The 57,671-nt window shown below is 51.5% G+C and carries 47 protein-coding genes, 2 tRNA genes and 1 other RNA gene (1 of these 50 running past the window's edge); 35 read left to right on the top strand and 15 right to left on the bottom strand.

What is annotated here, in order from left to right:
* Nucleotides 1-552, bottom strand: a 552-nt coding sequence (lolB, locus tag GBAG_RS08180) for a lipoprotein insertase outer membrane protein LolB (RefSeq protein ID WP_034495090.1), incomplete at its 3' end; no start/stop codon positions are given.
* Nucleotides 553-762: 210 nt separating this feature from the next.
* On the opposite strand from lolB, the gene hemA reads away from it, so the two are divergent.
* From hemA to kdsA, 6 genes are read left to right on the top strand one after another with little or no spacing between them, the layout of a single operon-like run.
* Nucleotides 763-2,019 (top strand): glutamyl-tRNA reductase, encoded by a 1,257-nt coding sequence (hemA, locus tag GBAG_RS08185; RefSeq protein WP_034494950.1) that lies wholly within the window; start codon nucleotides 763-765, stop codon nucleotides 2,017-2,019.
* Nucleotides 2,020-2,054: 35 nt separating this feature from the next.
* Nucleotides 2,055-3,137 (top strand): peptide chain release factor 1, encoded by a 1,083-nt coding sequence (gene prfA / locus GBAG_RS08190; RefSeq protein ID WP_034494951.1) that lies wholly within the window; start codon nucleotides 2,055-2,057, stop codon nucleotides 3,135-3,137.
* Nucleotides 3,137-3,979 (top strand): peptide chain release factor N(5)-glutamine methyltransferase, encoded by an 843-nt coding sequence (prmC, locus tag GBAG_RS08195; RefSeq protein ID WP_034494952.1) that lies wholly within the window; start codon nucleotides 3,137-3,139, stop codon nucleotides 3,977-3,979. Before prfA ends, prmC begins: the two co-directional genes overlap by 1 nt.
* 5 nt (nucleotides 3,980-3,984) lie before the next feature.
* Nucleotides 3,985-4,374 (top strand): SirB2 family protein, encoded by a 390-nt coding sequence (locus tag GBAG_RS08200; protein WP_034494953.1) that lies wholly within the window; start codon nucleotides 3,985-3,987, stop codon nucleotides 4,372-4,374.
* Nucleotides 4,375-4,377: 3 nt separating this feature from the next.
* Complete coding sequence (gene sirB1 / locus GBAG_RS08205; RefSeq protein WP_034494954.1) at nucleotides 4,378-5,187, top strand: invasion regulator SirB1; 810 nt, start codon at nucleotides 4,378-4,380, stop codon at nucleotides 5,185-5,187.
* 40 nt (nucleotides 5,188-5,227) lie between these two features.
* The gene (gene kdsA / locus GBAG_RS08210) at nucleotides 5,228-6,082 is read left to right on the top strand and encodes a 3-deoxy-8-phosphooctulonate synthase (protein ID WP_034494955.1); all 855 of its coding nucleotides are present in this window, start codon (nucleotides 5,228-5,230) and stop codon (nucleotides 6,080-6,082) included.
* 66 nt (nucleotides 6,083-6,148) lie between these two features.
* Here kdsA and chaA read toward each other — a convergent pair whose 3' ends face one another.
* On the bottom strand, nucleotides 6,149-7,252 hold the full coding sequence (gene chaA, locus GBAG_RS08215; RefSeq protein ID WP_034494956.1) for a sodium-potassium/proton antiporter ChaA: 1,104 nt from the start codon (nucleotides 7,250-7,252) through the stop codon (nucleotides 6,149-6,151).
* A gap of 279 nt (nucleotides 7,253-7,531) precedes the next feature.
* Between chaA and chaB the strand changes: the two genes are divergently transcribed.
* Nucleotides 7,532-7,762, top strand: coding sequence for a putative cation transport regulator ChaB (gene chaB, locus GBAG_RS08220; protein ID WP_034494957.1), 231 nt, complete (start codon nucleotides 7,532-7,534; stop codon nucleotides 7,760-7,762).
* Nucleotides 7,763-7,986: 224 nt separating this feature from the next.
* Nucleotides 7,987-8,682 (top strand): gamma-glutamylcyclotransferase, encoded by a 696-nt coding sequence (locus tag GBAG_RS08225; protein WP_034495092.1) that lies wholly within the window; start codon nucleotides 7,987-7,989, stop codon nucleotides 8,680-8,682.
* A 42-nt stretch (nucleotides 8,683-8,724) separates the two neighbouring features.
* On the opposite strand, the gene GBAG_RS08230 is transcribed toward GBAG_RS08225, so the two are convergent.
* Nucleotides 8,725-8,970: a DUF1883 domain-containing protein gene (locus GBAG_RS08230; RefSeq protein ID WP_034494958.1), complete on the bottom strand. Its 246-nt coding sequence runs from the start codon at nucleotides 8,968-8,970 to the stop codon at nucleotides 8,725-8,727.
* 236 nt (nucleotides 8,971-9,206) lie between these two features.
* Nucleotides 9,207-9,560 carry a DsrE/DsrF/TusD sulfur relay family protein gene (locus tag GBAG_RS08235; protein ID WP_034494959.1) on the bottom strand — a complete coding sequence of 118 codons (354 nt, stop codon included), beginning with the start codon at nucleotides 9,558-9,560 and terminating at the stop codon, nucleotides 9,207-9,209.
* Nucleotides 9,561-9,631: 71 nt separating this feature from the next.
* On the opposite strand from GBAG_RS08235, the gene GBAG_RS08240 reads away from it, so the two are divergent.
* The 7 genes from GBAG_RS08240 to GBAG_RS08270 all read left to right on the top strand — a co-directional run bounded on the left by GBAG_RS08240 (nucleotide 9,632) and on the right by GBAG_RS08270 (nucleotide 22,147).
* Nucleotides 9,632-10,846, top strand: coding sequence for a nitrate regulatory protein (locus GBAG_RS08240; RefSeq protein WP_051873666.1), 1,215 nt, complete (start codon nucleotides 9,632-9,634; stop codon nucleotides 10,844-10,846).
* Between the two features lie 242 nt (nucleotides 10,847-11,088).
* Nucleotides 11,089-12,342, top strand: a complete 1,254-nt coding sequence (locus tag GBAG_RS08245; protein ID WP_034494960.1) for a CmpA/NrtA family ABC transporter substrate-binding protein — start codon at nucleotides 11,089-11,091, stop codon at nucleotides 12,340-12,342.
* Between the two features lie 10 nt (nucleotides 12,343-12,352).
* A complete protein-coding gene (gene ntrB, locus GBAG_RS08250) occupies nucleotides 12,353-13,234 on the top strand; it encodes a nitrate ABC transporter permease (RefSeq protein ID WP_034494961.1) in 882 nt (293 codons plus the stop codon).
* Between the two features lie 2 nt (nucleotides 13,235-13,236).
* Entirely contained in the window at nucleotides 13,237-14,025 is a 789-nt protein-coding gene (locus tag GBAG_RS08255) for an ABC transporter ATP-binding protein (protein WP_034494962.1), read from the top strand.
* A gap of 10 nt (nucleotides 14,026-14,035) precedes the next feature.
* Nucleotides 14,036-18,103, top strand: a complete 4,068-nt coding sequence (gene nirB, locus GBAG_RS08260; protein ID WP_081908390.1) for a nitrite reductase large subunit NirB — start codon at nucleotides 14,036-14,038, stop codon at nucleotides 18,101-18,103.
* Nucleotides 18,100-20,679 (top strand): nitrate reductase, encoded by a 2,580-nt coding sequence (locus tag GBAG_RS08265; protein ID WP_034494963.1) that lies wholly within the window; start codon nucleotides 18,100-18,102, stop codon nucleotides 20,677-20,679. The genes nirB and GBAG_RS08265 overlap by 4 nt, the downstream gene beginning before the upstream one ends.
* A gap of 67 nt (nucleotides 20,680-20,746) precedes the next feature.
* Entirely contained in the window at nucleotides 20,747-22,147 is a 1,401-nt protein-coding gene (locus GBAG_RS08270; protein WP_051873667.1) for a YchO/YchP family invasin, read from the top strand.
* 77 nt (nucleotides 22,148-22,224) lie between these two features.
* Here GBAG_RS08270 and narL read toward each other — a convergent pair whose 3' ends face one another.
* The gene (gene narL, locus GBAG_RS08275) at nucleotides 22,225-22,875 is read right to left on the bottom strand and encodes a two-component system response regulator NarL (protein ID WP_034494964.1); all 651 of its coding nucleotides are present in this window, start codon (nucleotides 22,873-22,875) and stop codon (nucleotides 22,225-22,227) included.
* Nucleotides 22,868-24,652: a nitrate/nitrite two-component system sensor histidine kinase NarX gene (gene narX / locus GBAG_RS08280; protein ID WP_034494965.1), complete on the bottom strand. Its 1,785-nt coding sequence runs from the start codon at nucleotides 24,650-24,652 to the stop codon at nucleotides 22,868-22,870. Before narX ends, narL begins: the two co-directional genes overlap by 8 nt.
* 309 nt (nucleotides 24,653-24,961) lie before the next feature.
* On the opposite strand from narX, the gene narU reads away from it, so the two are divergent.
* The 8 genes from narU to narI all read left to right on the top strand — a co-directional run bounded on the left by narU (nucleotide 24,962) and on the right by narI (nucleotide 36,597).
* A complete protein-coding gene (gene narU, locus GBAG_RS08285) occupies nucleotides 24,962-26,353 on the top strand; it encodes a nitrate/nitrite transporter NarU (RefSeq protein WP_034495098.1) in 1,392 nt (463 codons plus the stop codon).
* 193 nt (nucleotides 26,354-26,546) lie between these two features.
* Entirely contained in the window at nucleotides 26,547-27,266 is a 720-nt protein-coding gene (locus GBAG_RS08290) for a GntR family transcriptional regulator (RefSeq protein ID WP_034494966.1), read from the top strand.
* Nucleotides 27,263-28,237, top strand: a complete 975-nt coding sequence (locus GBAG_RS08295; protein ID WP_034494967.1) for a sugar phosphate isomerase/epimerase family protein — start codon at nucleotides 27,263-27,265, stop codon at nucleotides 28,235-28,237. The genes GBAG_RS08290 and GBAG_RS08295 overlap by 4 nt, the downstream gene beginning before the upstream one ends.
* Nucleotides 28,238-28,336: 99 nt before the next feature.
* A complete protein-coding gene (locus tag GBAG_RS08300; protein WP_034494968.1) occupies nucleotides 28,337-29,599 on the top strand; it encodes an MFS transporter in 1,263 nt (420 codons plus the stop codon).
* A gap of 341 nt (nucleotides 29,600-29,940) precedes the next feature.
* Nucleotides 29,941-33,687, top strand: coding sequence for a nitrate reductase subunit alpha (locus GBAG_RS08305; RefSeq protein WP_034494969.1), 3,747 nt, complete (start codon nucleotides 29,941-29,943; stop codon nucleotides 33,685-33,687).
* Nucleotides 33,684-35,219, top strand: coding sequence for a nitrate reductase subunit beta (gene narH / locus GBAG_RS08310; protein ID WP_034494970.1), 1,536 nt, complete (start codon nucleotides 33,684-33,686; stop codon nucleotides 35,217-35,219). Before GBAG_RS08305 ends, narH begins: the two co-directional genes overlap by 4 nt.
* The gene (narJ, locus tag GBAG_RS08315; protein WP_034494971.1) at nucleotides 35,216-35,917 is read left to right on the top strand and encodes a nitrate reductase molybdenum cofactor assembly chaperone; all 702 of its coding nucleotides are present in this window, start codon (nucleotides 35,216-35,218) and stop codon (nucleotides 35,915-35,917) included. Before narH ends, narJ begins: the two co-directional genes overlap by 4 nt.
* A gap of 2 nt (nucleotides 35,918-35,919) precedes the next feature.
* Complete coding sequence (gene narI / locus GBAG_RS08320) at nucleotides 35,920-36,597, top strand: respiratory nitrate reductase subunit gamma (RefSeq protein ID WP_034494972.1); 678 nt, start codon at nucleotides 35,920-35,922, stop codon at nucleotides 36,595-36,597.
* Nucleotides 36,598-36,727: 130 nt separating this feature from the next.
* Here the strand turns inward: narI and GBAG_RS21830 are convergent.
* The 5 genes from GBAG_RS21830 to GBAG_RS08340 all read right to left on the bottom strand — a co-directional run bounded on the left by GBAG_RS21830 (nucleotide 36,728) and on the right by GBAG_RS08340 (nucleotide 38,641).
* A non-coding RNA gene (locus tag GBAG_RS21830) (RtT sRNA) lies at nucleotides 36,728-36,858 on the bottom strand.
* A gap of 42 nt (nucleotides 36,859-36,900) precedes the next feature.
* A tRNA-Tyr gene (locus GBAG_RS08325) sits at nucleotides 36,901-36,985 on the bottom strand.
* Nucleotides 36,986-37,035: 50 nt separating this feature from the next.
* Nucleotides 37,036-37,120: transfer RNA gene (locus GBAG_RS08330), tRNA-Tyr, on the bottom strand.
* 164 nt (nucleotides 37,121-37,284) lie between these two features.
* On the bottom strand, nucleotides 37,285-38,127 hold the full coding sequence (gene purU, locus GBAG_RS08335; protein WP_034494973.1) for a formyltetrahydrofolate deformylase: 843 nt from the start codon (nucleotides 38,125-38,127) through the stop codon (nucleotides 37,285-37,287).
* A gap of 55 nt (nucleotides 38,128-38,182) precedes the next feature.
* Nucleotides 38,183-38,641 (bottom strand): YchJ family protein, encoded by a 459-nt coding sequence (locus tag GBAG_RS08340; RefSeq protein ID WP_072011157.1) that lies wholly within the window; start codon nucleotides 38,639-38,641, stop codon nucleotides 38,183-38,185.
* Nucleotides 38,642-38,757: 116 nt separating this feature from the next.
* On the opposite strand from GBAG_RS08340, the gene rssA reads away from it, so the two are divergent.
* The 4 genes from rssA to GBAG_RS08360 all read left to right on the top strand — a co-directional run bounded on the left by rssA (nucleotide 38,758) and on the right by GBAG_RS08360 (nucleotide 43,246).
* Nucleotides 38,758-39,666: a patatin-like phospholipase RssA gene (rssA, locus tag GBAG_RS08345; RefSeq protein WP_034494978.1), complete on the top strand. Its 909-nt coding sequence runs from the start codon at nucleotides 38,758-38,760 to the stop codon at nucleotides 39,664-39,666.
* A 93-nt stretch (nucleotides 39,667-39,759) separates the two neighbouring features.
* Nucleotides 39,760-40,773: a two-component system response regulator RssB gene (gene rssB / locus GBAG_RS08350; RefSeq protein WP_034494979.1), complete on the top strand. Its 1,014-nt coding sequence runs from the start codon at nucleotides 39,760-39,762 to the stop codon at nucleotides 40,771-40,773.
* Nucleotides 40,774-40,972: 199 nt separating this feature from the next.
* Complete coding sequence (gene galU, locus GBAG_RS08355; protein WP_034494981.1) at nucleotides 40,973-41,881, top strand: UTP--glucose-1-phosphate uridylyltransferase GalU; 909 nt, start codon at nucleotides 40,973-40,975, stop codon at nucleotides 41,879-41,881.
* Nucleotides 41,882-41,905: 24 nt separating this feature from the next.
* Entirely contained in the window at nucleotides 41,906-43,246 is a 1,341-nt protein-coding gene (locus tag GBAG_RS08360; RefSeq protein WP_034494983.1) for a UDP-glucose dehydrogenase family protein, read from the top strand.
* Nucleotides 43,247-43,846: 600 nt separating this feature from the next.
* On the opposite strand, the gene hns is transcribed toward GBAG_RS08360, so the two are convergent.
* Nucleotides 43,847-44,257, bottom strand: a complete 411-nt coding sequence (hns, locus tag GBAG_RS08365; protein ID WP_034494985.1) for a histone-like nucleoid-structuring protein H-NS — start codon at nucleotides 44,255-44,257, stop codon at nucleotides 43,847-43,849.
* Nucleotides 44,258-44,812: 555 nt separating this feature from the next.
* On the opposite strand from hns, the gene tdk reads away from it, so the two are divergent.
* Nucleotides 44,813-45,418, top strand: coding sequence for a thymidine kinase (gene tdk, locus GBAG_RS08370; RefSeq protein ID WP_034494987.1), 606 nt, complete (start codon nucleotides 44,813-44,815; stop codon nucleotides 45,416-45,418).
* Nucleotides 45,419-45,542: 124 nt separating this feature from the next.
* Here the strand turns inward: tdk and adhE are convergent, their stop codons facing one another.
* Nucleotides 45,543-48,227 (bottom strand): bifunctional acetaldehyde-CoA/alcohol dehydrogenase, encoded by a 2,685-nt coding sequence (adhE, locus tag GBAG_RS08375; protein WP_034494988.1) that lies wholly within the window; start codon nucleotides 48,225-48,227, stop codon nucleotides 45,543-45,545.
* A 481-nt stretch (nucleotides 48,228-48,708) separates the two neighbouring features.
* Here adhE and GBAG_RS08380 point away from each other — a divergent pair, with 481 nt between their 5' ends.
* From GBAG_RS08380 to GBAG_RS08410, 7 genes are all read left to right on the top strand, one after another.
* Nucleotides 48,709-49,356: a YchE family NAAT transporter gene (locus GBAG_RS08380; protein WP_034494989.1), complete on the top strand. Its 648-nt coding sequence runs from the start codon at nucleotides 48,709-48,711 to the stop codon at nucleotides 49,354-49,356.
* Nucleotides 49,357-50,119: 763 nt separating this feature from the next.
* Nucleotides 50,120-51,754 carry an oligopeptide ABC transporter substrate-binding protein OppA gene (oppA, locus tag GBAG_RS08385; protein ID WP_034455837.1) on the top strand — a complete coding sequence of 545 codons (1,635 nt, stop codon included), beginning with the start codon at nucleotides 50,120-50,122 and terminating at the stop codon, nucleotides 51,752-51,754.
* A 216-nt stretch (nucleotides 51,755-51,970) separates the two neighbouring features.
* Nucleotides 51,971-52,891 (top strand): oligopeptide ABC transporter permease OppB, encoded by a 921-nt coding sequence (gene oppB / locus GBAG_RS08390; RefSeq protein ID WP_034455836.1) that lies wholly within the window; start codon nucleotides 51,971-51,973, stop codon nucleotides 52,889-52,891.
* Between the two features lie 14 nt (nucleotides 52,892-52,905).
* Entirely contained in the window at nucleotides 52,906-53,814 is a 909-nt protein-coding gene (gene oppC / locus GBAG_RS08395) for an oligopeptide ABC transporter permease OppC (RefSeq protein WP_034494990.1), read from the top strand.
* Between the two features lie 11 nt (nucleotides 53,815-53,825).
* Nucleotides 53,826-54,839 carry an ABC transporter ATP-binding protein gene (gene oppD, locus GBAG_RS08400; protein WP_034494992.1) on the top strand — a complete coding sequence of 338 codons (1,014 nt, stop codon included), beginning with the start codon at nucleotides 53,826-53,828 and terminating at the stop codon, nucleotides 54,837-54,839.
* Nucleotides 54,836-55,840, top strand: a complete 1,005-nt coding sequence (oppF, locus tag GBAG_RS08405; RefSeq protein ID WP_034494993.1) for a murein tripeptide/oligopeptide ABC transporter ATP-binding protein OppF — start codon at nucleotides 54,836-54,838, stop codon at nucleotides 55,838-55,840. Before oppD ends, oppF begins: the two co-directional genes overlap by 4 nt.
* Before the next feature lie 15 nt (nucleotides 55,841-55,855).
* Nucleotides 55,856-56,722, top strand: coding sequence for an ion transporter (locus tag GBAG_RS08410; RefSeq protein ID WP_034494995.1), 867 nt, complete (start codon nucleotides 55,856-55,858; stop codon nucleotides 56,720-56,722).
* A gap of 50 nt (nucleotides 56,723-56,772) precedes the next feature.
* Here GBAG_RS08410 and GBAG_RS08415 read toward each other — a convergent pair whose 3' ends face one another.
* A complete protein-coding gene (locus tag GBAG_RS08415; protein WP_034494996.1) occupies nucleotides 56,773-57,102 on the bottom strand; it encodes an HI1450 family dsDNA-mimic protein in 330 nt (109 codons plus the stop codon).
* A gap of 37 nt (nucleotides 57,103-57,139) precedes the next feature.
* Nucleotides 57,140-57,671, bottom strand: partial view of a cardiolipin synthase gene (gene cls, locus GBAG_RS08420; RefSeq protein ID WP_034494997.1) — the final stretch only. The gene runs 929 nt beyond the window's last position; 532 of the gene's 1,461 nt are visible here — the last part of the coding sequence; its start codon lies off the right edge, out of view; it ends in the stop codon at nucleotides 57,140-57,142.

A 57,671-nucleotide genomic window follows, 5' to 3' on the forward strand; every position in this document is an offset into this window, starting at 1 on the left:
TGATGGCAGCGCAGGTTGCACCTTGTCATCATAATCACTGTAAACCACTTTCCAGGTTTTGCCGTCCTGGGTGTAGTTGATTTCGCTCAGACGGTACTTATCATCCAGTTTGTAATCTGTGGCTTCACCCGGCAGACCGAGGATCCATTGACGCAGGCTATTGAGCGGAATCGGCATGCCTGTCAGTTTGCCCACCATTTCTTCAGCGTTATCAGAAACGTACTTTTTGCCGTTGCGGTCAGTCAGTTGCACAACGCCTGGCTGGGCATTCAGCTCCAGTTCGGTGCTGCCTAATGGATTGGTCAGCAACAGGCGGTAACGGTCAGGTGAGGTTTGCTGCCAGTTATAACGCGCATAAACTTTTTGGCTATCGGAGAGATAGGCAAAAGCACCACGCGTCTGGTATTGGGTGATTTTTTGAACTTGTTGCTGGTGTTGTAACCATTGCGGGGAGTCAGGACTTTTGCCTGGGCCTGTTGACTGAGGAGTCACACAAGCAGTTAAAACAAGGCTTGCCAGTGGCGCAAGGCACAGCAGACGGGGTTTCGTCATAAACATAGTGGCGGCGGATCCTTCTCATTAATTTTAGTTGTTAACTGTTTATGCTAGCGGTGCCAGGCCAGGTCGTCTACGGTCAAGTTATCTTAAATCATTAATTGCAGTGATACTCCACAAGGGGTGACTCTCTTTTATTGACTGCCCGCATCCTGTATGATGCGCCGAGTTAATCCTTATCAACATCGGTATTACTCAGACCGCTCAATGACCCTGTTAGCACTTGGCATCAACCACAAAACAGCTCCAGTCTCGTTGCGAGAACGTGTTACGTTTTCGCCGGACACGCTCGACCTCGCTTTGAAGAGCCTGCTCGAACAGCCGATGGTGCAGGGCGGAGTAGTGCTTTCAACGTGCAACCGCACCGAGTTGTACCTGAGTGTTGAAGAACAAGAAAACCTGCACGAGCAACTGGTGCGCTGGCTGTGTAACTACCACAATCTCAACGAAGATGAAGTGCGTAACAGCCTCTACTGGCATCACGATAACGAAGCGGTCACGCATTTAATGCGCGTCGCAAGTGGTCTGGATTCCCTGGTGCTTGGCGAGCCGCAAATCTTAGGCCAGGTCAAAAAAGCCTACGCGGATTCCCTGAAAGGGCACTCGCACTCGAGCGAGCTGGAACGTATGTTCCAGAAATCCTTCTCCGTTGCGAAGCGTGTCAGAACTGAAACCGATATTGGTGCCAGCGCCGTTTCCGTAGCGTTTGCGGCCTGTACGCTGGCGCGCCAAATCTTTGAATCCTTATCGACCGTGACGGTCCTTCTGGTCGGTGCGGGTGAAACTATCGAGTTGGCAGCGCGTCATTTACGTGAACACAACGTGCAGAAAATGATTATCGCCAACCGCACACGTGAACGCGCTCAGGTGCTGGCTGATGAAGTCGGCGCAGAAGTTATCAGCCTCAGCGACATCGATTCACGCTTGCAGGAAGCCGACATTATTATCAGTTCCACCGCCAGTCCGCTGCCGATTATCGGCAAAGGCATGGTGGAGCGCGCCCTGAAAGCTCGCCGCAACCAACCGCTACTGCTGGTGGATATCGCCGTTCCGCGCGACGTCGAGCCCGAAGTAGGCAAACTGGCGAATGCCTATTTGTATAGCGTTGACGATTTGCAGGCGATTATTCAAAGCAACCTCGCGCAGCGCAAAGCCGCCGCGGTTGAAGCCGAAACCATTGTCGCGCAAGAATGCAGCGAATTTATGGCCTGGTTGCGCGCGCAAAGTGCCACCGAAACCATCCGCGAATATCGTAGTCAGGCTGAACAGGTGCGTGATGACCTGGCAGCCAAAGCGCTCGCCGCCCTCAAGCAGGGTGGCGATGCCGAAACCGTTCTTCAGGATCTGGCGTGGAAATTAACCAATCGCCTGATCCACGCACCAACCAAATCTCTCCAGCAGGCTGCCCGTGACGGGGATGACGAACGCCTGCAGATTCTGCGTAACAGCCTCGGGCTGGATTAGCAAATAAACTCTTATTACAAGGTGAAACACCGCCCATGAAGTCTTCTATCGTTGCCAAACTAGAAGCCCTGCAAGAGCGCCATGAAGAAGTTCAGGCCCTGCTTGGTGATGCTTCCACAATTGCCGACCAGGACCGTTTCCGCGCGCTGTCGCGTGAATACGCTCAATTAAGCGACGTTTCCCGTTGCTTCCTGCAATGGCGCCAGGTTCAGGAAGATATTGAAACCGCGCAGAGCATGCTTGATGACCCGGAAATGCGCGAGATGGCGCAAGAAGAATTAAACCAGGCAAAAAGTGATAGCGAAGAATTAGAACAACAACTGCAAGTGCTGTTACTGCCGAAAGATCCGGATGACGAACGCAATGCCTTTGTTGAAGTTCGCGCCGGAACGGGTGGCGATGAAGCGGCTATCTTCGCAGGCGATCTGTTCCGCATGTACAGTCGTTACGCGGAATCACGTCGCTGGAAAGTCGAAATCCTCAGCGCCAACGAAGGCGAACACGGCGGCTTTAAAGAAGTTATCGCCAAAATCAGCGGCGATGGGGTTTATGGGCGTCTGAAATTCGAGTCCGGTGGCCATCGCGTACAGCGTGTTCCTGCAACTGAATCCCAGGGCCGTATCCACACTTCAGCGTGCACCGTTGCGGTGATGCCAGAAATTCCAGAAGCGGAACTGCCGGATATCAACCCTGGTGATTTGCGTATCGACACCTTCCGTTCTTCGGGCGCGGGCGGTCAGCACGTTAACACCACCGACTCCGCAATTCGTATTACCCACTTGCCTACCGGTATCGTTGTTGAGTGCCAGGACGAACGTTCGCAGCACAAAAACAAAGCCAAAGCGCTTTCTGTGTTGGGTTCGCGTATTCGTGCCGCTGAAATAGCTAAGCGTCAGCAAGAAGAAGCGTCAACGCGCCGTAACCTGCTGGGCAGTGGCGACCGTTCAGACCGCAACCGTACCTATAATTTCCCGCAAGGCCGTGTGACCGATCACCGCATCAACGTGACGTTATATCGTCTTGATGAAGTGATGGAAGGTAAGCTCGACGGGCTTATCGAACCCATCGTGCAAGAATTCCAGGCAGACCAGTTAGCGGCGCTGTCTGAGCAGGATTAATGGATTTTAAATACTGGCTACAACATGCCATCGCCCAGCTTCAGGAAAGTGAAAGTCCGCGTCGTGACGCGGAAATCCTGCTCGGTTTCGTCACTGGAAAAGCGCGAACCTTCATTCTGGCCTTTGGTGAAACCGAACTGACCGCCGAACAGTTACAGCGGTTGGACGGTTTGCTGGCACGCCGAGTGAAGGGTGAGCCTATCGCTCACCTGGTGGGCGAGCGTGAGTTTTGGTCGCTGCCGCTGCGAGTTTCGCCGGTGACGTTAATCCCGCGTCCAGATACTGAATGCCTGGTTGAACAAGCCCTCGCCAGAATGCCTGAAACGCCATGTTCCGTGTTGGACTTAGGCACCGGAACCGGGGCAATTGCCCTGGCGATTGCCAGCGAACGCCCGGATTGTTGCGTCACCGCCCTCGACCTTATCCCTGATGCTGTAGAACTTGCTCGCGATAATGCGAGTCGCCTCGGAATTCCCAATGTTGAGGTCTTGCAAAGCGATTGGTTTAGTGCGCTCAATACACAACGTTTTAGCGTGATTGTCAGTAACCCGCCGTACATTGATGCGCAAGATCCGCACCTTTCACAGGGTGACGTGCGTTTTGAACCTCGTAGCGCGTTGGTAGCTGAAAACCACGGTTTAGCCGATTTACGCACGTTGGTAGAGACTGCGCGAAATTTCCTTGAGCCAGGTGGCTGGGTGCTGCTCGAACATGGTTGGCAGCAGGCGGCGCAGGTGCGTGAACTGTTTAATGATGCTGGATATACCGAGATACAGAGCTGTCAGGATTACGGTGGGAACGACCGTCTGACAGTGGGACGCTATTTTTACATAAGGAACTGAGCAAAATGGCAACTTACTTCGCGCTCAAGCATTTGCATATTCTGACGGTCTTCATTTCCATCAGTCTGTTCGTTTTACGCTATTGGTGGCAATACCGTCATTCAGCGATGTCAAACAAGCGCTGGGTGCGCATTGTGCCGCATATCAACGACACGGTATTGCTGGTCAGTGGCGCCGCATTAGTGATGATTACGCATTTCTATCCCTTCACGCCGCAAGGTGCATGGCTGACTGAGAAGCTATTTGGCGTTATTATCTATATTGTTTTAGGGTTTATCGTGCTGGGCAAACGCCCGCGCAGCCAGCAAATTCGGCTGTTTGCCTTTTTGTTGGCCCTGGTGGTGCTTTACATCATCATTAAACTCGCCACCACAAAAATACCATTATTGGGGTAAGTCATGAGGTCGTTGGCCGATTTTGAATTCAATCAGGCGCCGTTGTGCGAGGGTATGGTTTTAGTCTCGCAGCTGATCCGTGATGATTTCCCGGCGCAAGAAGTACGTGCACAACTGGAAAGCCTGGCCCGTCAGGCGCGTGAAGAGATCTGCGAAGGTCTGCACCAGGATGTGCAACTCGAAAAATTAATCGAACTGTTTTATGGCACCTGGGGTTTTAAAGACGCCAGTGGCGTTTACCGTTTATCTGATGCGTTGTGGCTCGATAAAGTGCTGGCAAAACGCCAGGGCAGTGCGGTGTCATTGGGCGCCATTCTGTTGTGGATTGCCGAACGCCTTGATATTCCATTAAATCCGGTCATTTTCCCGACGCAGCTGATTTTACGCGGCGACTGGATGGACGGTGAAATGTGGCTTATCAACCCGTTTAACGGTGACACACTCAACGAACACACGCTGGAAGTGTGGCTGAAAGGTAACGTTGGGCCGACTGCCGAGCTGTTCGATGAAGATTTAGACGAAGCCGATAACGCGGAAGTGGTGCGCAAGTTGCTCGACACCCTGAAATCGGCATTGATGGAAGAGCGTCAAATGGAGCTGGCACTGCGTGCAAGCCAGGTTCTGCTCCAGTTTAATCCGGAAGATCCGTACGAAATCCGCGACCGTGGTTTGATTTATGCTCAACTCGATTGCGAACACGTAGCACTGACAGACCTCAGCTATTTTGTTGAGCAGTGCCCGGAAGACCCGATAAGCGAGATGATCAAAGCGCAAATTAACTCGATTTCGCAAAAGCAGATCACCTTGCACTGATGCCAAATTTTTAAATATTTCCCAACAAGGCGAGATAAAGATGGAACAAAAAGTAGTTAAGATTGGTGACATCAAGGTCGCAAACGACCTGCCATTCGTGCTGTTTGGCGGCATGAACGTGCTGGAATCCCGCGATCTGGCGATGCGGATTTGTGAGCATTACGTCACCGTCACTCAGAAACTGGGTATTCCTTACGTCTTCAAAGCGTCTTTCGATAAAGCCAACCGTTCATCCATCAACTCTTACCGTGGCCCAGGCCTGGAAGAAGGGATGAAGATTTTCCAGGAACTGAAGCAAACCTTCGGCGTGAAAATCATTACTGATGTTCATGAAGCAAGCCAGGCGCAACCTGTTGCCGATGTGGTTGATGTGATTCAGCTGCCTGCGTTCCTTGCTCGTCAGACCGACCTCGTTGAAGCGATGGCTAAAACCGGCGCGGTAATCAACGTTAAGAAACCACAGTTCGTTAGCCCTGGCCAAATGGGTAATATCGTTGATAAATTCCATGAAGGCGGCAACGATCAAATCATTCTGTGCGACCGTGGCGCTAACTTCGGTTACGACAACTTAGTCGTCGATATGCTGGGCTTCAGCGTGATGAAACAAGTGTCTAACGGTTCACCGGTCATCTTCGATGTGACACACGCCCTGCAATGCCGTGACCCGTTTGGCTCCGCATCTGGCGGCCGTCGTGCTCAGGTCACTGAACTGGCTCGTGCTGGCATGGCTACGGGTCTGGCTGGCCTGTTTATCGAAGCGCACCCGGATCCAGACAACGCACGTTGCGATGGCCCATCTGCATTGCCACTGGCAAAACTTGAGCCATTCCTCAAGCAGATTAAAGCGATTGACGATCTGGTGAAGAATTTCGAACCGCTGGACACCAGCAAGTAATTTTCTGAATCAGAAAATAAAAAGCCCTTATCTCGCGATAAGGGCTTTTTTTATGCCTTTGTATTATCAGGCAAAGATCGTCATCAAATAGGCGGCAAACAAAGCAAGGTGCGCCGTACCATTAAGCACATTGGTTCGCCCGGTTGAGAACGAAATCTGGCACAACACCAGCGACGTGAGCATCACCACCAACTCCGGCATCCCTAAACCAAAGGTCAGATCGTTGCCCGTTAGCATGGCAATCAACGTCACCGCCGGCACTGTCAGTGAAATAGTTGCCAGCACTGAGCCAAAGAACAGGTTCATTGCGCGCTGCACCTGGTTACTCAGCACCGCTCTCAACGCCCCTAAACCTTCAGGGGAGAGAATCAACAGCGCCACCAGGAAGCCCGTAAATTGCGCTGGCGCATTCAGCGTCGTGAGCAGCGATTCCAGTGGCCCCGCATTCATCTTAGTCACCGCAATGACCGCAACCAAATGCACAATCAGCCAGATGGCGTGCCAGGTGTTGCTGTGCGCTGACGGTTTACCATGATGTGGGTCGTCGTCATCAGACTCATCTTCATGTTCATAGACAAACAGACTCTGGTGCGTTTTGGTCTGAATCAACAAGAACACGCCATACATTGCCGCTGAAATAGCGGCCGCCATTAACGCCTGGCCGGTACTAAAATTACCTTCCGGAAGTGCTGTGGGTAACACCAGCACAATCACCGCAAGGGGAAACAGGGCAATCAAATACTGTTTGATGCCAAACAGGTTCATGTACTGTGTGGCGAATTTATTTCCACCCAGCAGAAGCGAGAAACCGACCAGCCCCCCCGTCACAATCATGATGATCGAATAGAGCGTGTCGCGCATCAGTGTCGGCGCGGCATCACCGGTCGCCATTAATGCAGAAATTAAGCTAACTTCTAGAATAACCACCGAAAGACTAAGAATCAGGGAACCATAGGGTTCACCTAAACGGTGCGCAAGCACGTCAGCATGACGCACCACGCTAAAAGCACTACTTAAAATGCCCACCAGGGCCAGAATATTAATCCCTACAACCGCCGGTAAAGACTGGCTTCCTCCCCACACAGCCAGTACGACCAGCGCTAATACCGGGAAAATGAGGGAACTCTCCTTATGACGGGTTTTCACCGCCTCATGTTGTGTTTTGGTCAAAATACTTCTCCAGTTGCATAGGTATTAAGCAATTTAGTTATTATAGTCGGACATTAAAACCCCGCTAAAATAGCAAACTAAGGCGTTTTTATGGGGAAATTTACTCAGTTTTACCGCTTATATAGCCATAGTATTTCTGATGAATAAAAATCACAGTTTACTGATTTTAAGCAATACTAAACATAGAGATAGGATTTCTATAAAAGCAATAATCCCGATTCCTGGCAAAATCACACATGTTGTTTCACACTTTAGTTTTCCCTGACTGAGGATGGTGTGATGCCTTACAACAGCCGAAGTGACCTCCCTGAAAATGTTCAAAACGTTCTTCCCGCCCATGCCCAGGATATCTACAAAGAGGCATTTAATAGCGCCTGGGATGAATATAAAGATAAAGATGACCGTCGCGATGATGCCAGTCGCGAAGAAACAGCCCATAAGGTCGCCTGGGCGGCAGTGAAACACGGGTATCAAAAAGGGGATGACGACAAATGGCACAAGAAAAAGTAAACCCTACATAATGTATTGATATCCATATTCAAACGCCGCAACACACATCAGTATGGCAAGTTAATATGACATTTTTGTTGTTTTGTGATCGACATCAAACTTGCCAGCGCCCCGCTAATTGCTTATGTTCAGGTATATGTTGTTTTAATATTAAGCAGTAACTAAAAGCCCGGAAGGCGCATCTGACGTAGTCACACGGAAGTTTGCAGTGGCGGAGGTGTATGGTGTTAACGCGTGATTTCTTAATGAAAGCGGATTGTAAGACAGCTTTTGGTTCCATTGAGGAATCGTTGTTGTGGAGTCCTGAGCAGCGCTCGGCATCACTCGCCGCGACGATTGCTTGTCGTCCCGATAACAGCCCCGTATGGATTTTCGGCTATGGTTCGCTGATGTGGAACCCGGCATTTGAATATGAAGAGTCAGCCGCAGGAACACTAGTTGGTTGGCACCGTGCTTTTTGCCTGCGTTTGACGGCAGGGCGCGGAACCGCTTGTCAGCCTGGGCGCATGCTGGCGCTCAAAGAAGGCGGGCGCACCACGGGTCTGGCTTACCGCCTTCCCGAAGCCATGCTTGAAGATGAGCTGACGCTGGTGTGGAAACGGGAAATGATCACCGGCTGCTATTTGCCGACGTGGTGCAAACTCGAACTTGATGATGGTCGCGTCGTTAACGCGCTGGTATTTATCATGGATCCGCGTCATCCGCTTTACGAAGCCGATACGCGAGCTGAAATTATCGCGCCGTTAATTGCCGCTGCCAGTGGCCCACTGGGCACCAATGCGCAGTATCTCTTCTCGCTGGAACAAGAGTTGATCAATCGGGGAATGCATGACGATTGCCTGGATGAGCTGGTCAATAAAGTCAGAGACTGGCTACAACCGAAGGGCGATGAAGGGGATTTGCAAACTCACTTCGCATAAAATTCATTCCGGCTCTTAGTCATAAGAGCCGGAATAATGCTTTTAAGCAGGGACATAACTAATTGAATGCTCAAGCGATTTGCTGTGGCTATCAATCAGCACCTTCCACTTCCCGCTGTACGGTACCGTCAAATAAGCAGACTGCTTATCTTCCACACTCAAAATATCCGCCTGCGGTTTGCCCGCAGAACTGTTGTCGCTCATCAAATGAATATGGCTTTTATTTGAACAGTGAACCACCACGGTATCACCGCCGAAAAGATGCAGACTGGCTTTCACTACAGGCATTTTTATACTCCGCTATCACAACAAAGTTAGACATCCGCGCCGCTGGTTTTGCTGGCAATCAGTGATGTTGTTCACAAATCGCACTTAACGCATAACACCAGACCCCGGCGTCACAAATGCTGACTTTGATCAAAAAATGCTGTAACGAATCAACTTTAGTGTACATGTGCCTGAAACCATTCAGCGGATGAATTTTTATGCGGAAAATTAGCCTCTGGTCATCATTAAATCTGGTATCAGAAGGTTAAGACTTTATCTGCGGCCAGCGTCCACTCAGCCAGTTCAACCAACGTGCCAATCTCAACGCCTTCGACCAAAGGCAAAGCCGTGATGCCGCGCCCGTCGGTGCAGGTCTTGCACAGTTTTACCGGCACATTCTGCGCAGTCAAAATCTCCAGCATTTGCTGAATGTTGTAGCCTTCAGACGGTTTCTGGCCGCGTAAACCCGCAGTCACTGCGTCAGACATCAAAAACAGTTTCACTTCCGGTTGCGGCTGTTGGTCGCATAACGCGATAGCCAGGCGCAGGCTGTTAAACAGAGATTCGCTGCCGTAAGCAGCTCCGTTGGCAATAATCACTATTTTTTGCATATATTCTCCTGTGCACCCTTCGGCACGACTTTTGCTTATCTATAGCAATACATGCCGTTCAGGAGCGTTTTATGAAGGCTATCGTCGCCGTGAATCCCACTTCTCGTGACTTTTTAATGGCGGCCCAAACTCGTGGGCGTGAGCAGTTGCAGGATATTTTGCAAATCGGTGAACTCACCGGCTGCATAGCCAGGCTCGCCCATATGCTACAACGCGAACGCGGGGCTTCCAACATTTGGCTGTGCTCCTCCGGTCGGATGTTTGGTGATGAACATCTGCGTTGTATCGCCGGGGTTGATCGTGAGCTGGCGCTTTTCCGCCAGGCTATCGCCGAACCGGATTACCTGCCGGGAAGCGCGCTACTTGTCAGTCTTGCCTGCGCGCTGCATTACCTTGAACGATTACCCTCGCTGCGCACACAGATTACCGCTCAACAGATTCAGCCGTTGCAGGCCATGGAGCAGTTCAATATTACCCTGCGCCATTTGCTGAGTATTGTTCCCGAAACCAGCAATGTGGTTGAGGATGCCGGTGTGGCTCGCGCGCTGGCGGCGTTATTCAGTTTTATGCAGGGTAAAGAACTTGCCGGGCAAGAGCGGGCAATTGGTGCGCTCGGGTTTACTCTGGGGGAGTTTAGCGACACATTGCGCCAGCAACTGGTCGACAGAATCGACAGCCAGCAACACTGTTTTGAGGCTTTTTGCAGCATGACGGACTCGCAACTGCGCCAGCAATTTCAGACCTGTGGTGAACCGTGTCGCGAAACCGAACAACTCCGTCGCATGGCCTGCACCCGACTGCAACACGACGGCGATGAACCACAACGCGCGCTACGCTGGTTTGCACTGTTAACGACGCGAATTGATGCGCTCAAAGAGGTGGAAGATGCGCTAATCGAGACTGTTATGGCGCAGGCACAGCAAGCGCTCGGGCAGGTTTTGCAGCAAAGAGATCCAGACGAGCTTGAAATTGCCCGTTGGGTGGCAGGGCACGGCAGCCACGACGCAGAACGTTATTTTGACCGTCATCTTTTGCCGTTGGTGCGTCAACAGGCGCGGCAACTCGAAGCCATGGCGCAACAATTAGCCTCGCTCCAGGCAACGCTTGAGGAACGCAAAGTGATCGATCAGGCCAAAGCGCTACTCATTCGCCATCAGGGGTACAGCGAAGAACAGGCGTGGCAGACCCTGCGCAAGATGGCAATGAACCAGAATAAACGCATGGTGGATGTCGCCAGCGCGATGGTGTCTGTGGCGGATATCTGGCAGATACCCACTAAGGAGTAGCTGCACAAACAGTGGGCGTAAACTGCGTGTTTATGGTGCGAGTCACACCCTGTTTTCCATCAGAACCCATGGATTACGGCCTTCAAAAACTGGCACGCGAGTTGCAACACTCATTATGAAAATTATTTTGACCCGAATTGCGCCAATGGCGGTGTGGTTCGGGTTGGACAAAGGCGTCCTTCAATGTGCTGACCACACATTGTCGGGCGCTTTTTTTTTACCTTTTTATCAGGAAGAAGCCGATGAGCAATAAAACCATAACCCTCTCGCGCCGCCGATTTCTACAGGCGGGTGCGGCACTAGGCGGTGCATATTTGCTGCCGGGCATGATGAATTCTGTGTGGGCTGCGGGGAGCGACAAACCGGAGCAAACCACGGTGAAAGTCGGTTTTATTCCGCTTACCGATTGCGCCTCGGTCGTCATGGCCGCGGTCAAAGGCTTCGATAAAAAATACGGTATTTCGATTGTGCCGAGTAAAGAGGCGAGCTGGGCTGCCGTGCGCGACAAAATGGTTTCCGGCGAACTTGATGCCGCCCATGTTTTATACGGGCTGGTCTACGGGCTGGAAATGGGTATCGCCGGTAAGCAACAGTCAATGGCCAACCTGATGACGCTCAACAATAACGGCCAGGCGATCTCTCTTTCGATGGATCTTGCAAAGCAGGGCGTGACGGATGCGGAAAGCCTGAAAAAACTCGTGGCCAGCAAAGCGCCGGGCAGTTTTACCTTCGCGCATACCTTCCCGACGGGCACACACGCGATGTGGCTGTATTACTGGCTGGCACAGGCGGGAATCAACCCGTTTACCGATGTGCGAACCGTTGTGGTTCCGCCTCCGCAAATGGTGATGAACATGCGCATCGGCAACATGCACGGTTTTTGTGTCGGTGAACCCTGGAACCAAAGAGCCATTAGCGACGGGGTCGGTTTTACCGCCGCAACCTCGCAATCCATCTGGCCGGATCATCCGGAAAAAATTCTTGGCACGCGCCGTACCTGGGTCGAACAAAACCCGAATACCGCCCGTGCGCTGGTGGCCGCCATTCTTGAAGCGTCGCGCTGGATTGATGCCAGTGACGACAATCGCCGTGAAACCGCAAATGTCCTTGCCGGACGCGCTTATCTGAACACCAAAGCGGACTATCTTAACGGGCGCATGCTCGGGCAATACGACAACGGTATCGGCAAAAAATGGCAGGACGACCATGCCATGCATTTCTTCCGTGAGGGCGAAGTGACCTTCCCGTGGCTTTCTGACGGCATGTGGTTCCTGACACAACACCGTCGTTGGGGTCTGCTGGATAGCGACCCGGATTACCTTGCCGTCGCCAAACGTATCAACCGCATTGATATCTATCAGCAAGCCGCTACCGCCGTGGGCAACATTTCCATACCTGCCGCCCCGATGCGCACCAGCACCCTGATGGATGGAAGCACCTGGAACGGCAGCGATCCGGCTGCCTACGCCGCAAGTTTTGCCATTAATAAACGCTAAGGGGAATGACATGAATCAGCCTGCACAGAAACCGCCGACCACAGCACTTAGCGCCACGCCAGGGGAAGTCATTACTCTGCCTCCCGTCACCGTTCGCCGCCGTAAATCGCCGTGGCGTACATACTGCCTGAGCTTTTTCCAGCGCCTGGTGCCCGCCGTTCTGGGGATGGGATTATTGGTCGTCGCCTGGCAAATCGCCGCCCTAAATAGCCAGGGTTTTCCAACGCCGCTCAGTACGCTGGAATCGGCTATTACGCTGTTTTCAGACCCGTTCTATAACGCCGGGCCTAACGATCAGGGCATTGGCTGGAATGTGCTTGCCTCGCTCCAGCGCGTGGCTGTTGGGTTTGGCCTCGCCGCCATTGTTGGTATTCCGGCAGGTTTTCTGATTGGCCGCTTTACCTTCTTAGCCCGCATGTTCAACCCGATTATTTCGTTATTGCGCCCGGTCAGCCCGCTGGCCTGGCTGCCGATTGGCCTGCTGTTGTTCCAGAAAGCAGAACCGGCATCGAGTTGGACCATTTTTATCTGCTCTATCTGGCCGATGGTGATTAACACCGCCGAGGGCGTCAAACGCATCCCGGACGATTACCTCAACGTGGCGCGGGTGCTGAAACTTTCCGAATGGACGGTGATGCGCAAGATTTTGTTCCCGGCGGTTTTACCCGCGGTATTAACCGGCGTGCGTTTATCCATTGGCATTGCATGGTTGGTGATTGTCGCCGCTGAAATGCTCACCGGCGGGTTGGGGATCGGTTTCTGGATCTGGAATGAGTGGAACAACCTCAACGTCGAAAACATTCTTATTGCGATTGTGATTATCGGCGTCGTCGGGCTGCTGCTCGAGCAGGGTTTGATGTTGCTGGCGCGTCGCTTCAGCTGGGAGAAATAATCATGAAGAAAATTATTCAGGTTCAAAATGTTAGCCAGCGTTTTTCCACTGCCAGCGGCGAGTTTTTAGCGCTGAGCAACGTCAGTTTTGATATTGAAGAAGGCGAAACCATCAGCCTGATTGGTCACTCAGGATGCGGCAAATCCACGCTGCTGAATTTGATTGCTGGAATAACGTTGCCCTCCGAAGGCGGCCTGCTGTGCGACAACCGCGAAATCGCCGGGCCAGGGCCAGAGCGCGCCGTGGTGTTTCAGAATCATTCGCTGCTGCCGTGGATGACCTGCTTCGAAAACGTGGCGCTGGCGGTGGATCAAGTCTTTCGCCACACCATGAACCGCGCCGAGCGCCGCGAATGGATTGTGCACAACCTCGAGCGCGTGCAGATGGGCCACGCCGTTAACAAGCGTCCCGGAGAGATTTCCGGTGGCATGAAACAGCGTGTCGGCATCGCCCGTGCGCTGGCGATGAAACCCAAAGTGCTGCTGATGGACGAGCCGTTCGGTGCGCTCGATGCGCTGACACGCGCCCATTTGCAGGATGCCGTGATGCACATCCAACAAGAGCTGCACACCACCATTGTGCTGATCACCCATGACGTTGACGAAGCCGTACTGCTTTCCGACCGCGTGCTGATGATGACCAACGGCCCGGCGGCGACGGTAGGTGAAACGCTGAACGTTGACTTACCGCGCCCGCGCAACCGCGTGGAACTCGCCGAAGACAGCCGCTATCACCATCTGCGCCAGCAGGTGCTGCGCTTCCTCTACGAAAAGCAGCCTAAGGCTGCCTGAGGAGCTGCTCATGATGCGACGTCTGATTGTGATCGGCAACGGCATGTCCGCTATCCGCCTGGTGGAGCAAATCGTGGCGCGAGCGGCGGGACGTTTTGCCATTACTGTTTTTGGTGAAGAGCCGGTGCTGAGTTACAACCGCATTTTGCTCTCGCCGGTGTTGGCGGGGGAAAAACCCGCCCAGGCGACGCAGTTGCACGACGCTGCGTGGTACGTTTCCCACGGCATTGAGTTGCTCACGGGGGAGGCGGTCCTGGAGGTGGACACGCAGCGCCAGACGGTTCGCTCTGATAGTCGCACGCTCGAATATGACGAACTGGTTTTTGCCACCGGCTCATACCCGTTTATCCCGCCGATTGACGGGCATCAACAGCCACATGTGCATGGCTTTCGCACCCTGGCAGATGTAGATGCAATTCTTGGCGGCGAAGGCAATGTTGTGGTACTTGGCGGAGGTTTACTGGGGGTGGAAGCCGCGGCGGCACTGTGTGCGCGTGGAATTTCCGTCACTCTGATTCACCGTCAGCCATGGCTCATGGATATTCAACTCAACCCGCAGGCAGGTGCTTTGCTTGCGGAGCATCTCGCACAACGGGGGATTTGCTGCCAGCTCAATTGCGGCATTGAGCGCATTTCTGAAACTAGCGTGACGTTAAGCAATGGCGATGTTTTACCCGCCGGGCGAGTGATTATCGCCACCGGCGTAAAACCCAATATCCGGCTTGCGCAGCAGGCGAGTATTTCTTGCCAGCGCGGCATCAGCGTTGATGCACAACTGCGTAGCACGACGCCCTGCGTCAGCGCATTGGGCGAATGCTGCGAAATAGACGGGCAAACCTGGGGGCTGGTGGCACCTTGTCTGCAACAGGCCGACGTTTTAGCCGCCCGTTTATGTGGTAGCGCTTTAAACGACTTCCACTATCAGGATCGCGGCACGCGCCTGAAAGTCAGCGGTATCCCGCTATTTTCCGCAGGCGACATTCGCACCCAACCGGACACACGCGTGCTCACCGCCTTTGATCCCATCACCCGACATTATCGCTGCCTGCATTTGCGGGACGGCAAGCTGGTGGGCGCACTGTTAATGGGTGATATCACCCCTGCTAATACACTCACCGATATTTTACTCAGCGCGGCGCCCGTTACGCCTGACGTGCTGTTTGATGAATACCACTCTGATGAGCAGCCGTTGGCTGCCGGAAATGACGACATGACAAAAGCAACGCTGGTAGTAATTGGTCACGGCATGGTCGGACACCACTTTCTGGAACAGTGCGTGGCGCAGAAACTGCATCACAGCCATCACATTGTGGTGTTTGGCGAAGAACGCCACCCGGCATATGACCGTGTGCATCTGTCGGAATATTTTGCGGGACGCAGCGCCCAGTCGCTCTCAATGGTGCAGGGCGATTTCTTTGCAGAGAACGGTTTTGAGCTGCGTTGCAACAGTAAAATCGTTGAAATTGACCGCCAGCAACGGGTGGTGCGTGACCATGAAGGACGTGAAACCTGGTACGACAAACTGGTGCTGGCGACCGGGTCGTTTCCGTTTGTGCCACCGGTTCCGGGTCACGACCTGCCAGGCTGTTTTGTTTACCGCACGCTTGATGACCTGGACGCCATTGCCGAACGGGCCCGCAATGCCACTCGCGGCGTCGTGATTGGCGGTGGTTTGCTGGGGCTGGAAGCGGCAAATGCGCTCAAACAGCTGGGTCTGGAAACGCATGTTGTGGAGTTCGCGCCCAATCTCATGGCGGTGCAACTCGATAACGCGGGTGCGGCGATGCTGCGCGAAAAAATCAGCGATATTGGCGTGCAGGTGCATACCAGCAAATCTACAACAGCGATTACCGACGTTGACGGTTTACAGCTTAATTTCGCCGATGGCGAGACGCTCAATACCGATCTCATCGTCTTCTCTGCGGGTATCCGTCCGCAAGATGCGCTGGCACGTAGCAGTGAACTCGCACTTGGCGAACGCGGTGGGATTGTGATTAACGACCGTTGCCAAACCAGCGACAGCGCAATTTATGCCATCGGCGAATGCGCACTTTGGGAAGGGAAAATTTTCGGTCTGGTCGCGCCGGGTTATCAAATGGCACGTGTAACGGCTGCAACCCTTGCCGGGCAGGAATCAGCATTCCTGGGTGCCGATATGAGCACCAAACTGAAATTGCTCGGCGTGGAAGTGGCCTCATTTGGTGACGCTCACGGGCGCACGCCAGGCTGCCAGAGTTACCAGTGGACCCACGGCCCACAGCAAATCTACAAAAAAATCGTGGTCTCTGCCGATAACAAAACCCTGCTCGGTGGCGTACTGGTGGGCGACAGCCAGGAATACGCCACGCTGCTGCAAATGATGCTCAACGGCATGGCGCTACCTGCACAACCGGAAAGCCTGATTTTGCCAACAATGGCAGGCGGCGCGCCAAAAGGGTTGGGTGTCGCGGCATTACCGGAAAGCGCACAAATTTGCTCGTGCCATAACGTCAGCAAAGCGGATATTTGCGCCGCGGTAAGCAACGGCGCGGGAGACATGGGCGCGATTAAGGCATGCACCAAAGCGGCAACAGGCTGCGGCGGCTGTTCGGCACTGGTGAAACAGGTGATGGAATACCAGTTACAAGAGCAGGGCGTGGAGGTGAAAAAGGACATCTGCGAACACTTCCCGTACTCGCGCCAGGAAATCTACCACCTGGTGCGCGTTAACCATATCCACAGTTTTGAACAGCTGATAAGCCGTTACGGTCATGGTCACGGCTGTGAGATTTGCAAGCCACTGGCGGCGTCGGTGCTGGCGTCGTGCTGGAACGAGTATTTACTCAAACCTGCCCATCTACCGTTACAGGACACCAATGACCGTTATTTCGCTAACATCCAGAAAGATGGCACCTACTCCATTGTGCCGCGTGTACCGGCAGGCGAAATTACACCCGATGGTTTAATTGCGATTGGTCAGGTGGCAAAACGCTACCAGCTATACAGCAAAATTACCGGCGGCCAGCGAATCGACCTGTTTGGCGCTCGCCTGGAAGAGCTACCGGCGATTTGGGAAGAGCTGGTCGCGGCGGGCTTTGAAACCGGACACGCCTACGGTAAATCACTGCGCACCGTGAAATCCTGCGTTGGTTCGACCTGGTGCCGTTACGGCGTACAAGATTCAACGGGGCTGGCGATTGAACTCGAGAACCGCTACAAGGGCCTGCGTTCGCCGCACAAAATCAAAATGGCAGTCTCCGGTTGCACCAGGGAATGCGCCGAAGCACAGAGCAAAGATATCGGTGTGATTGCGACAGACAAGGGCTGGAACCTTTACGTTTGCGGAAATGGCGGCATGAAACCGCGCCATGCGGACCTGTTTGCCAGCGACCTGAGTCGCGAAACGTTGATTCGTACCATCGACTGCTTGCTGATGTTTTACATCCGCACCGCCGACCGTCTGCAACGCACCAGCACCTGGATGGACAACCTCGAAGGCGGCATTGAATACCTGCGCGACGTGATTCTCAACGACAGCCTCGGCCTGAACGACGAGCTGGAAAAAGAGATGGTGGCCGTAGTGGATACTTACCAGTGCGAATGGCAGACCACGCTCAACAGCCCGGATCGCCTGGCATTGTTCCGCTCTTACGTGAACAGCGAACAACCGGACGAAGCGGTGCAGCGTCAGACTCTGCGCGGCCAGTTACAACCGGTCAGCGAAGTTGTCCATCTGCCCCCCACGACGCCAGCCAAACCCTGGCACGCGGTGTGTGATATCAACGCCATTCCTTTGCAGGCAGGCATTGGCGCGCGTTTAGGCGAGCTGCAAATCGCTCTGTTCCGTTTTGGCGATGCGATTTACGCGCTCGATAACCTCGAGCCGGGCAGCGATGCCAACGTGCTTTCGCGCGGTATTGTCGGCGATGCGGGCGGCGAGCCGATTGTGATTTCACCGCTGTATAAACATCGCATTCGCTTGCGCGACGGGCGCACTCAGGATGGCGAACAGGCGGTTCGCGCCTGGCCGGTGAAAGTGGAACAAGGCACCGTGTGGGTGGGAAGCCAGGCGCTGATTATGCGTGCGGAGGCATCATGACTAACGTCGTGCGTTCAACATGCCCTTACTGCGGCGTCGGTTGCGGTGTGGAGGTTCGTCAAACCGAGAGCCGAGGTTTTGAGATAAGCGGTGACAAACAGCATCCGGCAAACTTTGGGCGGCTGTGCGTCAAAGGTGCGGCATTAGGCGAAACGCTGGGTCTGGAAGGGCGTTTGCTGTATCCCGAAATCAATGGCGAGCGCTTGGAATGGGAGGCCGCGCTGGATGAAACGGCGCATCGTTTGCAGGCGATTATTGACGAGTTCGGCCCCAAAGCGGTGGCGTTTTACGCCTCCGGCCAGTTGTTGACCGAGGATTATTACGCAGCCAATAAGCTGATGAAGGGGTTTATTGGCGCGGGGAATATCGACACCAATTCGCGGCTGTGTATGTCCTCGGCGGTGGTGGGATACAAACGCGCATTTGGCGCGGATTTTGTGCCATGCAGCTATGAGGATCTCGAGCAAACTGACTTGGTTATCCTGGTGGGTTCCAATGCGGCCTGGGCACATCCGGTTCTGTATCAACGCCTGATGCAGGCTAAACAACAGCGCCCGCAGATGAAAGTGGTGGTTATCGACCCGCGTCGTACGGCGACGTGTGACATTGCCGATTTGCACCTCGCACTTCGCCCCGGCAGCGACGCCGCATTGTTTGTTGGGTTATTGAACCATTTGCAGCCGTCATTGGCGGAAACGACATTTGACGGGCAAACCGCAGCGCTGGATATCGCCGCCGACTGGACACTGGAGAAATGCGCGGACTTTTGCCAGCTCGAAAGCGCGGATGTGCAGACTTTATGGCAATGGTTCGCCCAGGCAAACCGGGCGATGACGCTTTACACCATGGGCATTAACCAGTCGTCGAGCGGCAGTGATAAATGCAATGCGATCATCAACGTGCATCTGGCGAGCGGCAAAATTGGGCGCGAAGGGTGCGGCCCCTTTTCGCTGACCGGACAACCGAATGCCATGGGCGGGCGTGAAGTCGGCGGCCTGGCGAATCAACTGGCCTGCCATATGAATTTTGAGCCAGCCGATATCGCCCGTGTCGGGCGTTTTTGGGGCAGTGAACGTATTGCCGAAACGCCGGGGTTAATGGCCGTCGAACTGTTTGAAGCGATAGGGCGCGGTGAAGTCAAAGCCGTGTGGATTATGGGCACCAATCCCCTGGTTTCGCTGCCGGATAGCTCGCATGTGGCGCAGGCACTGGCGAAATGCCCGCTGGTGATTGTCTCGGAGGTGGTGTCAGACACGGATACTTCGCGTTTCGCCACCGTCAAATTTCCGGCACTGGCATGGGGGGAGAAAAACGGAACCGTCACCAACTCTGAACGGCGTATTTCACGCCAGCGTGCGTTTCTACCCGCACCGGGCGAGGCGCGTGCCGACTGGTGGATGGTCGCGCAAATTGCCCAACGCCTGGGTTATCGCGAAGCCTTTCACTGGCAACATCCCCATCAAATATTCAGCGAACATGCGGCTCTTTCCGGCTATGAAAATAACGGCATTCGCGCATTTGATATCAGCGGTCTGGCAAATTTAAGCCGTGCGCAATACGACGCGCTGGAACCTGTGCGCTGGCCGGTCACGGAGCAGGGGCATTCACCCTTTAAAAGCTGGCATCCGAACGGGAAGTTCCAGTTGCTGCCGGTTGAACCGGCTTTACCCCAGGCGAGCGCCGACCACACTTACCCGCTGATTCTCAACAGCGGGCGTATTCGCGACCAGTGGCACACCATGACGCGCACTGGCAACGTGCCGCGCCTGATGCAGCACATGAAAATGCCGTTACTGGAGATCCATCCGCGTGACGCTAAACGTTACGGTGTCACTAATAGTGGTCTGGTCAGAGTGGCTTCACGTTCCGGTGGCATGGTTGCGAAGGCGTGGGTGAGCGAAAACCAACTGCCGGGAAACGTGTTTGTACCGATGCACTGGAACCAGCAGTTTGCGCGCAAAGGGCAGATCAACAGCCTGGTGAAAAGCGTGTGCGATCCCCATTCCGGGCAGCCTGAAAGCAAACAAACAGCCGTGCGCATTCAGCGCTGGCAGCCTGGATGGTGTGGTGAGATTTTTGCGCGTGAAGATATCGTGTTTGCGCAGGAGATCCAATGGTGGAAGCAGGCTTCACCCGGTGTTACGCATTTCCTGTGTGCCGCAGATACTCATGCTTCTGCATGGATAGAAGCGCTTGCTGCCGGACGCGGCTGGCAGTTGCAAACCGCCTGCGGGGACGGTCAGTTTTACCATGTCCTCGCCTGGCAAAACGGGGTGTTACAGCTGGCTTTCTATAGCGCACACGTCTGGCCTGAGATCGCCACGGCTGCGGTAGTGAATGCGTTTGAACAGGCCCCGGAAACGGCGGCGGATCGCCATCGGCTGTTAGCCGGAAAAGCGCCCGGCGCACAAGCCGATGCGGGTGCGACAGTATGTAGTTGCTTTGGTGTGGGAGAGAAAATGATTCTTGCCGCAATCGCAGGGGGCTGCCAGTCAGTCGCACAACTGGGTGAAAAACTGCGTTGTGGCACAAACTGCGGCTCTTGTATTCCAGAACTTAAAGCGTTGTTGAAATAACACCCGGAGTAATCTGTGTTTACGAGTTTGGGAATGAATTGCTGCGGTGTGATGTTATAATTTCCAGATGTTTAGAAAAGCCGTTCCATTTTTCACCCTGTCATACGCACTCCTTAGCGCTGGAGGGGCTGCCAGTACCCGGCAGAACTTTATCGAGAGAGCCGAAAACCCTTTTGACCAGTCAACCGAACAACTGCCCGATCTGGGTATGGCCCCGGAATCGGATGCCGCCGCACGCGAAATTGCCGCCATGGCAAAGAAATTCGGTGAAGCCAGCATGGTCGATGATGGGCTGGATGCGGGGGATCAGGCGCGATTGCTGGCTTTTACTCGCCTGCGCGATGTGCTTACCGACAAAGTCACCAGTGAAGCGGAATCGCTGTTATCTCCCTGGGGGAAAGCCAGCGTCAATTTGCTGGTGGATGAGCACGGTAACTGGAACGGCAGCAGCGCCTCTTTGTTTACGCCCTGGCAGGATAACAACCGTTATCTCACCTGGAGCCAGGTGGGATTTACCCAGCATGACGACGGGTCGATAGGGAATATCGGTGCCGGGCAGCGTTGGGTGGCGGGCGGCTGGCTGCTGGGATATAACGCTTTTTACGACAATCAGCTTGCCAACAATTTACAGCGTGCCGGGTTTGGCACCGAAGCGTGGGGCGAGTATTTACGTCTTTCGGCTAATTATTATCAGCCATTATCCAGTTGGCAGGACGGGAGTAGCGAAACTCTGGAGCAGCGTCTGGCGCGAGGTTATGACATTACCGCGCAGGCGTGGCTGCCGTTTTATCGCCATATCAATACCAGCCTCAGCTTCGAGAAATACTACGGTAATAGCGTTGACTTGTTCGATAGCGGTACGGGTTATCGTAACCCGGTGGCGGTGACGATGGGATTGAGTTACACGCCGATACCGCTGCTGACGCTCACCGCGCAGCATAAGCAGGGTGAAAGCGGCGTATCGCAGGATAATCTCGGCCTGAAGCTGAATTACCGTTTTGGTGTGCCGGTGGCAAAACAGTTGTCTGCGGCTGAAGTTGCGACCACCAGTTCATTACGCGGCAGCCGTTACGACAACGTGGAGCGTGATTCCTTGCCGGTGATGGAATATCGCCAGCGTAAAACGTTATCGGTATTTTTGGCGACGCCGCCATGGGAATTGCACACGGGCGAAACGGTGGCACTTAAGCTGCAAATCCGCGCCAGCCACGGTATTCGCAGTATTACCTGGCAGGGAGATACTCAGGCATTGAGCCTGACGCCGCCTGCGAATAACCGCGACACTAACGGCTGGAGCATGATCATGCCGATGTGGAACGATAACGGCCCGAATGAATATCGTCTTTCTGTGGTGATTGAAGATGATAAGGGCCAGAAAGTGACGTCTAACTGGATTACGCTGAAACTGGCGGAGCCGTTGGTGGTGAGTCCACTTGCCGATCCACGTTATGAGTTGTTACCGCAATAATCTGTGATTTCGGGATACGGTTTGGTTTTGTAGGGTGGATAAGCGAAGCATCATCCACCACATTCCCCGTTCTAACCTTAAAATATCCGGTCCTGATGCACCCAAACCGCCGCTTCGACACGGGATTTCAGTTTCATCTTTTTAAGCAGGTGCTTCACGTGAACTTTCACCGTGCTTTCGGTGATATCGAGGCGGCGGGCAATCATCTTATTCGGCAAACCCTGGGCGATGAGTTTAAGGATATCGCGCTCGCGTGGTGTCAGCAGGTTAACGTCGCGGTCAGACGTGGCGCGGTTGGCACGCAGGCTGGCGGCCAGCACTGGCGTTAATGCTTCGCTTAATACCATTTCACCCGCAGCGGCTTGTTGCAGAGCCTTGAGCAAATCTTCCGGTTCCATATCTTTCAGCAGATAACCATCTGCGCCGCGTTTCAGCGCGGTGACAACGTCTTCCTCATGATTTGAAACGCTGAATACCACAATGCGACCAGACAGCGGTTTTTCACGCAGGCAATCGAGTGTTTCCAGTCCGTTCATCCCCGGCATATTCAAATCCAACAGGATCAAATCAGGGTCGAGTTCTTCGGCAAGTTGTACGCCTTGTTCACCATTCCCCGCTTCACCAACAACCGCCAGTTCCGGCGCCATACTGATGAGTTGTTTAACGCCAGTGCGCAGCATGGGATGATCGTCGATAAGCAATATGGTCGAGGCTTCCGGGTTACTCATGTTGTGCTCCTGGGTTTATTTCGGGGATAAAACTCACGATGACCTGAGTGCCGCCACCAGGGCGTTCGCGCACCTGGCAATCGCCTCTCAGACTTTGCGCACGATCTCGCATAATAATAAGACCGTAATGGTTACGGCGCTCGCCGTTGTCGGGAATGCCACAGCCGTTATCCCAGATGGTTAAGGTAATTTGATTGTCGCGATGAATTACGCTGACGCCACTTGCGGTGGCGTTGGCGTGTTTCAGACTGTTATTTAACGCTTCACGGGTAATTTGCACCAGGTGAATGGCCTGATGAGACGGCACCAGGCGCGGCGGCACCTGGTAATCCAGATTGACCGGGAAGCCCAGTTTTTCGCTAAATTCGCGGCAACTGGCTTCCAGCGCCGGGCGCAGCCCCGGCTCGATTAATTGCAGGCGGAAGGTCGTCAGTAATTCACGCAGTTGTCGCCATGAAGTATTCAGCTCGCTACGCATCTGCCCCAGCAGCGTCTGCATTTCAGGGGGAAGGGAAGCGCCTTGCATTTGCAGACAGCTGACCTGCATTTTCAGGCAGGAGAGCGACTGGGCGATAGAATCATGCAATTCGCGGGCGATGGCTGAACGTTCTTCCATGACCACCAGTTGCTGCTGGCGCTCGTACTGCCGCTCAAGCGCCAACGTGGCGGTGAGCTGTTCCATCAGGGTTAAAACCAGTTGCTGCTGGTCATGCGTCAGGCTGCTACCGAGCGGTAATTGCGCCAGCACCAGACCGTACTGAATGTGGTTATCGGTCAAACGCCATTTTTGTGCGGTGGTTTCGCAAGGTTGTAGCAATGGCTCGCGCGGGCAAAGATTACAGCCGCTGGCTTCACAACTGCTGTCAGGTTGGTAGGTATATTCTTCGTAATTCTCTTCGTCTTCATATTCATAAACCCGCAGCTCGATGTTACGCAGCGGGGTCAAATGCTGTAATTCGCTGAGAACCGGCGACAGGCGCTGGCACAGCGGAGCTTGCGAGTGCAGGCGGCGGTTAGCCTGATACAAAAATGAGAGGATCTGGTTTTTTTGCTCAAGCCCGGCGGTTTTTTCACGCACGCGTTGCTCAAGGCTGGCGTAGCTTTCCGCCAGTTCGGCAGACATGCTATTAAGCGCGATGCCGAGCGTTGCCATTTCATTGCGACCACGGACGTTCACGCGGTGAGTGAAGTCCCGCTGCCCAATCGCCTGCGCCATGGTCAGCAATTTCTGCCAGGGACGCAGTAACTGTTTGCGTAACCAGATGACGGTGAAAATGATCAGCAGGCCCATTAATGCCGCCATGCCAAGTTGCAGCTGGATAATCCGGTGCAGGCGCATTTCGGTGGTGTGATCAAAGGTGGTGACAAGCTTATCTATGCGGGCGACAAAACCGGCAACATGCGGTTTAACCTGGTCGGCATTGTTGGCACGGCGCAGCGCGGGTTCGAGTTCCTCACGCCAGTAATGTTGCAGGGCGGCGAGTTTATCTTGTTGGCCGTCTTGTTCCGCCGCCTCCTGTAAATCTTTGCTCCAGGTGGTTTGTTCCATCTCATCGAGCAGCGCGTTGTCCTGATCGTTAAGCGGAATAGACGCCAGCAGACGATAGCTTTGCATGCGCATCGAACCCGCTTTATTGATGGCGTGCGCGTTACCCTGAATTCCTTGCGCCAGCCAGCCCGCAAGACTCATACCCGCGACACCCAACAATGCCAGCAACAGCACAATTAAGGCCAGTTGGTTGAACAAAGTGAGCGGAGAGAGCAGGCGTTTAAGCATTAACAGAGGAACTCCGTTGAGTGAAAAATGACAATGCGGGTATTTTCAGACATCCCCCGGAGTATACCCATACCCCTTAAGGATTACCCACTAATTGCCAGGGGTGGCATATTTCAGTGTAAGGGTATTAACAGCTTCTTTCAGGCATGTGAAAAACCACACTATTTACGGATTTGTTCATTACCCACAAAGAATGACGGTTATTTTTTGACCATTATTCTGATGGGTTATCCCTTGATTCACATCAATTTTTATTCCTCGTTAGCACCTAATGTGGCGGCAATTACTCTCACTCTTTTTGAGGTGTTTATGTCTCAGTCCCCCACAAATAACCAGAAATCGGGGTCGCTCATCACCGAATGGCGACCAGAAGAACCCGCATTCTGGCAAAGTAAGGGTCACGGCATTGCCAGCCGTAACTTATGGATTTCCGTTCCGTGTTTGCTGTTGGCGTTCTGCGTCTGGATGCTGTTCAGCGCGGTAGCCGTTAACCTGAACAAAGTCGGTTTTAACTTCACCACTGACCAACTCTTTATGCTGACGGCGCTGCCGTCTGTGTCCGGTGCTTTGCTGCGCGTGCCTTACTCCTTTATGGTGCCTGTGTTCGGTGGCCGCCGCTGGACCGCATTCAGCACCGGGATTTTGATCATCCCTTGCGTGTGGTTGGGCTTCGCGGTGCAAAACCCGGCAACACCTTTTAGCGTGTTTATCATGATTGCGTTGCTGTGCGGCTTCGCCGGGGCGAACTTTGCTTCCAGCATGGCAAACATCAGTTTCTTCTTCCCGAAAGCAAAACAGGGCGGCGCGCTGGGTATTAACGGCGGTTTAGGTAACCTGGGCGTGAGCGTGATGCAGTTAGTCGCCCCGCTGGTGATCTCGCTTTCCATGTTTGCTGTATTTGGCGGAACAGGCGTTGAGCAGGCTGACGGCACCATGCTGTTCCTCGAAAACGCCGCATGGGTTTGGGTGCCGCTGTTGGCTATCTTCACCATTGCAGCCTGGTTTGGCATGAACGACCTGGCCACGTCTAAAGCCTCTTTAAAAGAGCAGTTGCCGGTTCTGAAACGTGCCCACCTGTGGATTATGGGCGTGCTGTATCTGGCGACGTTCGGCTCGTTTATCGGTTTCTCCGCTGGTTTTGCGATGCTGGCTAAAACGCAGTTCCCTGACGTCAATATCTTGCACTTTGCTTTCTTCGGCCCGCTGTTTGGTGCGCTGGCTCGTTCTGCGGGTGGGGCGATTTCTGACCGTTTTGGCGGCACGCGTGTTTCGCTGTTGAACTTTATCTTCATGGCAATTTTCAGTGCGCTGCTGTTTACCACGCTGCCTCACAATGGCGTTGGCGGTAACTTTATTGCCTTCTTTGGCGTGTTCCTGATGCTGTTCCTGACGGCTGGTCTGGGGAGTGGTTCTACCTTCCAGATGATCTCCGTTATCTTCCGCAAATTGACCATGGACCGCGTGAAAGCGCAGGGTGGAACGGAAGAGCGTGCGCTGCGTGAAGCGGCAACTGATACTGCTGCGGCACTGGGGTTCATCTCTGCCATTGGTGCGATTGGCGGGTTCTTTATCCCGAAAGCGTTCGGCACCTCGCTTGCGCTGACCGGTTCTCCGGCGGGCGCGATGAAAGTGTTCCTGGTGTTTTATATTGTTTGTGTGGTGATCACCTGGGCCGTATATGGTCGGAAGTCATCCAAATAATCGTTTTGACCTTTTGGTTATCCCTTGCGCGACTTCGGTCGCGCTTTTTTTTGCCTGAAATTCCTCCCCGATCCGGCTTTATTCTGCGAGAAACCTCACATTTAGAATAACTACCCCGCCAGATCCCATTGTCACATTCACTGGCTAAGAGTACCGTGACGATAAATCTGGTTTAAACCAAATGGATTAAAACATGCAAACCCATTCCACCGTAGAAACGGCAAAAGAGATGCTCAATGACTGGCTGAGCAAAGGTGTCGTCCAGCCGGGCGGGAAATTACCTTCCGAGCGTGAGCTGGAAGAATTACTGGGCATTAAACGCATGACACTGCGACAGGCGTTGTTGTTTCTCGAAGGGGAAGAAAAGGTCTTTCGTAAAGATCGTCGCGGCTGGTTTGTGGCATTGCCGTGCTTCAAATACACCCCGAACACTTCCACCAGTTTTAAGCAGGCAGCTCTGGAACAGGGGCGTTTGCCGTCCTGGGGTTTTCTGGAAAAAGAGCGGGTTTATACCGCGGAACCCGAAATTTTGTCGCAGTTGAATGTAAAAGACGGTGATGAAATCTACAAAATTTGCGGCTGGGGAGCGCTTGATAACCATAAAGTTTTCTATCACGAAACCTTTATCAACGCGCAGTCCGCTCCCGGTTTTATCGACAAATTAGGCGATCGTTCTTTTGTTGATGTATGGCAAGAAGCCTTCGGCAAAAGTTCGCACACGCAGCATTTAGCGTTTAAACCCACACGACTTTCGGCAGGGGCTTGCAAAGGGATGGGCGGCACCGCAGGGACACCTTCTATCCGGGTTGAAAAATACCGCGCCGACGAAGCCGGGCAAGTTATTCAGGTTGATATCGAATATTGGCGTTTTGAATCAGTAGAGTTTTATATCGATTTCCAGGAGTTTCCATGAACAACATCCAGGCTACAAAAATTGTCGAACGCGCCGCAAATCTGCCGCTGTATCTACATGCCTATGCGTTTCATTTAAATATGCGCATGGAGAAGATTCTGCCGGAAGATTTACTGGATATTGCCAGCCAGCAGCAACTGAAAGGGGTGAAAATTCATGTTGTGGATGGAGAAAGCCAGTCGTTACGGCATGCCAGCGATGAGCGACTTGAGAAGTTTGCAGAAAAATCGCGCCAGTTGGGGTTGGATGTTCACATCGAAACCAGCGCCTCGGATGCCCAAACCATTGATGAGGCGGTGAACATTGCGCTGAAATCCGGGGCGACTTCGGTGCGGTTTTATCCGCGCTATGAAGGGACACTTTCTGAGGTCATGGAAATCATTGCTCAGGATATTCAATACATTAAAGCGCAATACCAACACAGCGGCCTGACATTTACGCTTGAGCAACACGAAGATTTACAGAGTCACGAACTGGTGCAGCTGGTTCAACAGGCTGATTTTCCGCAGCTTTCCCTGCTGTTTGACTTTGCCAACATGATTAATGCCAACGAAGAGCCGCTTGAGGCGCTGGCGGTGATGGGAAAAGAAGTCACTCAGGTGCATATCAAAGATGCGTTAATCAATCACGAAGGTGAAGGGCGCGGGCATACCGCATGTATTTCTGGCGAAGGTGAATTACCGTTTAAAGAATTATTACTGCAATTAATTTGTCTGGGCGAAGATAAACCGCAAGTCACCGCCTTCGGTCTTGAAGAAGAAGTAGATTATTACGCACCGGCATTTCGTTTTACCAACGAAGATAAAAACCCGTGGATTCCATTGCGCCAGATGAGTGAAACCCCGTTGCCGACCTCCGGGCTGGAAGAAAGGCTCAATAAAGAAATTGACGATGCAATGAATCAAATAATGCATGTGCGTAATATTCTTGGCGATCTTCATAAAGACGCTGTGGCTATTTTAAGAAAGTAATTAATCAATAAACATTTAAATTCAGCTGTCTCACTTTTTGTGAGGTAACTGTACTCTCAAAATAATAATTAATTCCGCTAATTCAGGGGTGGGTGTCTTATGCTATCTAAAAAAAGATGGACTATATTTAGTTTGTTGGTTCTGTGCGGCGGGACAATATATAAATTGCCGTCCTTGAAAGACGCATTTTATGTTCCGATGCAGGAGTATTTTCACCTGACCAACGGTGAGATTGGTAATGCGATGTCGGTTAACTCCATTGTCACGACCATTGGTTTCTTCTTATCCATTTACTTTTCCGACAAACTACCGCGCCGCTTTACCATGTCGCTTTCACTGATTGCGACTGGCCTGCTGGGGATCTATCTTTCTACCATGCCAGGCTACTGGGGGATACTCTTTGTCTGGGCGTTGTTCGGCGTGACTTGCGACATGCTCAACTGGCCGGTGTTGCTAAAGTCGGTGAGCTTGCTGGGGGACAACACTCAACAGGGGCGCTTGTTTGGCTTCTTTGAAACCGGGCGAGGAATTGTCGATACCGTTATCGCATTTAGCGCCCTGGCGGTGTTCACCTGGTTTGGCAGCGATTATTTTGGATTTAAAGCCGCAATATTGTTTTACTCTTTTATCGCTATTCTGGTCGGTGTGGTTATTTTCTTTGTATTAAAAGAAAGTCCGGAAGAACAAGCGGCTAAACAAGAGAAGGCAGAGAAAAAAGAAGCGAACCCCGGCCTGGGCGGTGTATTAAAAAACAAAACTGTCTGGCTAATCGCTTTTAGCGTGTTCTGTGTTTATGCGGTGTATTGCGGGCTGACATTCTTTATTCCATTCTTAAGAAATGTCTACGCTTTACCGATTGCATTGGTAGGGGCGTATGGGATTATCAATCAGTATTGTTTGAAAATGGTAGGTGGCCCGATTGGTGGGTTAATTGCGGATAAGGTTTTAAAATCACCCAGCCAATATTTGTTCTATACCTTTATAATTAGTGCGCTGGCTTTGGTTGCATTAATATTACTGCCTCATGAACAAATGCCTGTTTATTTAGGCATGGCCTGCACCCTGATGTTTGGTGCGGTCATCTTTACTCAGCGAGCGGTATTTTTTGCCCCTATTGGCGAGGCGGGAATCAGTGAGAAAAATACCGGTGCGGCAATGGCGTTAGGAAGTTTTATCGGTTATGCCCCAGCGATGTTCTGCTACAGCCTGTATGGCTACATCTTAGATACCAACCCAGGGTTATTGGGCTACAAAATCGTGTTTGGCTTGATGGCTGTTTTCGCCTGCGCCGGAATAGTGATTTCGGGCCTGCTTATCAAAAACATTCGTGCGGAACGCAAAGCAGAACCGCTAACTGTCTGATCATTACACCATTCAACATGGGGCTTCTCTGCAAGGGGATGCCCCATTTTTTTGCTTCAATGCCCCCTATATTGGCTGACTTACCCCTTAATACCCAGTCGCTCTGATTTCTACTCCTTGCAGAAAGTAGAGAATCGTTATTTTGATTATATATCAGTTGCTTAACTATAAAGTACGGATTGCCACTTTGGTGGTATATCGACCGTCTACGTGCAAATCTTCCTCCGCCCCAGTTGATCGTTATCAATTCTCCCTTCATATGCGCGCGTTACCGTGCCAACAAATTAGCAATGTCGTATTCATAAGATAGAGCCTCCAGGCTCCACATCAGGAGAACCCCGATGAGCAAATTTCTTGACCGGTTTCGGTACTTCAAACAGAAGGGCGAAACTTTTGCCGATGGACATGGCCAACTGCTCGATACCAATCGTGATTGGGAAGAAGGTTATCGTCAGCGTTGGCAGCACGACAAAGTGGTTCGCTCCACTCACGGTGTAAACTGCACAGGCTCCTGTAGCTGGAAGATCTACGTCAAAAGTGGCCTGGTGACCTGGGAAACTCAACAAACTGACTACCCGCGTACTCGCCCGGATATGCCAAACCATGAACCACGCGGGTGCCCACGCGGCGCCAGTTATTCCTGGTATCTCTATAGCGCGAACCGCCTGAAATATCCTTTGATGCGCAAGCGTCTGATCAAACTTTGGCGTGAAGCGAAAACTCTGCACGAAGACCCCGTCGATGCCTGGGCCTCAATCATCAACGACCCGGAAAAAGCAAAAAGTTATAAACAAGCCCGTGGTCGCGGTGGTTTTGTGCGCTCAAGCTGGGCTGAAGTAAATGAACTGATTGCCGCCGCTAACGTCTTTACCGCAAAAACGTTCGGCCCTGACCGTATCGCAGGCTTCTCGCCGATTCCGGCGATGTCGATGGTGTCGTATGCTTCTGGCGCGCGCTACCTTTCCCTGATTGGCGGGACTTGCCTGAGCTTCTACGACTGGTATTGCGATTTGCCGCCAGCTTCACCGATGACCTGGGGCGAGCAGACGGACGTGCCGGAATCCGCAGACTGGTACAACTCAAGCTACATCATCGCCTGGGGTTCTAACGTTCCGCAGACGCGTACGCCAGATGCTCACTTCTTTACCGAAGTGCGTTACAAAGGTACCAAAACCGTGGCGGTTACGCCGGATTACGCTGAAATCGCCAAGCTGTGCGACCAGTGGCTGGCACCGAAACAAGGTACGGATGCGGCGATGGCGCTGGCGATGGGCCACGTGATGCTGCGTGAATTCCATCTCGATAACCCAAGCCAATATTTCACCGATTACGTTCGCCGTTACACCGACATGCCAATGCTGGTGATGCTCGAAGAGCGTGACGGCTTCTACGCGGCAGGCCGCATGTTACGTGCGTCCGATCTGGTTGATGGTCTGGGTCAGGAAAATAACCCGCAATGGAAAACCGTTGCACTCGATAACCAGAACGGCGAACTGCTGGCACCAAACGGTTCTATCGGATACCGCTGGGGCGAGAAGGGCAAGTGGAACCTGGAGCAACGTGATGGCACCAGCGGCGAAGAAGCCGAACTGCGCCTGAGCCTGCTCGGCAGCCACGACGAAGTGGCGGATGTGGGCTTCCCATATTTTGGTGGTGAAAGCACCGAACACTTCAGCAACGTTAAGCTCGATAACGTGCTAATGCACAAACTGCCGGTGAAACGTATTCAACTGGCAGATGGTTCAAGCACGCTGGTCACGACCGTTTATGACCTGACGCTGGCGAACTATGGTCTGGATCGCGGCCTGAACGACGAAAACTGCGCCTCCAGCTATGACGACGTGAAAGCGTATACCCCGGCGTGGGCGGAACAAATCACTGGCGTTTCTCGCCAGAACATTATCCGTATCGCTCGTGAATTTGCTGACAACGCCGACAAAACCCATGGACGTTCGATGATCATCGTCGGTGCCGGTATGAACCACTGGTTCCACATGGACATGAACTACCGTGGCCTGATCAATATGCTGATCTTCTGCGGTTGCGTCGGCCAAAGCGGCGGCGGCTGGGCACACTATGTGGGCCAGGAAAAACTGCGTCCACAAACCGGCTGGACTCCGCTGGCATTTGCTCTCGACTGGCAGCGCCCGCCACGCCACATGAACAGCACGTCATTCTTCTACAACCATTCCAGCCAGTGGCGCTACGAGTCGTTGACTGCCGAAGAACTGTTGTCTCCGCTGGCAGATAAATCCCGTTATAGCGGTCATTTGATTGACTTCAACGTGCGTGCTGAACGCATGGGCTGGTTGCCATCGGCACCGCAGTTGAACACCAACCCATTACACATTGCGAAGCAGGCGAAAGCGGCGGGCATGAGCCCGGCTGATTTCACCGCGCAGCAACTGAAAAGCGGCGACATTCGCTTTGCAGCGGAGCAACCGGATGCGGGCAATAACCATCCGCGCAACTTGTTCGTCTGGCGCTCAAACCTGCTGGGTTCTTCCGGTAAGGGCCACGAGTACATGCTCAAATACCTGTTGGGTACTGAGAACGGTATTCAGGGCAAAGATTTGGGCAAAGAAGGCGGCGTGATGCCGGAAGAAGTCGAGTGGGTCGATAACGGTCTGGATGGCAAACTGGACTTGGTCGTGACGCTGGACTTCCGTCTGTCGAGCACCTGTTTGTATTCCGATATCGTGCTGCCAACGGCGACCTGGTATGAGAAAGACGATATGAATACTTCGGACATGCATCCGTTTATTCACCCGCTTACTGCCGCGGTTGACCCAGCCTGGGATTCAAAAAGCGACTGGGAAATTTATAAAGCCATCGCGAAGAAATTCTCCGAAGTGTGCGTCGGCCATTTAGGCAAAGAAACCGACGTGGTGACACTGCCGATTCAGCACGACTCCGCCGCAGAACTGGCGCAGCCGTTTGGCGTGATGGACTGGAAAAAAGGCGAATGTGACCTGATTCCGGGTAAAACTGCACCGCATTTGATCACCGTTGAACGTGATTACCCGGCGACTTACGAGCGTTTCACCTCGATTGGCCCGCTGATGGAAACCATCGGTAACGGCGGCAAGGGCATCGCCTGGAATACCCAGTCTGAGATGGACTTGCTGCGTAAGCTTAATTACACCAAAGCAGATGGCCCGGCGAAAGGCCAGCCGATGATTAACACGGCGATTGATGCCGCAGAAATGATCCTCACCCTGGCACCCGAAACCAACGGCCAGGTGGCGGTGAAAGCCTGGGCAGCACTGAGTGAGTTTACCGGTCGTGACCACACGCACCTGGCGCTCAATAAAGAAGACGAAAAGATTCGCTTCCGCGATATCCAGGCGCAGCCGCGCAAAATCATCTCCAGCCCGACCTGGTCTGGCCTTGAAGACGAACACGTTTCTTACAGCGCGGGTTACACCAACGTTCATGAGCTGATTCCATGGCGCACGCTGTCTGGCCGCCAGCAGCTGTATCAGGATCACCAGTGGATGCGTGATTTTGGCGAAAGCCTGCTGGTATACCGTCCGCCGATTGATACCCGCTCCGTAAAAGGTGTGATGGGTAAGAAATCGAACGGTAACCCGGAAAAAGCGCTGAACTTCCTGACGCCGCACCAGAAATGGGGCATTCACTCAACTTACAGCGACAACTTGCTGATGCTGACGCTGTCACGCGGCGGCCCGATTGTCTGGATGAGTGAAATCGACGCCAAAGATCTGGGCATCGAAGATAACGACTGGATTGAAGTGTTCAACAAAAACGGCGCGCTGACGGCGCGTGCGGTGGTGAGCCAGCGTGTGCCGGAAGGCATGACCATGATGTATCACGCCCAGGAACGCATCGTGAACCTGCCGGGTTCTGAAATTACCGGTCAACGCGGGGGGATTCATAACTCGGTCACCCGAATTAGCCCGAAACCAACGCACATGATTGGCGGCTACGCGCAACTGGCCTACGGCTTTAACTACTACGGCACCGTCGGGTCAAACCGTGATGAGTTCGTGGTGGTGCGCAAGATGAAAGACATTAACTGGTTAGACGGTGAAGGCAACGACCAGAAACAGGAGAGCGTAAAATGAAAATTCGTTCACAAGTCGGCATGGTGCTGAATCTTGATAAATGCATCGGCTGTCACACCTGTTCTGTGACCTGTAAAAACGTCTGGACCAGCCGCGAAGGGATGGAGTACGCGTGGTTCAATAACGTCGAAACCAAACCGGGGATTGGCTACCCGAACGACTGGGAAAACCAGGAGAAATGGAAGGGCGGTTGGATTCGTAAAATCAACGGCAAACTGCAACCGCGCATGGGCAACCGCGCCATGTTGCTGGGTAAAATCTTCGCTAACCCGCATCTGCCGGGCATCGACGATTATTACGAGCCGTTTGATTATGACTATCAGCATCTTCATAACGCGCCGGAGGGTAAGCACCAGCCGATTGCACGCCCACGCTCGCTGATTACCGGCCAGCGCATGAACAAAATCGAAGCTGGCCCGAACTGGGAAGAGATCCTCGGTGGCGAATTTGAAAAACGCGCCAAAGATCAGAACTTCGTCAACATGCAGAAGGCGATGTACGGCCAGTTCGAAAACACCTTTATGGCGTATCTACCGCGCTTGTGCGAGCACTGCCTGAACCCGGCGTGTGTGGCGACTTGCCCGAGCGGTGCGATTTATAAGCGTGAAGAAGACGGTATTGTGCTGATTGACCAGGACAAATGCCGCGGCTGGCGGATGTGCATCACCGGTTGCCCGTACAAAAAAATCTACTTCAACTGGAAGAGCGGCAAATCAGAAAAATGCATTTTCTGTTACCCGCGTATCGAAGCAGGCCAACCCACTGTCTGTTCCGAGACTTGCGTAGGTCGTATTCGTTACCTCGGCGTGTTGTTGTACGACGCGGATGCGATTGAATCCGCAGCCAGCACCGAGAACGAAAAAGATCTGTACGAGCGTCAGTTGAGCATTTTCCTCAACCCGAATGACCCGGCGGTGATTGAACAAGCGCTGAAAGACGGCATTCCGCAGAGCGTAATCGACGCAGCACAGCAATCGCCAGTTTATAAAATGGCGATGGACTGGAAACTGGCGCTGCCTTTGCACCCGGAATATCGCACGCTGCCGATGGTGTGGTATGTGCCACCGTTGTCGCCAATTCAGTCTGCGGCTGACGCAGGTGAGCTTCCGCATACCGGGATCCTGCCTGACGTTGAAAGCCTGCGTATTCCGGTGGAATACCTGGCAAATCTGTTGACTGCGGGTGACACCGCGCCGGTTCTGCGCGCTCTGAAACGCATGATGGCGATGCGCCATTACAAACGTGCTGAAACGGTGGAAGGTGTTCACGATATTAGCGCGCTGGAAGAAGTGGGTTTGACTGAAGCGCAGGCGCAGGAAATGTATCGCTACCTGGCCATTGCGAACTACGAAGATCGCTTCGTGATCCCAAGCAGCCACCGTGAACTGGCCGCAGATGCATTCCCTGAAAGCAAAGGTTGTGGTTTCAGCTTTGGTGATGGCTGCCATGGCTCTGACAGCAAATTCAACCTGTTCAACAGTAAACGTATCGACGCGATTGATGTGTCCAGCAAAACGGAGCCAAAACCATGATTGAACTTCTGGTGATTTCCCGCTTGCTGGAGTATCCGGATGCTGCCCTGTGGCAGCATCAACAGGAACTCCGCGAGGCATTGGCTGAAGGGAGTGCGTTAAATCTGCAACCGGCGGCCCAGCTCAACGGTTTCATTACCTCATTGTGCAACCGTGATTTGCTGGATGCGCAGGCAAGTTACAGCGAACTGTTTGACCGTGGCCGCGCGACCTCGCTATTGCTGTTCGAACACGTTCACGGTGAATCCCGTGATCGCGGGCAGGCGATGGTGAACCTGATGAACCAGTATCAGCAGGCGGGTATGGAAATCGACAGCCGCGAGTTGCCGGACCATCTTCCGTTGTACCTGGAATACTTGTCACAACGCGACGAAGCCGAAGCGCGTGGCGGTTTGCAGGATGTGGCACCGATTCTGGCACTGCTGGCAGCACGCCTGAAACAGCGTGAAAGTGATTACGCCGTTCTGTTTGACGTGCTGTTGGGGTTATCGCAAAGCGATGTGGCCGTTGAAAGTGTGAGCCAACAAATTGCCGGTGAAGCACGTGATGACACTCCGCAAGCGCTGGATGCCGTTTGGGAAGAAGAGCAGGTGAAATTTGTTGCAGAGGCAGGGTGTGGCGAGTCTGAAATTAGCAGCCATCAGCGTCGTTTTGCCGGGGCTGTCGCTCCGCAGTATCTGAATATCGGAGGACAGTAATCATGCATTTTCTCAATGTGTTCTTCTATGACATGTATCCGTACATTTGCGGTACGGTGTTCCTGCTGGGCAGTTGGCTGCGCTATGACTACGGGCAGTACACGTGGAAAGCCGGTTCCAGCCAAATGCTCGATCGCAAAGGGATGAATCTGGCGTCAAACCTGTTCCATATCGGGATTCTGGGGATTTTCGCCGGGCACTTCCTCGGCATGTTAACGCCACACTGGATGTACGAGTCATTCCTGCCAATTGATGTGAAGCAGAAGATGGCGATGATTGCCGGTGGCGCATGTGGTGTGATGACGCTGGTGGGCGGTTTGCTGCTGCTTAAGCGCCGTCTGTTTAATCCACGTGTGCGGGCGACATCAAGCGTGGCGGATATTTTGATTCTGAGCTTGCTGATGATTCAATGCGCACTCGGCCTGCTGACGATTCCGTTCTCGGCTCAGCACATGGACGGCAGCGAGATGATGAAGCTGGTGGGATGGGCGCAGGCGGTGGTGACGTTCCACGGCGGCGCATCTGAGCATCTGGATGGCGTGGCGTTTATCTTCCGTGTGCATCTGGGGTTGGGGATGACGCTGTTCCTGCTGTTCCCGTTCACCCGTCTGGTGCATGTCTGGAGTGCTCCGGTGGAGTATTTGACGCGTAAGTATCAGGTCGTTCGCGCTCGTCGCTGAGTGTTGTTATTTGTTTTGAAAGATACCTGGCTTCGGCCGGGTATTTTTTTGTGCGTTTGTTGAAGGTGTCGTCCAACAAAAATGTTAAATATTATGCGATTGGGGATTTACTTGGATGTATTGCGAGAGATGGTGGCGGGGGAAGGATGACTCGACGCTTTGCGTCTCGCCCTTCGGGTCATTGCCTGCGGCAACGCTTTCTCGCTTTGCTCGAATCGAACCTTAGTCGAAGCTTCTCATCCTTCCCCAACGGGAATATGAAAGATTCTGCGATTTGGATTTGTCTGGAGGTATTGCAAAGAATGGTGGCGGGGGAAGGATTCGAACCTTCGAAGTCGATGACGGCAGATTTACAGTCTGCTCCCTTTGGCCGCTCGGGAACCCCGCCAAGGGTGTGATGCATGTTTGAAACTACTGGCCGTGCTTAACGCTTGAAGATGGTGGCGGGGGAAGGATTCGAACCTTCGAAGTCGATGACGGCAGATTTACAGTCTGCTCCCTTTGGCCGCTCGGGAACCCCGCCAGGGGTATTACTTTTTGTTGGCTTTCTTGCTCGCATCCTTTGTCTGGAAGCGGGGCGCATCATATCAAATGAAGCGCCGCTGTAAAGCATTCGCTGTAAGAAAATGAATCGTTTGCCGTTTTTTTACACGTAACGTCGTAAACCTAAGCAATTACATGATTGATCTACAGAATAATCGTGCGATTACCATAAACAAACACGCGTTGCGCCAGAACCTGATACAGAGCACGGCTCAAAACATTTTTCTCAACATCACGCCCGGCACGCATCATATCTTCCGCGGTGTAGGTGTGATCAACGTGAATGACATCCTGCATGATGATTGGGCCTTCATCCAGATTGTCATTCACATAGTGCGCTGTGGCGCCTATGATCTTCACGCCGCGCTCGTAGGCCTGGTGATAAGGGCGTGCGCCAATAAAAGCAGGCAGGAATGAATGGTGGATGTTGATAATCTGGTTCGGGAAGCGTGAAACGAATTCTGGAGTTAACACGCGCATGTATTTAGCCAGCACCACATAATCAGGTTGATGCGCTTCAATCGCGTCAGCCATCTGTTTATCGTGATCTTCGCGCGTCAGACCTTCATGGCTCACCAGCTCAAACGGGATATCAAAACGCTCGACCAGAGTGCGCAGCGTTTCGTGGTTGCCAATAACGGCGGCGATTTCGACATCAAGGCCGCCGTAATTCGCTTTCATTAATAAATCGCCCAGGCAGTGCGCTTCTTTAGTGACAAGAATCACCACGCGGCGACGGCCAGCTGGAATGAGTTCACGCAATGAACCTTCAGGCAATGCGCCGTCCAAATCTGCCAGCAAAGTGGTGTCGTTGAAAATGCCTTCGAGTTCGGTACGCATAAAGAAGCGCCCGGTGCGATGGTCAACAAACTCATTGTTCTGAACGATGTTCAGTTCGTGCTTGTAACAAATATTGGTGATCTTGGCGATCAGGCCCTTTGCGTCAGGGCAAATGGTGCGGAGTACTTTTCGCTGTAATGATTGCATTGCAGGGTGAGTCCTGTTGTTCGTTTGTTTGCTAAATATCTTGTGCCACGTCGCGTTAACGCCCACAACACTTTTTATATTTTTTGCCGGAACCGCAAGGGCAGGGGTCATTACGACCAAATTGCGGGCGGGTTCCGTCGACATAGTACCACTGACCGTTTTCCTTTAAGAAACGAGAACGTTCAATGATGGCACTTTCCTCGCCTTGCTCTTCAAAGCGTGCGACGAAACTGACGAAACCTTCGTTTTCGTCATCGCCATCTGCCGATTCATAAACGGTTAAACCCAGCCAGTGCGTCGTCGCAAAGCTACCGGAAATATCGGTCTTCAGCGAAGGGCTACGAGTCTGGGGATACCAGGTTGCGACAAGGTAATCTGCGTCTTGCATCACATAGGCGCTATAACGTGAGCGCATAAGCTGTGATGGTGTTGGCGCATGGCGCTCCGCGCGTAGGTAAGGCTGGCAACATAAGCTATACTCCAGACCGCTACCACAAGGGCAAAGTTGCGACACAGCATCTCCTTGGTTACAAAAAAATAGTCAGCGTAAATACGCGGGGTAGTTATGTTAACTGAGCTGTGGCGAATTCGCCACGCGGTGATATACCGGGGAAGAAAGACCGAGGCGAAATGAGACAGGTAAAGATCGGCCTGGCATTAGGGTCGGGAGCAGCAAAAGGATGGGCGCATATTGGTGTCATTAATGCGTTAAAACGAGCGGGAATTCAGGTTGATATCGTAGCAGGTTGCTCGGTGGGGGCGCTGGTTGGCGCGGCGTACGCCAGTAATCGTTTACCTATGATGGAACGCTGGGTGCGTTCGTTCGGCTATTGGGACGTACTGCGGCTGATGGATCTTTCCTGGCGTCGCGGCGGTTTGTTACGTGGCGAGAGAGTTTTCAACAACGTACGTAAAATCATAACTGAAGAAAAAATTGAAGATTGCGCGCTGCGGTTTGGCTCGGTTGCAACCAATTTAAGCACCGGGCGCGAGTTGTGGTTCACCGATGGCGATCTTCATCAGGCCGTACGTGCTTCTTGTAGTATGCCGGGGCTGCTGTCGCCTGTCGGATACAATGGCTACTGGCTGGTGGACGGAGCGGTGGTTAACCCGGTGCCGGTGTCGCTGACTCGCGCGTTAGGCGCTGATATTGTTATTGCAGTCGATCTCCAGCATGACGCCCATCTAATGCAACAAGATTTACTTTCCGTAAATATGACCACGCCGTTGGCTGAAAACCAGGTGCAACCGGATTCCTGGCGTGGCCGTTTACGCGAGCAGCTCGGAAAAATCACTACGCGACGCGCCAATACCACGCCGACGGCCATGGAAATCATGACGACCTCAATTCAGGTGCTGGAAAACCGCTTAAAGCGCAACCGTATGGCCGGTGATCCTCCTGATATTTTGCTCCAGCCATTTTGCCCTCAGATTTCTACCCTGGATTTCCACCGCGCCGCAGAAGCGATCAGTGCGGGGAGTCTGGCCGTCGAGAAAAAGATGGATGAGCTGTTACCTTTGGTTCGTACCCATGAATGAGTACGGTGAAAACTCGCATCTTCGGGCAATTCTGACAGGCGGTGATTGTCATACCATGCCACTATTGATCTATCGCCAGTCAGGGGAGCGCACATGACACAGCCACTCGTTGGAAAACAGATTCTCATTGTTGAGGACGAGCCCGTTTTCCGCTCTTTGCTGGAGAATTATCTTTCTTCTTTAGGGGCAATCATTGCCGTTGCCACTGATGGTATCGACGCTCTGGAAAAAATATCCACTTTTGCGCCCGATTTACTGATTTGTGATTTGGCGATGCCGCGCATGAATGGACTGAAATTAGTCGAGCATCTGCGTAATGAAGGGGTGCAAACGCCGATATTAGTTATCTCCGCGACTGAGAATATGTCAGACATCGCCAAAGCGCTGCGTTTTGGCGTGCAGGATGTTCTGCTTAAACCTATTAAAGATCTTAACCGCTTACGTGAAACCGTTTTTGCTTGCCTCTATCCCAATATGTTTAATTCGCGGGTTGAAGAAGAAGAACGTTTGTTCCAGGACTGGGACGCGCTGGTCAGCGACCCGCAGGCGGCGTCTAAATTACTGCAAGAACTGCAACCCCCGGTGCAACAGGTGATGTCGCATTGTCGCGTCAATTACCGTCAACTGATTACCCTCAATCAACCTGGGCTGGTTCTGGATATCGCTCCGCTTTCAGAAAACGACCTGGCATTTTATTGCCTCGATGTGACTCGAGCAGGGGATAACGGCGTGTTAGCTGCACTGCTATTACGGGCATTATTTAATGGCTTATTGCAGGAACAGCTTTCCCACCAGCATCAGCGGTTACCAGAATTAGGGAATTTGCTTAAACAAGTTAACCAGTTATTACGACAAGCTAATTTGACCGGACAGTTTCCCCTCATGGTTGGCTATTACCATAGCGAGCTTAAAAACCTCATTTTGGTCTCCGCTGGACTGAATGCGACTTTAAATACCGGCGAGCATCAAATTCAGGTCAGTAATGGTGTGCCTCTGGGCACTCTGGGCAATACTTACCTTAATCAGATTAGCCAGCGTTGCGAATCCTGGCAGTGTCAGGTGTGGGGTTCCGGCGGGCGTTTAAGACTCATGTTGTCTGCGGAATGAGCATCTGGATGCTTGAAAACATTTAGGTTTTCTCCCCTATCTTTGCTGGTGCTAATATCGTACTTAACCAACTCGTATTTATCTTAAATTACCAGCGCAGCGGGTAAACAGCGGCAGATTTCATTTTTAAGCTGATATACTCGATGCGTATTTTAATTGACTTGCAAGTGAAAACTTGAACAGTCCAGGAGATTTTTCAATGGCTGCCATTAATTCTAAAGTAAGAAAAGCAGTAATCCCTGTTGCGGGATTGGGTACACGCATGTTACCGGCCACCAAGGCAATTCCAAAAGAGATGCTGCCGCTGGTTGATAAGCCACTTATTCAATATGTGGTCAATGAATGTATCGCCGCAGGTATTACTGAAATTGTGCTGGTAACGCACTCGTCGAAAAACTCCATCGAAAACCATTTCGATACCAGTTTTGAACTGGAAGCCATGCTGGAAAAACGCGTTAAGCGCCAGTTGCTGGAAGAAGTTCAGGCTATCTGCCCACCGCATGTAACTATCATGCAGGTTCGTCAGGGTCTGGCGAAAGGCCTCGGCCACGCCGTACTGTGCGCGCATCCGGTTGTCGGTGATGAGCCGGTAGCGGTTATTTTGCCTGACGTAATCCTCGATGAATTCGAGTCTGATTTGTCTCAAGACAACCTGGCAGAAATGATCAAACGTTTTGATGCGACAGGCCACAGCCAGATTATGGTTGAGCCGGTAGAAGACGTGACGGCTTACGGTGTTGTTGACTGTAAAGGCGTTGAACTAAATGAAGGTGACAGCGTGCCGATGGTTGGCATTGTTGAGAAGCCAAAAGCAAACGTCGCGCCGTCCAACCTGGCTGTTGTGGGCCGTTACGTGCTGACCGCCGATATCTGGCCGCTGTTGTCCAAAACGCCTCCAGGTGCGGGCGATGAAATTCAGCTGACTGACTCCATTGCGATGCTGATGGAAAAACAAACCGTTGAAGCGTATCACATGAAAGGCGTGAGCCATGACTGTGGTAACAAACTTGGCTATATGCAGGCGTTTGTGGAATACGGTATTCGTCACAACACTCTGGGTGCTGATTTCAAAGCATGGCTTGAAGAGACGGTTGGCACGAAAAAGTAATTCATTGCAACGCAGGATAGAAAGATGAAAGTTACTGTATTTGGTATCGGCTATGTAGGACTCGTGCAGGCAGCAGTGCTTGCGGAAGTCGGGCACGATGTAATGTGCATAGATGTCGATGCAAAGAAAGTCGAAAATCTGAAAAACGGCGTGATCCCTATTTTTGAGCCGGGCTTAACGCCGCTGGTGAAAAAAAACTATGAAGAAGGGCGTTTACATTTCAGCACTGATGCTGAAATGGGCGTTCAACATGGTGAAATGCAATTTATCGCCGTGGGTACACCGCCTGATGAAGACGGTTCTGCCGACCTGAAATACGTTACCGCCGTCGCGCGAACCATCGCCCAGTACATGACTTCCCATAAAGTTGTGCTCGATAAATCTACGGTTCCGGTTGGAACCGCAGATAAAGTTCGCGCCGTAATGGAAGAAACCCTGAAAGCGCGTGGCGTGGATGTTTCCTTTGATGTGGTCTCTAACCCGGAATTCCTCAAAGAAGGTGCCGCGGTTTCCGACTGTATGCGTCCTGAGCGTATCGTTATCGGTACCGATAACGAAGACATCGTTGATCTACTGCGTGAGTTGTACGAGCCATTCAACCGTAACCACGACCGCATGATCCTGATGGATATCCGTAGCGCGGAGCTGACTAAGTACGCAGCCAACTGTATGTTGGCGACCAAAATCAGCTTTATGAACGAGATTTCGAACCTGGCAGAACGCCTGGGTGCGGATATCGAAAAAGTGCGTATGGGTATCGGCTCAGATTCGCGTATTGGCTACAGCTTTATTTATCCAGGCTGTGGTTATGGCGGTTCCTGTTTCCCTAAAGATGTTCAGGCTCTGATTCGCACTGCCCAGCAGATTGGCTATACGCCGCGTATTCTGCAGGCGGTTGAAGAGGTAAACCAGGACCAGAAGTTAAAACTCCCTGAGTTTATTTATCGTCACTTTGGTGAAAATCTGGAAGGCAAAACCTTCGCGCTGTGGGGGCTTTCTTTCAAACCTAATACTGACGATATGCGTGAAGCCTCAAGCCGCGTCCTGATGGAAGCGCTGTGGGAACGCGGTGCTCAGGTGCAGGCGTATGACCCGGAAGCAATGGATGAAACCCAGCGCATTTATGGACATCGCTCAGATCTGAAACTGATGGGAACTAAAGAAGCTGCATTGCAGGGAGCGGATGCTCTGGTTATTTGTACTGAATGGCAGAGTTTCAAAGCACCTGATTTCGATGCAATTAAGAAGTCTCTGAGACAACCTATTATCTTCGATGGCCGTAACTTGTATGATCCTGAAAGGCTCAGTAAGCGCGGTTTTGTTTATTATGCAATCGGTCGCGGAGCGTCCCTCAATATTGCGTAATAAGTAGGGTTGTAGGAAATATCCGGTTACCGGCGCAGCAAATCTTATTGGCGATCGAGTCCTGAGGATTTGTTGGCGTCCGGTTTCCCGGATACAGATATCGCTTCCCCGCACGACTATTATTACTCGAGCTTATAGCTAATCCCGTTTTATCCCATCTCCTTCCATTCTTACTTCTACTTGCAGAAATTTGACCCTGCCCAGCGTAATGCTATGGCTGATTTATTGACCGCAGACAAATTGATCCGTGATTTATCTCACAGTGCAGGCTGGCGTTTGTTATTCGTTCGAAACCCCTCGGACTTATGCGGAGCCAAACCTGACAACCATTTTAATGCTCTGCAATGGGACTGTTAATTCCATTTCTTTATATGTGGTAATCCATAAAATCGACGATTCACTGGCACATACATACTCGAATTTATATTGATAGCCAGAACGGCGTACAGTGGCAGGGAGAGAGGCTCAGGACAATTCAGGACGATATCAGAGGAGGTGAAATGAAAAGGTCACCTGGTTTCTTTTTATGTTCTTGTTGAAAGCGTACAAAACAAAAATCCCGCCGAAGCGGGATTTAATAAGCAGCACTAAAAGCAAAAATTAGGCAATCAGGAAGTCTTCCAGTTTTTTGCCTTGTTCTTCCATTGCTTTTTTGATTACTGCTGGAGTACGGCCCTGGCCAGTCCAGGTTTTGCTTTCGCCGTTTTCGTCGATGTACTGATATTTAGCTGGGCGCGCAGCGCGTTTTGCTTTGCCTGCAGATTTAACAGCAGCCATGCTATTCAGTAATTCGTTAGGATCAATGCCATCAGCAATCAGCATTTCACGGTATTGTTGCAGTTTACGAGTGCGTTCTTCAATTTCTGCTGCAGCAGCATTATCTTCTTCGCGACGTTCGTTAACAACAACTTCTAATTTTTCCAGCATTTCTTCCAGCGTTTCCAGAGTACATTCTCTAGCTTGTGCACGAAGAGTACGGATGTTGTTCAGAATTTTAAGTGCTTCGCTCATTTTAGTAATCTCAATCTTATATTGATGGTTGGCTTGTTGGGCTAATAATAGAGGCTTAAATTAACTTCTGCAATAGGGGGTAATGTAAGGAATCTAAAATTCCATAATATTTTGTCGATTTATAAAAGCGTATTAACTTAAATTTTGACTTACATGCGTGGTAAACAAAACGTGGATAACTCAATTTTTCTTCAACAACCCTGATAGAGTCATGGGTTGTTGGTGCAGTAAATTGAGCCATAAGAGCATTAATGGCGAAATATCAACCTTTGGTATTATTGTCCTTTCCAGGGGATATTCTTAATAGAACATTATTATTAGCGATTCATCACACTTTAAGGAATAGTGGGGAAAACACTGAAAACTCCGTAAGTTAAGTGCTGCATGATGGCTTTTAAACAACCGGCATGCCGAACCAATGCGCTGTGAGATTTATATATCGGCCCGATAATGCAGGAATTTTCCATACTACCATCAGGTAGCGGCAACTCTGTAACGGCTTATGATATAATCCGTGTTAATAATATTTACATTTTAACTCAGGCTAGCTGACCAATGGCGCAACTCTACTTTTACTATTCCGCAATGAATGCGGGGAAATCCACTGCATTACTGCAATCTTCATACAACTATCAAGAGCGCGGAATGCGCACGCTGGTGTATACCGCAGAAATTGACAATCGATTTGGTTCTGGAAAGGTGAGTTCTCGTATTGGATTGTCGTCGCCTGCAAAGCTCTACAATGCTTCAACTCAATTGTTCAATGAAATACGGGATGAGCATCAACGTAATGCCGTGAATTGTGTCCTGGTGGACGAATGCCAGTTCCTGACGCGAGATCAAGTATTAGCTTTATCAGATGTCGTAGATGACCTTGATATTCCCGTGCTGTGTTATGGATTACGCACTGACTTCCAGGGTGAACTATTTGGCGGGAGCCAATATTTATTGGCATGGTCAGATAAGCTGGTGGAATTAAAAACCATTTGTTTCTGTGGCCGCAAGGCGAGCATGGTATTGCGACTTGATCACGAAGGTCGCCCGTATAACCAGGGCGAACAGGTAGTTATCGGTGGTAATGAACGCTATGTATCGGTATGCCGCAAGCATTACAAAGAAGCGCTGCAAAAAGGCTCCCTACAAGGCATTCAGGGCGCTTAAAAAACAAAATGAAGGGAAAGGGAAGGCTTTCCCCTTGAAGGCTGTATAACGCTTTACAGTGTGATTTTGAAAGATGCAGATATAAAAAAACCCGCCGAGGCGGGTTTTTTATTAGCGATAACAATTAAGCGGTTTTCTTCGCTTTCTTGTCAGCTTTAGCGGCAGGAGCTGCTGTTTTAGCCTGTGCTGCTTCGTTGCCTTCTTCGGAGAATTCACGACCGTAGAAGGTATCCATCAGAATTTGTTTCAGCTCAGAGATCAGTGGGTAACGTGGGTTAGCACCGGTACACTGGTCATCGAACGCATCTTCAGACAGTTTGTCAACGTGAGCCAGGAAGTCAGCTTCCTGAACGCCAGCTTCGCGGATGGACTTAGGAATACCCAGTTCAGCCTTGATGCTGTCAAGCCATGCCAGCAGTTTCTCAATCTTAGCCGCAGTACGGTCGCCCGGTGCGCTCAGACCCAGATGGTCTGCGATTTCAGCATAACGACGACGCGCTTGTGGGCGGTCATACTGGCTGAATGCAGTCTGCTTAGTTGGGTTGTCGTTCGCGTTATAACGGATAACGTTGGAGATCAACAGGGCGTTCGCCAGACCGTGAGGAATGTGGAACTGAGAACCCAGTTTGTGAGCCATTGAGTGACACACACCCAGGAAGGCGTTCGCAAACGCAATACCCGCGATGGTCGCAGCGTTGTGTACACGCTCACGAGCAACTGGGTTTTTAGAGCCTTCGTTGTAAGATGCTGGCAGGTTTTCTTTCAGCAGTTTCAGCGCTTGCAGAGCCTGACCGTCAGAGAACTCGCTCGCCAGAACAGAAACGTAAGCTTCCAGTGCGTGAGTTACGGCATCAAGACCACCGAATGCACACAGGGACTTAGGCATGTCCATTACCAGGTTGGCATCAACAATCGCCATGTCTGGAGTCAGAGCGTAGTCAGCCAGTGGGTATTTCTGGCCAGTTGCATCATCAGTTACAACTGCAAACGGAGTCACTTCTGAACCCGTACCGGAAGTGGTGGTAACCGCGATCATTTTCGCTTTTACGCCCATTTTCGGGAACTTGTAGATACGCTTACGGATGTCCATGAAGCGCAGAGCCAGTTCTTCGAAGTGAGTTTCTGGGTGCTCGTACATAACCCACATGATTTTCGCAGCATCCATTGGTGAACCGCCGCCCAGCGCGATGATCACGTCTGGTTTGAAGGAGTTCGCCAGTTCTGCACCTTTACGTACCACGGTCAGAGTTGGGTCAGCTTCTACTTCGAAGAAGACTTCAGTTTCAACGCCAGCTGCTTTCAGAACAGAAGTGATCTGGTCCGCATAGCCGTTGTTGAACAGGAAACGGTCGGTAACGATCATCGCACGTTTGTGACCATCAGTAATCACTTCGTCCAGCGCGATTGGCAGAGAGCCACGGCGGAAGTAGATAGATTTCGGAAGTTTATGCCACAACATGTTCTCAGCTCGCTTAGCAACGGTTTTCTTGTTGATCAGGTGCTTAGGACCCACGTTCTCAGAGATGGAGTTACCACCCCATGAACCACAACCCAGAGTCAGGGAAGGCGCGAGTTTAAAGTTGTACAGGTCACCGATACCACCCTGTGAAGCAGGGGTGTTGATCAGGATACGTGCAGTTTTCATTTTGTCGCCGAAGTGCTTAACGCGCTCTGGCTGGTTGTCCTGGTCGGTGTACAGGCAAGAGGTGTGGCCGATGCCGCCCATCTCAACCAGTTTCTCAGCTTTAACAACTGCATCTTCGAAGCTCTTAGCACGGTACATAGCCAGAGTTGGAGACAGTTTTTCGTGAGCAAATGGCTCAGATTCGTCAACAACGCTAACTTCACCAATCAGAATCTTGGTGTCAGCCGGTACTGTAAAGCCTGCCAGTTCAGCAATTTTGGTTGCTGGCTGACCAACGATAGCTGCGTTCAGCGCGCCGTTTTTCAGGATGATGTCCTGAACAGCTTTCAGCTCTTTGCCCTGCAGCATGTAGCCGCCGTGGGATGCAAAACGTTCGCGCACTGCGTTATAAGCAGAGTCAACAACGATAACTGATTGCTCGGAAGCACAGATTACGCCGTTATCAAAGGTTTTAGACATCAGGATAGAAGCAACAACACGTTTGATGTCGGCAGTTTCGTCAACAACAACTGGAGTGTTACCTGCGCCTACGCCGATGGCTGGTTTACCGGAGCTGTATGCAGCCTTAACCATGCCTGGGCCACCAGTAGCCAGAATCATGTTGATATCTGGGTGGTGCATCAGAGCGTTAGACAGTTCGACAGATGGCTGGTCAATCCAACCAATCAGATCTTTAGGAGCACCCGCAGCGATTGCAGCTTGCAGAACGATGTCTGCGGCTTTATTGGTCGCGTCTTTTGCACGTGGGTGTGGAGAGAAGATGATCGCGTTACGAGTCTTCAAGCTGATCAGAGACTTAAAGATAGCCGTTGAAGTTGGGTTAGTCGTCGGAACGATACCGCAGATGATACCGATTGGCTCAGCGATGGTGATAGTACCGAAGGTCTGGTCTTCACTCAGAACACCACAGGTCTTTTCATCTTTATAGGCGTTGTAGATATACTCTGAAGCAAAGTGGTTTTTGATCACTTTATCTTCAACGATACCCATGCCAGATTCGGCAACGGCTAGTTTCGCTAGAGGGATTCGAGCATCGGCGGCTGCCAGAGCGGCGGCGCGGAAGATTTTATCAACTTGCTCTTGAGTAAAGTTGGCATATTCACGCTGGGCTTTCTTGACGCGCTCTACAAGTGCGTTAAGTTCAGCGACATTAGTTACAGCCATAATGCTCTCCTGATAATGTTTAAACTCTTTTAGTAAATGAGCTGCTCGAGACGACAGTATAGTCAGCGGGCAACAGCTTGCGTAAAACCACGAGCCACGACTATCCAAAAACTTCCCAAAACGACCTGCTGATTTACTAAAAGAGCCTTATCGAAAAAACCTATTCATGGTCTGAATTATACGCTCTTCAGATGTATCCAAGAGTACTCACTTCTGAGTAGGTTTTTTGTGATGTAAATCACATTATCCTAAGGCTGACTCCATTCAGCACGCCAGAATCAGGTTACTGATAAATCTTTAAAATTTTAGTCACAGCTAAGACAAAACAAACTACCATATTTTCAACAAGCGGGTAACATTATTGATTAATATCGCATTTGCTTCTAAAAGTAGTTATCTATGCTACGAAAGGGCGTAGCGCCAGCAACTGTTTTCCATTACATTACGCCGGCCTTTGCTACGTTCATTTGCGGAGTTTTTAGTGGCTCAATCCTTGTTTGATTTGCCTACCTATTTTAAGTTCTTTATTGGCTTGTTCGCGCTGGTAAACCCGGTGGGGATTATTCCCGTCTTTATTAGCATGACCAGCTACCAAACCGCGGTAGCGAGGAATAAAACCAACCTTACTGCAAATCTGTCAGTAGCTATCATCTTATGGACGTCATTGTTCCTCGGTGACGGCATTCTTCAGTTATTCGGTATATCAATAGATTCTTTCCGTATTGCCGGTGGGATTCTGGTCGTGACTATTGCGATGTCGATGATTAGCGGTAAGCTCGGGGAAGATAAACAGAACAAACAAGAGAAGTCAGAAAGTGCTATTCGCGAAAGCGTAGGTGTTGTTCCCCTGGCACTACCACTAATGGCCGGCCCTGGTGCAATCAGTTCTACCATTGTCTGGGGAACGCGCTACCATAGCTGGAATTATTTAATCGGTTTTACGATTGCTATTGCACTATTTGCTTTCTGTTGTTGGTTGGTTTTCCGCCTTGCGCCATGGTTAGTACGTCTGCTGGGGCAAACGGGCATTAACGTCATCACCCGTATTATGGGGTTGTTATTGATGGCTTTGGGGATTGAATTTATTGTCACCGGTCTGAAAACTATCTTCCCCGGATTGCTAAGTTAGTTCTGCTGAATCTGATATATGAAAAAGCAGAATAACCATTCTGCTTTTTTCTTGTTAACTTCCCACCAAAACTCATCTGTTAAGAACAATCCCGCATCGTTTATTTTAAAAATCAATCATAAGAAAATGCTTTGGAAACGGGGCATTAGCCGCCTTGATTTTCTTCCGTTGTACATAAAATTCACAATCGCATCGTTATTTCACTCACACTACACAATGATACTTGCTGCGGCTTTATTGAGATGATATTAGTTAATCAAGCTCTCTTGTAGATGAATGTGCTAAAAAACAACCAATTGTTAATTTATTGTGAATTACTTTGTGGTGCCAAAAACCTGAAAAACATCTGCACGCGATCACGCTACTATCTCTTTTATTTTTAATCAGTTAGCCAGAGAAAGTGCGCCGATATGGCACATCTACAAATGTGATGCTGACTAGATAAAAGAGAAATGCTTAACAAATTTGCAAATTGTATTGGCGGGCATCAGGCGCTTTTGATACTTTCCGGGCAACACAATTATCTGAAAAATGTTTCATTTACAGATGACTCATCAATATCAACCTGAGAACAGGGTAGGTTGATTAAGAATCGACGGAGCAGGGTGCCAATAAGAGCATCCCCCAAATAAAGTCGGTGATAGCAAGTAACACAGAAGAACAACCTGGCAGTTGCATAACGCTCTTGCACTGTTAAGGAACCCCCAGAGGGGAAGAGGCTGGCTTTCGGGTCGGTAATTATAATGAGTGGAGTATCAACACAATGTCCATCATCACAAAAAAAAGTCTGGTAGCAGCAAGCATTTTATCCGCGCTAATCGTAGGCAATGTGGCCATGGCGGCCGAAGTTCCTGCAGGTGTTCAACTGTCAGAAAAGCAAACGTTGATTCGAAACAACGGTGCTGAACCACAGTCTCTGGACCCAAATAAAATTGAAGGTGTTCCTGAGTCAAACGTGAGCCGTGACCTGTTTGAAGGTTTATTAATTACTTCTCCAAAAGACGGCCACCCAATTCCGGGCGTAGCAGAGTCCTGGGATAATAAAGATTTTAAAGTCTGGACCTTCCATCTGCGTAAAGATGCGAAATGGTCTAACGGCGAACCTGTTACCGCGCAAGATTTCGTCTATAGCTGGCAGCGTCTGGTTGATCCAAACACCGCTTCGCCATACGCAAGCTACCCGCAATACGGCCATATCGTAAACGTTGATGCCATCATCGACGGCAAAATGAAACCAAGTGAACTGGGCGTAAAAGCCATTGACGACCACACTCTGGAAGTCACTCTGAGCGAGCCTGTTCCTTACTTCTACAAACTTCTGGTCAACCCGGCGATGTCCCCGGTGAATAAAACCGCCATTGAGAAGTTTGGTGAGAAGTGGACCCAACCTGCAAACATCGTAAGCAACGGCGCTTACAAACTGAAAGACTGGGTGGTTAACGAACGCATCGTCATGGAGCGTAATACTAATTATTGGGATAACGCGAAAACTGTTATTTCACAAATTACATATCTGCCAATCTCTTCCGAAGTGACGGATGTGAACCGCTACCGCAGCGGTGAGATTGACATGACCTATAACAACCTGCCAATCGAACTGTTCCAGAAGCTGAAAAAAGAAATTCCAGCTGAAGTTCACGTTGACCCGTATCTGTGTACTTACTATTACGAAATCAACAACCAGAAAGCTCCGTTCAATGATGCGCGCGTGCGTACCGCTCTGAAACTGGGCCTGGATCGCGACATCATCGTCAATAAAGTGAAAGCGCAGGGCGACCTGCCAGCTTATGGCTACACGCCTCCTTACGCTGACGGTGCAAAACTGACTAAGCCTGAGTGGTTCTCCTGGACTCAGGAAAAACGCAACGAAGAAGCGAAGAAATTGCTGGCTGAAGCGGGCTACACCAAAGATAAACCGCTGACCTTCGATTTGCTGTACAACACCTCAGATCTGCACAAGAAACTGGCTATCGCTGCCGCATCTATCTGGCAGAAAAACCTCGGTGTGAACGTTAAGCTGGTAAACCAGGAGTGGAAAACCTTCCTTGATACTCGTCACCAGGGCAACTACAACGTTGCGCGTGCTGGCTGGTGTGCGGATTACAACGAACCGACTTCCTTCCTGAACACGATGCTGTCTACCAGCTCAATGAACACCGCCCATTATAAGAGCCCAGCGTTTGACGCCATCATGGCGGAATCGCTGAAAGCAACTGATGATGCGCAACGTGCTGCTGCATACGATAAAGCGGAACAGCAATTGGGCAAAGATTCTGCAATCGTTCCGGTTTATTACTACGTGAATGCCCGTCTGGTGAAACCATGGGTTGGCGGTTATACCGGTAAAGACCCGATGGACAATATCTACACTAAAGATATGTATATCATCAAACATTAATGGCAATTCGTGGGGCAAGTTTTATCCCTCATACTTCACGCTGCAGTTGCGTTAACTGCGCTCATTCACCCCAGTCACATAGTTTGTCTATGTTCCTGGGGATTCATGAGCTTGTCGCCTTCCTGCAACGTGAATTATTTAAGATAAAAGGGTAGAGCTTGCCCCATCGTGTCTTATTTTATCGCACTCTAAAGGCACAGCCAGAAGGTACGGGCAATGTTGAAATTTATTCTGCGTCGTTGTCTGGAAGCAATTCCGACACTCTTTATTCTTATAACAATTTCATTCTTCATGATGCGCCTTGCGCCGGGTAGTCCATTCACCAGCGAACGCGCACTGCCGCCGGAAGTGATGGCGAACATTGAAGCCAAATACCATTTAAACGATCCGATCTCCACCCAGTATTTCAGCTACCTGAAACAACTGGCACACGGTGATTTTGGCCCGTCATTTAAATATAAAGATTATTCAGTGAACGACCTGGTGGCTTCGAGCTTCCCTGTCTCTGCCAAATTAGGCGCAGCTGCATTTATTTTTGCAGTGGTCTTAGGTGTATTAGCAGGGGTAATTGCCGCACTGAATCAAAATACTAAATGGGATTATGCCGTAATGGGGGTGGCCATGACCGGGGTTGTTATCCCGAGTTTCGTGGTTGCGCCATTACTGGTTCTGATATTTGCGATAACCCTGAAGTGGTTGCCCGGAGGCGGGTGGAACGGAGGGGCCATTCAATACATGATCCTGCCAATGGTCGCGCTGTCTTTGGCTTACATCGCCAGTATCGCGCGTATTACTCGTGGCTCGATGATTGAAGTTCTGCACTCCAACTTTATCCGTACCGCACGTGCGAAAGGGTTGCCAATGCGCCGCATTATTTTGCGTCACGCTTTGAAACCTGCACTGTTACCGGTTCTGTCTTATTTAGGCCCGGCTTTCGTCGGTATCATTACGGGTTCAATGGTTATTGAAACCATTTACGGATTACCAGGTATTGGCCAGTTGTTCGTTAATGGTGCGCTGAACCGCGATTACTCTTTGGTGCTGAGTCTGACCATTCTGGTCGGCGCACTGACGATTCTCTTTAACGCGATTGTTGATGTGCTGTACGCCGTTATCGATCCGAAAATCCGTTACTGATACTGGAGTACGCCATGATGTTGAGTAATAAAAACAGCGAGGCGCTGGAAAACTTCAGTGAAAAACTAGAAGTAGAAGGCCGCAGCCTTTGGCAAGATGCTCGCCGCCGCTTTATGCATAACCGTGCAGCGGTTGCGAGCCTGATTGTCCTGGCATTTATCGCGCTGTTCGTGACTTTTGCGCCGATGCTGTCGCAGTTTAGTTATTTTGATACCGACTGGGGAATGATGTCGGCCGCACCGGATATGACCTCTGGTCACTATTTTGGTACTGACTCCTCAGGACGTGACCTGCTGGTGCGTGTCGCCATCGGCGGACGTATCTCGCTGATGGTTGGCGTTGCAGCAGCGTTGGTCGCGGTCGTCGTCGGGACGTTATACGGTTCGATGGCGGGTTATCTGGGCGGCAAAATCGACTCGGTAATGATGCGTCTGCTGGAAATCCTGAACTCCTTCCCGTTCATGTTCTTCGTGATTTTGCTGGTGACTTTCTTTGGGCAAAACATCCTGCTTATCTTCGTGGCAATTGGGATGGTTTCCTGGCTGGACATGGCGCGTATTGTCCGCGGCCAGACACTCAGCCTGAAACGTAAAGAGTTCATCGAAGCCGCCCAGGTCGGTGGGGTTTCTACCGCCAATATTGTGGTTCGTCACATCGTGCCAAACGTACTGGGTGTGGTCGTCGTTTACGCCTCGTTGCTGGTGCCAAGCATGATTCTCTTCGAATCCTTCCTGAGCTTCCTGGGCTTGGGTACGCAAGAGCCGTTAAGTAGCTGGGGTGCATTGCTGAGCGATGGTGCTAACTCCATGGAAGTTTCCCCATGGTTGCTGATGTTCCCGGCAGGCTTCCTGGTTATCACTCTGTTCTGTTTCAACTTTATCGGCGATGGCCTGCGTGATGCCCTCGACCCGAAAGATCGTTAAGGAGTGCCGCGATGAGCACAATTGAAAATCCTGCGGTGGTTACTCCACTGAACGCGACTTCTGCGTTGTTAGACGTAAAAGATTTGCGTGTCACCTTCGGTACGCCAGACGGTGACGTTACTGCGGTAAACGATCTGAACTTCAGCCTGAAGGCCGGTGAAACGCTGGGTATCGTAGGCGAATCTGGTTCCGGTAAATCGCAAACTGCTTTCGCCCTGATGGGCTTGCTGGCCGCGAATGGCCGTATCGGCGGGTCAGCGAAATTCAATGGACGCGAAATCCTCAACCTGCCTGAAAGCCAGCTTAACCGCTTGCGTGCAGAACAGATTTCGATGATCTTCCAGGACCCAATGACCTCACTGAACCCTTACATGCGTGTCGGCGAGCAGTTGATGGAAGTGCTGATGTTGCACAAAAAATTGGGTAAAGCGGAAGCGTTTGAAGAATCCGTTCGCATGTTAGACGCGGTTAAAATGCCTGAAGCACGTAAACGCATGCGTATGTTCCCGCATGAGTTTTCCGGCGGGATGCGCCAGCGTGTCATGATTGCTATGGCGTTGCTGTGTCGTCCGAAACTGTTGATTGCTGATGAGCCAACAACCGCACTGGACGTCACCGTTCAGGCGCAAATCATGACGCTGTTAAACGAGCTGAAACGCGAATTTAACACGGCGATTATCATGATCACCCATGATCTCGGCGTCGTTGCCGGGATCTGTGACAAAGTGCTGGTGATGTATGCCGGTCGTACCATGGAATACGGTCAGGCGCGGGATGTGTTCTACAACCCAGTGCACCCGTATTCTATCGGCCTGCTGAATGCGGTTCCGCGTCTGGACGCTGAAGGTGAATCACTGCTGACTATTCCTGGTAATCCGCCAAACCTGCTGCGTTTGCCGAAAGGTTGCCCGTTCCAGCCACGTTGCCCGCACGCAATGGAAATTTGTAATACAGCGCCACCACTTGAGCGTTTTGGTGAAGGTCGCTTGCGCGCCTGCTTTAAGCCTGTGGAGGAATTAGTATGAACGCAGTGACTGAAGAGAAAAAAGTTCTCTTAGAAATCGCCGATCTCAAAGTGCATTTTGATATCAAAGATGGCAAACAGTGGTTCTGGCAACCGTCCAAAACTCTGAAAGCCGTTGATGGTGTGACGCTGCGTTTGTACGAAGGCGAAACTCTGGGCGTGGTAGGGGAATCCGGTTGCGGAAAATCGACTTTTGCCCGTGCCATTATCGGCCTGGTAAAAGCGACCGAAGGCCGCGTTGCCTGGTTGGGTAAAGATTTGCTGGGGATGAATCCGGACGAGTGGCGTGAAGTGCGTAGCGATATCCAGATGATTTTCCAGGACCCGCTGGCTTCGCTTAACCCGCGTATGAATATTGGCGATATTATTGCGGAGCCGCTGCGCACTTATCACCCGAAAATGCCACGCCAGGAAGTTCGTGACCGCGTAAAAGCGATGATGATGAAAGTGGGCTTGCTGCCAAACCTCATCAACCGTTACCCGCACGAATTCTCAGGCGGCCAGTGTCAGCGTATCGGGATTGCTCGTGCATTAATCCTCGAGCCAAAATTGATTATCTGCGACGAACCGGTATCGGCACTGGACGTATCCATTCAGGCTCAGGTCGTTAACCTGCTGCAAAAACTGCAACGTGAAATGGGGCTTTCCCTGATCTTCATCGCGCACGATTTGGCGGTGGTAAAACATATTTCTGACCGTGTTCTGGTGATGTATCTGGGCCATGCGGTCGAATTGGGTACTTACGACGAGGTTTATCACAATCCGCTGCATCCTTACACCAAAGCATTGATGTCAGCGGTGCCGATTCCTGACCCGGACCTGGAAAGAAATAAAACGATACAACTTCTTGAAGGGGAGTTGCCATCGCCTATTAACCCGCCGTCAGGCTGCGTATTCCGTACACGTTGCCCGATTGCAGGACCAGAATGTGCGAAAACTCGCCCGGTACTGGAGGGCAGCTTCAAGCATGCCGTTTCCTGTCTCAAGGTAGACCCGCTATAATCTCGCAGGGCTGGCATGATGCCAGCCCTTTTAGTTTGTGAGGTTACTGTGCTGATTACGACCGCCCGTAAGCGGATGTACCATCTTCTCTTCGATCAAAGAACTCATTCAGGTCGACGCTTTGAAGCGTTTTGTGGCTTATTCGCCTTACTCAGTGTGATTGCCGTATTTGTCGAATCAGGGCTTGGGACGCAATATCATCTGACTTACGACGAATGGAAGCTGTTTGTTTACCTGGAAATCGGTTTTACGCTGCTATTTACTCTGGAATATATTTTGCGGGTACTGTGTTGGCCCAATCCGCGCAAATATGTTTTTAGCTTCTGGGGTTTTATCGATCTGGCGACTATTTTGCCGTTATATGTTTTGTGGCTGTGGCCCGAAATTGGCGTTAATTACGTCTTCGCCTGGCGCGCAATGCGTGCCATTCGCGTCCTCAGGATCCTCAAATTGCTGCGTTATATGCCGACGCTGCATTCTTTGTGGCAGGCAGTTTTCAATGCCCGGCACCAGCTCATTCTGTTTTACGCCTTTATTTTGATTGTCATGGTGGTGGCTGGCGGCTTGATGTATGGCATTGAAGGGCCACCCAACGGCTTTACGACATTAAGCACATCGGTCTATTGGGCTGTGGTGACGGTAACAACGGTGGGGTATGGCGATATTACGCCGCATACCGGGCCTGGCCGAATGGTTGCGTCGATACTTATTTTGATTGGTTACTCGGTCATTGCTATCCCGACCGGGATTATCACCGCGCATTTGACGAATGAATTTCAAAAGCAGCGTAATGCGCGCCTGTGCCCAAATTGCCATAAAGGCAATCACGACGAAGAAGCGCGATTCTGCAAATCCTGCGGGAGTGCGTTACCTAAGCTGTAGTTCAGATGTAAATGGCGGATGGCGCTAACGCGTATCCGCCCTACAAAAGCTTACTCGCGCCAAAGAATATGGCAAAGTTTGTGGTCTTTTTCACGGCACAACAGCACGCGAGCAAAGATATCGTTGAGTTCGCCACCGTCGGTATCGGCAAGGCCAATCACCACTTCGGCAAAGAAGTCCGGGTTCAGGTCAAAATCAACGTGTTCCTGCCAGTCTTCGGCTGGGTCAAAAAGTTCGGCACCGCCGCGCTCTTCAAATTGCAGGTTAAACAGAATCACATCTGCCGGATCGAGATTATCTACCGCCAGTTCGAGAAAAATATCGTAAGCCTGCTCGAGCGTTTCATCTTCTGTCAGGCGGTTGTTCAGATCCATTTCCATCTCTTTTTCCACTTATCGAGTGCTAATGCGCCACGTTTTACAGCAACGGGCTAAAGAAGTAAAACAGTCGCTCTACCACGCGCTGCCACATTGGTCGTTTCACCCACAAACGCAGGTCTACCAGCCGTGATCGGGAGATATAATCGTCTTGTACCGCGGCAAGGTCACTGGCAAAACCGGCGTCGTCGATAACCATCGTAATCTCGAAATTAAGCCACAGACTACGCATATCCAGGTTCACGGTACCCACCAGACTCAATTGCCCATCGACCAACACGCTCTTGGTATGCAGTAATCCGCCTTCGAACTGATAAATCTTCACGCCAGCTTCAAGCAATTCGGTAAAGAAGGCGCGACTCGCCCAGCCCACCAGTAACGAATCATTCTTGTGCGGAATGATAATGCTCACGTCAACACCCCGTTGTGCGGCGGTACAAATCGCATGGAGCAAATCGTCGCTCGGCACAAAGTACGGCGTGGTCATAATCAAATATTCACGCGCTGCATAAACCGAAGTCAGTAACGCCTGGTGAATCAAATCTTCAGGGAAACCAGGACCTGAGGCTATG

The organism is Buttiauxella agrestis ATCC 33320 (assembly GCF_000735355.1).
GTDB classification, from domain to species: domain Bacteria; phylum Pseudomonadota; class Gammaproteobacteria; order Enterobacterales; family Enterobacteriaceae; genus Buttiauxella; species Buttiauxella agrestis.

Excerpts from the sequence above, each read along its gene's own strand:
- GBAG_RS08415 (WP_034494996.1), bottom strand. The coding sequence starts at position 57,102 with ATGGAAATGGATCTGAACAACCGCCTGACAGAAGATGAAACGCTCGAG.
- prmC (WP_034494952.1), top strand. The coding sequence starts at position 3,137 with ATGGATTTTAAATACTGGCTACAACATGCCATCGCCCAGCTTCAGGAA.
- tdk (WP_034494987.1), top strand. The coding sequence starts at position 44,813 with ATGGCGCAACTCTACTTTTACTATTCCGCAATGAATGCGGGGAAATCC.
- GBAG_RS08410 (WP_034494995.1), top strand. The coding sequence starts at position 55,856 with ATGATGCCAGCCCTTTTAGTTTGTGAGGTTACTGTGCTGATTACGACC.
- oppA (WP_034455837.1), top strand. The coding sequence starts at position 50,120 with ATGTCCATCATCACAAAAAAAAGTCTGGTAGCAGCAAGCATTTTATCC.
- adhE (WP_034494988.1), bottom strand. The coding sequence starts at position 48,227 with ATGGCTGTAACTAATGTCGCTGAACTTAACGCACTTGTAGAGCGCGTC.
- hns (WP_034494985.1), bottom strand. The coding sequence starts at position 44,257 with ATGAGCGAAGCACTTAAAATTCTGAACAACATCCGTACTCTTCGTGCA.
- oppD (WP_034494992.1), top strand. The coding sequence starts at position 53,826 with ATGAGCACAATTGAAAATCCTGCGGTGGTTACTCCACTGAACGCGACT.
- rssA (WP_034494978.1), top strand. The coding sequence starts at position 38,758 with ATGAGACAGGTAAAGATCGGCCTGGCATTAGGGTCGGGAGCAGCAAAA.
- sirB1 (WP_034494954.1), top strand. The coding sequence starts at position 4,378 with ATGAGGTCGTTGGCCGATTTTGAATTCAATCAGGCGCCGTTGTGCGAG.
- GBAG_RS08265 (WP_034494963.1), top strand. The coding sequence starts at position 18,100 with ATGACTAACGTCGTGCGTTCAACATGCCCTTACTGCGGCGTCGGTTGC.
- ntrB (WP_034494961.1), top strand. The coding sequence starts at position 12,353 with ATGAATCAGCCTGCACAGAAACCGCCGACCACAGCACTTAGCGCCACG.
- purU (WP_034494973.1), bottom strand. The coding sequence starts at position 38,127 with ATGCAATCATTACAGCGAAAAGTACTCCGCACCATTTGCCCTGACGCA.
- hemA (WP_034494950.1), top strand. The coding sequence starts at position 763 with ATGACCCTGTTAGCACTTGGCATCAACCACAAAACAGCTCCAGTCTCG.
- GBAG_RS08255 (WP_034494962.1), top strand. The coding sequence starts at position 13,237 with ATGAAGAAAATTATTCAGGTTCAAAATGTTAGCCAGCGTTTTTCCACT.
- narJ (WP_034494971.1), top strand. The coding sequence starts at position 35,216 with ATGATTGAACTTCTGGTGATTTCCCGCTTGCTGGAGTATCCGGATGCT.
- GBAG_RS08290 (WP_034494966.1), top strand. The coding sequence starts at position 26,547 with ATGCAAACCCATTCCACCGTAGAAACGGCAAAAGAGATGCTCAATGAC.
- GBAG_RS08245 (WP_034494960.1), top strand. The coding sequence starts at position 11,089 with ATGAGCAATAAAACCATAACCCTCTCGCGCCGCCGATTTCTACAGGCG.
- chaB (WP_034494957.1), top strand. The coding sequence starts at position 7,532 with ATGCCTTACAACAGCCGAAGTGACCTCCCTGAAAATGTTCAAAACGTT.
- kdsA (WP_034494955.1), top strand. The coding sequence starts at position 5,228 with ATGGAACAAAAAGTAGTTAAGATTGGTGACATCAAGGTCGCAAACGAC.
- GBAG_RS08270 (WP_051873667.1), top strand. The coding sequence starts at position 20,747 with ATGTTTAGAAAAGCCGTTCCATTTTTCACCCTGTCATACGCACTCCTT.
- galU (WP_034494981.1), top strand. The coding sequence starts at position 40,973 with ATGGCTGCCATTAATTCTAAAGTAAGAAAAGCAGTAATCCCTGTTGCG.
- narX (WP_034494965.1), bottom strand. The coding sequence starts at position 24,652 with ATGCTTAAACGCCTGCTCTCTCCGCTCACTTTGTTCAACCAACTGGCC.
- GBAG_RS08295 (WP_034494967.1), top strand. The coding sequence starts at position 27,263 with ATGAACAACATCCAGGCTACAAAAATTGTCGAACGCGCCGCAAATCTG.
- GBAG_RS08240 (WP_051873666.1), top strand. The coding sequence starts at position 9,632 with ATGAAGGCTATCGTCGCCGTGAATCCCACTTCTCGTGACTTTTTAATG.
- oppB (WP_034455836.1), top strand. The coding sequence starts at position 51,971 with ATGTTGAAATTTATTCTGCGTCGTTGTCTGGAAGCAATTCCGACACTC.
- GBAG_RS08360 (WP_034494983.1), top strand. The coding sequence starts at position 41,906 with ATGAAAGTTACTGTATTTGGTATCGGCTATGTAGGACTCGTGCAGGCA.
- GBAG_RS08300 (WP_034494968.1), top strand. The coding sequence starts at position 28,337 with ATGCTATCTAAAAAAAGATGGACTATATTTAGTTTGTTGGTTCTGTGC.
- oppC (WP_034494990.1), top strand. The coding sequence starts at position 52,906 with ATGATGTTGAGTAATAAAAACAGCGAGGCGCTGGAAAACTTCAGTGAA.
- narU (WP_034495098.1), top strand. The coding sequence starts at position 24,962 with ATGTCTCAGTCCCCCACAAATAACCAGAAATCGGGGTCGCTCATCACC.
- narH (WP_034494970.1), top strand. The coding sequence starts at position 33,684 with ATGAAAATTCGTTCACAAGTCGGCATGGTGCTGAATCTTGATAAATGC.
- GBAG_RS08230 (WP_034494958.1), bottom strand. The coding sequence starts at position 8,970 with ATGCCTGTAGTGAAAGCCAGTCTGCATCTTTTCGGCGGTGATACCGTG.
- oppF (WP_034494993.1), top strand. The coding sequence starts at position 54,836 with ATGAACGCAGTGACTGAAGAGAAAAAAGTTCTCTTAGAAATCGCCGAT.
- nirB (WP_081908390.1), top strand. The coding sequence starts at position 14,036 with ATGATGCGACGTCTGATTGTGATCGGCAACGGCATGTCCGCTATCCGC.
- narI (WP_034494972.1), top strand. The coding sequence starts at position 35,920 with ATGCATTTTCTCAATGTGTTCTTCTATGACATGTATCCGTACATTTGC.
- GBAG_RS08200 (WP_034494953.1), top strand. The coding sequence starts at position 3,985 with ATGGCAACTTACTTCGCGCTCAAGCATTTGCATATTCTGACGGTCTTC.
- GBAG_RS08305 (WP_034494969.1), top strand. The coding sequence starts at position 29,941 with ATGAGCAAATTTCTTGACCGGTTTCGGTACTTCAAACAGAAGGGCGAA.
- prfA (WP_034494951.1), top strand. The coding sequence starts at position 2,055 with ATGAAGTCTTCTATCGTTGCCAAACTAGAAGCCCTGCAAGAGCGCCAT.
- rssB (WP_034494979.1), top strand. The coding sequence starts at position 39,760 with ATGACACAGCCACTCGTTGGAAAACAGATTCTCATTGTTGAGGACGAG.
- GBAG_RS08235 (WP_034494959.1), bottom strand. The coding sequence starts at position 9,560 with ATGCAAAAAATAGTGATTATTGCCAACGGAGCTGCTTACGGCAGCGAA.
- narL (WP_034494964.1), bottom strand. The coding sequence starts at position 22,875 with ATGAGTAACCCGGAAGCCTCGACCATATTGCTTATCGACGATCATCCC.